We start from the raw sequence: 57,671 nt of genomic DNA on the forward strand, positions 1-57,671 counted from the left end.
AAGAATACTCTCGACATCGCCCACCCCTTATACCTGTGAAGACAGACTTATGTGGTGAGCGGGCTTGCCCCGCGCGAGGCGAGCTCGCTCACCACAAAGAGCACGTTGTACGCGGTTATGAGGACAGGTACGAAGACCGTGTCAGGCCCAGGCGCAACGCGTCCAGGAACTGCGTGCGCTCACTGGCACTGATCTTCGCGCTCGCACACTTGTCACGGTAATGCGTCATCAACTCCTCCGGCGACAAGTGCACATAACGCAGCATGTCCTCGATGGTGTCGTGTGTCTCGATCCCGGCGCTGTACACCGAACCGTCTTCACGCTGGTAGATGTTCACCGAGTCGGTGTCACCAAACAGGTTGTGCATGTCGCCCAGAATCTCTTGGTAAGCACCGACCAGGAAGATACCCAGCAAGTAGTCCTCGCCTTCGTTCAAGGCGTGCACCGGCAGGCTGGTCTCGATCGACTGCTCGTCGACGTATTGCTTGATCTTGCCGTCGGAGTCACAGGTGAGGTCTTGCAGTACGGCACGGCGCAGCGGCTCTTCATCGAGGCGGTGCAGCGGCAGGATTGGCAGTACCTGGCCGATGGCCCAGGTGTCCGGCAGGCTCTGGAACACCGAGAAGTTGCAGATGTACTTGTCGGCCAGCTTGTCGTTGAGCTCGTCCAGCACCTGGCGGTGCGAGCGCTGACGGGCCTTGAGCGAGTTATGCAGGCGGCGGCACACGGCGAAGTAGCACTGTTCGGCCAGGGCTTTCTCGGCCAGGGTCAGTTTACCGTCGGCGTACTGGGTGGCCACGTCGCTCATATAGTGAGTGGCGCGCCAGTAGGTTTCGGTGACCATCTCGATGTCGGTCGGGCCGAGCAGGTCCACCAGCCATTGCACGGTTTCCGGCAGGCTTTCCTTGTTTTCGATGGTCGGGATTTCGTCGTTGTGCTTCTCGACGTCGGTCACCTGCACCACCAGCATGGCGTGGTGGGCGGTCAGGGAACGGCCGCTTTCGGAGAAGATGTTCGGGTGCGGCAGGCTCTGCGCGTCGCAGAATTCCTTGAGCATGCCCACGACCACTCCCGCGTAGTCGTCCATGTCGTAGTTGATGGAGCTGGCGTTACGCGAGTGCGTACCGTCGTAGTCCACGCCCAGGCCACCGCCGACGTCGATGTGATCCACCGGCAGGCCGAGGTTGCGCAGTTCGCCGTAGTAACGGATGGCTTCCTTGAACCCGTGCTGGTAGTCCGCCAGGTTGGCGATTTGCGAGCCCATGTGGAAGTGCAGCAGGCGGATACCCTGGTCCAGACCGGCCGCGCGGAAGCGCTCGACCACGGACAGCAGTTGCGCCGCCGACAGGCCGAACTTGGATTTCTCGCCACCGGTGTCCGCCCACTTGCTCGATGCCAGCGACGACAAACGCACGCGCAGGCCGACCTGTGGCTTGACCTTGAGGCTGGCGGCCTCTTCGATCACCAGTTCAACTTCGGATTCTTTCTCGATCACGATGAACACGTTGTGGCCGAGTTTCTGGCCCATCAGCGCGAGGCGGATGAACTCACGGTCCTTGTAACCGTTGCAGACGATGGTGCCGCCCTTCGGCGCCAGCGCCAATACGGCGAGCAGCTCAGGCTTGGAGCCGGCTTCCAGGCCGATCGACACGTTCTGGGTGGCGATGATGTTCTCGATCACCGCTTCCTGCTGGTTCACCTTGATCGGGTACAGCGCGGTGTACTTGCTCTGGTATTCCAGGCGCTCGATGTTGGCGTCGAAAGCACCGGTCAGCTGGCGTACACGGTCTTGCAGGATGTCAGGGAAGCGCACCAGCAGCGGCAACGACAGGCCGCTCTTGCGCAGCTCGTCGACTTGTTCGTACAGGTCGACCGGCGTGCTGTTCGGGCCGTTCGGACGGACTTCAACGCGACCGGCATCATTGATCGCGAAATACCCGGCCCCCCAATGGCGAATCCCGTAAACACTGCGGCTGTCCGCAACTGTCCATTGGCTGCCATCGTCTTTGCGTGTGCGTCGTACGGACATCGAAGTCCCCTATAAATGAAGTCGAAGGCACCGCCCCTATCAGAGGCTGGCGCAGTCTAAAGAATGAAAATGACGATTTGCCTGCGTGCAAGGTAGGACCCCACGCGCAGGACAGAGTTTAGACACAGGTCGGGAAGAGGCTCTCAGCCGCCGGACTTCTTGGCCTTGTACCCGAGCTTGATCAGCTCGGCCAACAGTAGCTCGACGTGATCGCCCTGGATCTCGATAACACCGTCTTTCAACGCGCCTCCGGTGCCACAGCGTTTTTTCAGCGTCGTGGCCAGTTCCTTCAGGGCTTCTTCGGCCAACGGCACGCCGGTGATGGTGGTCACCGTCTTGCCGCCACGGCCTTTGCTCTCGCGTCGTACGCGGGCAATACCGTCGCCTTCAGGGATCAGGGTCTGTTTGCAGGTACACGAATCCACGGGCTGACGACAGTCCGGGCAGTGTCGACCTGCGTCGGTGGAAAATACCAGGCCACCAAGGGCGGCGAAGGATGCGGCTTTTTTGGCCACCGGCAATCCTCTTGGGAGGACAAAGACTGATCGACACCTTCGAAGAGGTTATCGACCGCGAAGCCCCACTCAGGCAGGGGCAGCGCTACCGAACCGCCAAGGCGGTTCGGGTGAAAAGTCGCGCAGTGTAACCACAAACAGCCGACTTGCTAAGAGCCAAATGGCGCCAATTTATGCAACTTTAGCGACGTGAGGCCAGATAGCGGCGCAAGCCTTCCTGGGCGTCCGGGCAGTAAGGCTTTTGTTCGGCCTCCTGCAGGACGGTTTCGATAGGTAAAAAGCGCGCTTCCATGACCTCTTCCGGCTGCAGGCGCAGTGGCCCATCCCAGACGGCAGAGTAGGATTTACACCAGAGCCGGCTGTCGCCATCCTCGAAATAGAAATGGTCGTGCTCGACCAACTCCACTCCGCTGACGCCCAGTTCTTCCTCCAGCTCGCGGGCGGCCGATATTGAATAGGATTCACCCGCCGCTACCATTCCACCCGCCGCCGTGTCCCAGAACCCTGGATACATGGCTTTGCTCAGCGTGCGCCGATGCACACACAGCTCGCCACGGGAGTTGAACAGGAAGATAAAAGTGCAACGGCCAATCAGGCCGCGCTGACGCAGGTCGGACCTGACGAGGGTGCCGAGCAGGGTGTCCCGCTCGTCGACCCAGCAGATCAGTTCAGCATCGGAAGCCGCGCGGTGTGCGGCCTCCTTTTGAGTAGCGTCCATCATCAACCCTGGTTGAGTAGCTGACGCAAGTCGATCACTGCAGCGTTTGCCCGGGAAATATAGTTGGCCATCACCAGCGAGTGGTTCGCCAACACGCCGAAGCCACTGCCGTTGAGAATCATAGGACTCCAAACCGGCTCTTGCGAGGCTTCCAGCTCACGAATGATCTGGCGCACGCTGACAGTGGCGTTTTTCTTGGCCAGCACGTCGGCAAAGTCGACTTCGATGGCGCGCAGCAGGTGCGACAGCGCCCAAGCCTGGCCACGGGCTTCGTAGAACACGTTGTCGATCTGCATCCATGGCGTTTCCACCACTTCTTCATCGACCTGCGGCACTTCACCCGGCGCCAAGGCTTCGGTTTTCAGTGCGGTGTTCAGTTTCACCCGGCCGACGCTGGCCGACAGGCGTTGCGACAGCGAGCCCAGGCGAGTGGCGACGTCACCCAGCCAGTTGTTCAGGTTGTCGGCACGTGCATAGAACAGTGCGCCGCGCTGGTTCGGATCGGACAGGCGTGCTTCGTAGCGGCTAAGGGAATTGATGCCTTCCTGATATTCCGACTCACTGGACGGCAGCACCCAGCTCTTGTTGTCGAAGTTGAAGCGTGGCTCGGCCTTGGCCAAATCCGCGTCTTCGGCTGACTGCGACTGCGAGCGGGCGAAGTCTTTACGCAGGGCGCGGGTCAGGTCGCGCACCTGCACCAACACGCCGTATTCCCAGCTCGGCATGTTGTCCATCCACAGGCCTGGCGGGAAGCGATCGTTGGAAATGTAGCCACCGGGCTTGTTCAGCAAGGTGCCGACCACGGTCTTGAGGGTTTCGACCGTGGTGTAGCCCACCACCATCTGCTTGCCTTCCTTCTCGGCGGCCAACTGCGCATTCTGCTGCACCGGAAACAGCGCCGGCTCTTCGCTCCAGTACCAGCCCAGGGCGCCGGTGACCAACAGGTACAGGCCGAGCACGCTGAGCACGGCGCGGCTCATCAGCACGGTACGAAAATAGCCGCGGTTGGCCGACTTGGGCTCAGGCGCGGGGCCTTTGGCGCTGCCTGCACGGTTTTTCCAGTCCAGCATGGCGATATCCTTTCAATCACTTGAGTTCATGCACTTGAATTGATGGCGTGCGTTCAAACACTCCGACCACAACCCTACCCCATCGTGCCAACCCGTGCGGGGCTTTTCGCCAAACTGGCGCACAGGGCACGTTCGACTATAAAGGATGCACGCTTTTTACGCTGCGCGACCATCCAGTCAGCAACTGAATGCGACGGGCACGCAGTTTATTGACGTATGACACTCATCCAATCGGAAAGAGGTGCTAGCATAGAGCCATCAGTCGACCTCAGCATGCACCCTAACTAGTAGTCAGGATATGACCGAGCCAGAAGACCCCAGCCGTGAGCGCCTCAAGCAGCATTTTGCCCAGCGGGTAATTCATCAGGCACGTCAAATTCTTGAGATCTGGCAGCGCCTGCAACGCAGCGAATGGTCCGGCGCCGACCTCTCCGAACTCAGCGAGGCCAATTTGCGCCTGCTGCGTTTTGCCGAACGCTTCGAACAGCCGGAACACGGCCAATTGGCGCGACACATCGGTGAATCCCTCAAGGCTGTGGACGAAAACCGTGGCCGCCTGAGCAGCCACTTGATCACCGAACTCAATCGCTTGATGCAGCGCCTGTCCCGTACCGGCCTGCGCCAGGGCGACCAGCTCGAACAAACTTTCCTGCCGCCCATGCGCAAGCCGATCTACGTGATGCTGGCCGATCACGACCGCGCCGAGCGCCTGGCCAAGCAGCTGGAATTCTTTGGTATGAGCGCCCAATCCCTCGACAGCGTGGCGGCGTTTCGCGCGTCGATGGCCGAGCGCCTGCCCTCGGCGATTGTGATGGACGTGGATTTCTGCGGCGCCGGCCTGGGCCTCAAGCTCGCCGCCGAAGCCCAGGAAGGCCTGGAGCAAAAGCTGCCGCTGCTGTTTTTCAGCCTGCACGAAACCGATACCCCCACGCGCCTGGCCGCCGTGCGCGCTGGGGGCCAGGAGTTCCTCACTGGCACGCTGGAAGCGTCGAGCCTGTTGGAGAAGATCGAGGTACTGGCCTGCGTCGCCCAATACGAACCGTATAAAGTATTGATCATCGACGACTCGCGGGCCCAGGCGCTGCACACCGAGCGCCTGCTCAACAGCGCCGGCATCGTCACCCGCACGCTGATCGAGCCGATCCAGGCCATGGCCGAGCTGGCGGATTTCCAGCCCGACCTGATCATCCTCGACATGTATATGCCAGCCTGTACCGGTACCGAACTGGCCAAGGTCATCCGCCATAACGACCGTTATGTGAGCGTGCCGATCATCTACCTGTCGGCCGAGGATGACCTGGACAAGCAACTGGACGCCATGAGCGAAGGCGGCGACGACTTCCTCACCAAGCCGATCAAGCCGCGCCACCTGATCACCACCGTGCGCAATCGCGCGGCGCGTGCGCGCAACCTCAAGGCGCGGATGGTGCGCGACAGCCTGACCGGCCTGTACAACCACACTCACATCCTGCAATTGCTCGAAGACTGCAGCTTTCGTGCGCGCCGCGAGAACAAGCCGCTGAGTTTTGCCATGCTGGATATCGACCACTTCAAGCGGGTCAACGACAGCCACGGCCACCCCATGGGCGACCGTGTGATCAAGAGCCTGGCGCTGTTTCTCAAGCAACGCTTGCGCAAGACCGACTATATCGGGCGCTACGGCGGTGAAGAATTCGCCATCGTAATGCCGGATACCGACCTGGAATCGGCGTGCAAAGTGCTGGATGAAATCCGTGGGCGCTTTGCCGAAATCCACTACCCCGCCCAGCCCCAGGATTTGTGGTGTACCTTCAGCGCCGGGTTGGTCGAGCTGTGTGACGGTTCCGACAGCCTGATGATGGCGGCCCAGGCCGACGAGGCGCTGTACCGCGCCAAGGATGCCGGACGTAACCGCGTGCAGGCTGCGCGCACATCAAAGCAAAGTGCCACCTTTTCACCAGAATCCACTGATTCGGTCATAACCCTGTAATGAAAACGCAATAACTTCAGGCACTTATCTTTTGCTGTCGGTTGAAACCACGCATGCGCCTGAAGCTGCTGACCAATCTCAATACCCTTCTTCTGGTGGCCGTGTGCCTGGCGCTGGGGGCGACCCTGTGGTGGTCGCAGCGCGCGCTGGAACGGCCGTATTTGCTGATGGAGCGCTACCTGGGCCTGTCCCAGACCTTCCAGAACCAAGCGGCGCGTAATATCGACGACTACCTCGCCAGCGGCGACGCCCTGCGCTTGAGCAGTGCCAGCCAGAGCTTGGAAAACCTGTTGCAGCATCTGGATGAGTTGCCGGCGGACCTCGCGCAAAACCTGCGCCCGAGCCTGGTTGACCTGGATGCGTTCAGCAAGACTGACCTGCTGGCGGCCGGCAAGCTGGCGGGCGACCCGCAAGCCTTGTTGCTGCAGGCCGAGCGCGAATTAGGCGCGAACCTGGAGCAATTGAGTCAGTACGCCATCGGCGTGACTACCCCTGACGCCGCCCGCTATCTGCCGCCTTTGCTGGCTGCGTCGCAGCACCTGGGCAAACTGTCCCTGGCCCGCGACAAACTGGTGAGCAGCGGGCGCGCGGAACTGGCCGATGATGTGGAGCGCGAAGTCAGCAACATCCGCAGCCAAGCCGATGTGCTGGAACAACTGCCATTGCTGGGCGTGAAGGCCAGCGCCGAATCCAGCGCCGACGACTTTTCCGCACTGATGGGCCTGGAGAACACCGAAAAAACCGAAGCCCAGGACACTGGCGTCGACCTCAAGCGTGAACTCAACAGCCTGCTGACCCGCTACCCCGCCGAACTCAAGCGCACCCGCGAACAAATCCAGCAACGCACCGACCTGGCCGCCAAGACCCACCAGAAAATCGACACCGTGCAACAAGCCATCGCCGGCCTGGAGCCCGTGGTGCGCGCGCAGCACGGCAAGATCCAGGGCGAAGTGCGCCTGATTCAAGGGGTGATGATCGGCCTGATCCTGCTGATCGCGCTGCTGATCGACACCCTGCAACGCCGCCTGGCGCGGGTGCTGACCAACCTCGCTCCGGCCCTGTCGACTTGGGCCGAGGGCGATTTCAGCCAGCCGATTGCCCTGGGTAAGACCAACCGCGAGCTGCACGACATTGAAGCCTCCTTGAACCGCCTGCGCGCCTATCTGGTGGATTTGGTGGGTACGATTCGCGGCAATGCCGAGGAAGTCGCCGGCAGTAGCCGCGCACTGGCCGAATTAAGCAGCGGCCTGCACGACGGTGCCGAACGCCAGGCCGGGGATACCGCGCAGATCCGTGATTCGCTGGGTGAACTGGAAGCGACCATCCAGCAAGTCGCAGGCGATGCCAGCCAGGCGGCGGGCGCCAGTCGCAGTGCCGGTCAGGCGGTGGAGCAAGGCCAACGTGTGATCGGCCTGAGCCTGACCGGGCTGCATGCCCTGGTCGGCGAAGTACAGCAGAATGCGCAGATGATCGAAAAACTCGCCGAAGAATCAGCCACCATCGGCGGCGTGCTGACGGTGATCCGCTCGATTGCCGACCAGACCAACCTGCTCGCCCTTAACGCCGCGATCGAGGCCGCCCGCGCCGGTGAAGCCGGCCGTGGCTTTGCCGTGGTCGCCGACGAAGTCCGCTCCCTGGCCCAGCGCACCGCCGGCGCCACCGCAGAAATCCAGACCTTGATCGCCGGCCTGCAAAGCGCCGCCCATCAATCGGTGCAAGGCATGCGCGCCCAGGTCGAACACGCCGAGGCGACCGCCCAGCAAGCCCAGGCAGCGGACGGCGCGCTGGATGAAATCGTCGAGGCTATCCAGACCATTTCCGACACCGCCGTGCGCATCGCCGATGTGACGGCACAGCAGAGTGGCGCCGTCAGTGAGATTCGCGACAACAGCGAGCGGATTCACCAGTTGGGTGAAGATAACTTGCTGCGAATCGGCCAGGGCCGCAGCCAAGGTGAGCACTTGCTGGTGCTGGGTGGGCAGCTCAACACCGCCGTGCAGGCATTCCGCGTCTGACACGATCTTCAGCCTTATAGAGATCAAATGTGGGAGGGGGCTTGCCCCCGATTGCAGTGTGTCAATCTCAGCATCTGTAACTGATCCACCGGCATCGGGGGCAAGCCCCCTCCCACATTTGACCTTCATGGCATTCAGGAGCGTATTACCCATGACCGGATCACCGGCCACAGTCACAAATTTCGCGCTATCCTCGCTAATCGTGCTGCGTACTGCATAGAACTGGACAGTCACAAAGGCTTTGCGGCATAGTCGCCGGGTTCTGCCGTACCCACATCAATAACAAGGAACAGCCGATGGCGACCTTACTGGTTCTTCACGGACCCAACCTGAACCTGCTCGGCACCCGTGAACCGGGCGTCTACGGGGCAGTCACCCTGGACCAGATCAACCTCGACCTGGAGCGCAGGGCCCGTGAAGCCGGCCACCATCTGCTCTACCTGCAAAGCAATGCCGAGTACGAATTGATTGATCGCATCCATGCCGCGCGCGGCGAAGGCGTGGACTTTATCCTGATCAATCCCGCCGCTTTTACACATACAAGCGTTGCATTACGTGACGCGTTGCTGGCGGTGAGCATCCCATTCATCGAAGTGCATTTGTCGAACGTGCACAAACGCGAAGCTTTCCGCCATCACTCCTACTTCTCCGACGTAGCGGTAGGTGTGATCTGCGGCCTTGGCGCCAGCGGTTACCGACTGGCCCTGGAGGCCGCCCTGGAACAACTTGAACAACCGGCCAAGCGCCCCTGACCGACCCTTGGGAGTTGATGATTCATGGATATCCGTAAAGTTAAGAAACTGATCGAACTGCTGGAAGAATCCGGTATCGACGAGCTGGAAATCAAGGAAGGCGAAGAGTCCGTACGGATCAGCCGCCACAGCAAGACCCCAGCCCAGCAGTTCTACGCGCCACAGATGCAAGCACCGGCGCCGGCTGCTGCTCCAGCCGCCGCTCCGGCTGCCGCCGCTGCACCTGCCGCTCCAGCTGCTCCTGCGCTGAACGGTTTCGTGGTCAAGTCGCCAATGGTCGGTACGTTCTACCGCACCCCGGCACCGACCTCCCCAGCCTTCGTTGAAGTCGGCAAGACCGTGAAAGTGGGTGACACCATCTGCATCGTTGAAGCGATGAAGATGATGAACCACATCACCGCTGAAAAAGCCGGCGTCATCGAATCCATCCTGGTAGAAAACGGTCAGCCGGTTGAGTACGACCAGCCGCTGTTCACCATCGTTTGAACCGCGGAGCGCCTTCGATGTTGAAACCTGCGAAGAAACTGCAAAAAGTCCTGATCGCCAACCGCGGCGAGATCGCGCTGCGTATCCTGCGCGCCTGTAAGGAAGAGGGCATCAAGACCGTCGCTGTTTACTCGACGGCCGATACCGAATTGATGCACGTGAAACTGGCGGACGAAAGCATCTGCATTGGCCCGCCACTGGCCACGAACTCGTACCTGAAAGTCTCGAACATCATCGCGGCCGCTGAAGTGACTGGCGCTGATGGCATCCACCCGGGCTACGGCTTCCTTGCGGAAAACGCTGACTTCGCCGAACAGGTGGAGAAATCCGGTTTTGCCTTCATCGGCCCTAAAGCCGAAACCATTCGCCTGATGGGCGACAAGGTGTCGGCCAAGGACGCCATGATCGCGGCCGGCGTGCCTACCGTTCCTGGCTCCGACGGCCCGCTGCCGGAAGACGAAGAAACCGCGCTGCGCATTGGTCGTGAAGTCGGCTACCCGGTGATCATCAAGGCCGCCGGTGGCGGTGGTGGTCGCGGCATGCGCGTGGTGCACAAGGAAGAAGACCTGATCGAAGCGGCCAAGCAGACTCGCTCCGAAGCGGGCGCCTGGTTCGGCAACCCGATGGTCTACCTGGAGAAGTACCTGACCAACCCACGTCACGTGGAAGTGCAAGTACTGTCCGACGGCCAAGGCCACGCCATCCACCTGGGCGACCGCGATTGCTCGCTGCAACGTCGTCACCAGAAGGTCCTGGAAGAAGCGCCAGCACCGGGTCTGGACGAAAAAGCGCGCCAGGAAGTACTGGCTCGTTGCGTCAAGGCGTGCATCGACATCAACTACCGTGGCGCGGGTACTTTCGAGTTCCTGTACGAGAACGGTCGTTTCTACTTCATCGAGATGAACACTCGTGTGCAGGTAGAGCACCCGGTGTCGGAGATGGTCACCGGTATCGACATCGTCAAGGAGATGCTCAGCATCGCCGCCGGCAACCCGCTGTCCTTCACCCAGGACGACGTGAAGATGCACGGCCACTCCCTGGAGTGCCGCATCAACGCCGAAGACCCGAAAACCTTTATCCCAAGCCCTGGCCTGGTCAAGCATTTCCACGCGCCCGGCGGCAACGGCGTACGTGTGGATTCGCACCTGTACAGCGGCTACAAGGTTCCGTCCAACTACGACTCGCTGATCGGCAAGCTGATCACCTGGGGCGCCACCCGTGACGAGGCCATGGCCCGTATGCGCAACGCCCTGGACGAAATCGTGGTCGACGGCATCAAGACCAACATCCCGCTGCATCGGGATCTGGTTCGCGATGAAGGCTTCTGCGAAGGTGGTGTGAACATTCACTACCTGGAACACAAGCTGGCTAACCAGTAAGTGCTCCACCCAACAAGGCCGCCTTCGGGCGGCTTTGTTGTTTCTGGGCCCTGGGTTTTGCTGGATGGATACATCACCCTGTGGGAGCGGGCTTGCTCGCGAATGCGGTGCATCAGCTAAAATACTCTTCACTGACTCACCGCATTCGCGAGCAAGCCCGCTCCCACATTTGTTATGTGTACACCCCTCCCGCCGCTCGCGTAAACTTGCGCGCTTTCGCAGCCCTACCCCGCTGCACACTCATTTTTTCAAAGGTGCCCGCCATGCCTTGGCTGCAAGTCCGTCTCGCCATCAGCCCAGAACAAGCCGAAACCTACGAAGACGCGTTTCTCGAAGTCGGCGCCGTCTCGGTGACCTTCATGGACGCCGAAGACCAGCCGATCTTCGAACCCGAACTCAACACCACCCCGCTGTGGTCCCACACCCATTTGTTGGCCCTGTTCGAGGACGGCACCGATGCCGCCGCCGTGCTGGCCCACATGGAATTGCTCACCGGCGGCCCGCTGCCAGAGCATCACAGCGAAGTCATCGAAGACCAGGACTGGGAACGCAGCTGGATGGACAATTTCCAGCCGATGCGTTTCGGCCAGCGCCTGTGGATCGTGCCAAGCTGGCACGCCGCGCCTGAACCAGACGCCGTCAATCTGCTGCTGGACCCGGGCCTCGCGTTTGGCACCGGCACCCACCCCACCACCGCGCTGTGCCTGGAATGGCTGGACGGCCAGGATCTGAACGACAGCCATGTGCTGGACTTCGGTTGCGGCTCTGGGATCCTGGCGATTGCCGCATTGCTCTTGGGCGCCAAAGAAGCCGTCGGCACCGACATCGACGTACAAGCGCTGGAAGCCTCCCGCGATAACGCCGGGCGCAACAACATCCCTGAAGGCAAATTCCCGCTTTACCTGCCGGAGCAACTGCCCCAAGTGCAGGCCGACGTGCTGGTCGCGAACATCCTCGCCGGGCCACTGGTTTCGCTGGCGCCGCAGCTGTCGAGCCTGGTCAAGCCGGGCGGGCGCCTGGCGCTGTCGGGCATCCTGGCCGAGCAGGGCGAAGACGTCGCCGCTGCCTACGCGAAGGATTTCGAGCTGGATCCGATCGCCAACCGCGATGGCTGGGTACGCATCAGCGGTCGTCGGCGCTAGAATGAGCGCTTGCCTGAATCGGATGGCCGCATGACCGACAGTTTCGTCACCCAGTGCCCGCATTGCCAAGCACGCTTTCGTGTCAACCACGCTCAATTGAGCGTGGCCCGTGGCGTGGTGCGCTGTGGTTCGTGCCTGCAAGTGTTCAATGCCGCTCGTCAGTTGCTAGAGCAGCGCGACCAAGCGTCCGCGCCTGAGCCAGACGTGCCGGTTGAGCTGACGCCTGAACCAGCGCGGGCCATCAGCCAGAAGCAGTGGACTGCCGAAGAGCTGGACCTGGACAATCTGGACCTGGACGAAGAACTGGCCAAACTGGAACGCCGCGAGATTCAGCACACGTTGCCGATCGGTGCAGATCGTCGCCAGTCCGGTATCGACCGCCGCCAAAAGGAAGAATCCTTCAGCGCCAGCCGTGACACGGTCAAGGCCGAAGAGGAAAAATGGGCAGCGAGCTTGTTCAGCGAGCCGCCTGAAGAGCGCATCGACGTCACTGAAGACGCACCCGAACCTGCGACGAGGCAGCGCACAGAACCGTCCATGTCGTTCCACACCGACGATATCGACGATGAGCCGCCGCTGCGCTCAACGCCAGACGATGACGACATCGAACCGCCGTTCACGCCACTGACCCAATCGGCCGATGACGTAGAACCCGAAGAACGCCCCAAAGCCCGTCGCAAGCGCCCGCGCGCCGAAACGAGCGTGCAAGACGACCAACTGCTGGATCTCGAAGACGACCCGCTGCACCTCTACGCGCAAAAGCGTCCGGCCAGCCTGGGCCGTCGTCTGATCTGGCTATTGCTGGTACTGATCGCCGCCGCCGGTCTCGCAGGCCAGTACATCGCCTACCAATTCGACGAACTGGCCCGCCAGGACGCCTATCGCCCGTGGTTCCAGCAACTGTGCCCCACACTGGGCTGCACGGTGCCATCACGGGTCGATATCGCCCACATCAAGAGCAGCAACCTGGTGGTGCGCAGCCATCCGGATTTCGCAGGAGCACTGGTGGTGGACGCGATTATCTACAACCGTGCGACCTTCTCCCAGCCCTTCCCACTGCTGGAGCTGCGTTTTGCCGATTTGAATGGCAGCCTGATTGCCAGTCGTCGCTTCAAACCCGCCGAATACCTCAGCGGTGAGTTGGCCGGAGTAAGCGAAATGCCCTCGCAGACCCCGATCCATATCTCCCTGGATATCCTCGATCCGGGCAATAAAGCCGTGAATTACAGCCTGAGCTTTCACTCGCCAGAGTGAATCGGTGCATGGGTTGAGATTTGACGGCAGGTTATTGACTTTCCCGGGCGCAACCAAACCGGTGGCGATAAAGAAATAACTGTTCAGATTTTATCCAATTCAGCCTTTATCCAGTCATCGAGAGCGGGTATCATGCCAACCCTTTTTCGAACTCTAATGATCCGGCCCCACAACAGGGAAGTCCTATGTCGGCGGTACGCATCGGCCCATATACATTGCAGAACGGCTTGATCCTCGCCCCGATGGCGGGGGTTACCGACCAGCCCTTTCGTCAGCTGTGCAAGCGATTGGGCGCGGGTCTAGTAGTCTCGGAAATGGTCACCAGCGACATGAGCTTGTGGAACACCCGCAAATCGCGGATGCGCATGATCCACGAAGGTGATCCCGAGCCCCGCTCGGTACAGATCGCCGGTGGCGATGCACAGATGCTGGCGGATGCGGCCCGGGCCAACGTGGAGTTGGGGGCGCAGATCATCGACATCAACATGGGCTGCCCGGCCAAGAAGGTCTGCAACAAGGCCGCCGGTTCCGCACTGTTGAAAGATGAGCAATTGGTTGCCGAGATCCTGCAGGCCGTTGTCGCCGCAGTGGATGTGCCGGTCACCCTGAAGATCCGTACCGGCTGGGACCGGGACAACAAGAACGGCCTGACAGTGGCGAAGATCGCCGAACAGGCAGGCATTACAGCGCTGGCGGTGCATGGCCGCACCCGCGCCGACCTTTACACCGGTGAAGCCGAGTACGACACCATCGCTGCGATCAAGCAGGCGGTGTCGATGCCGGTGTTTGCCAATGGCGACATCGATTCAGCCGAGAAAGCCCGGCGCGTACTGCACGCCACCGGCGCCGATGGCTTGTTGATTGGTCGGGCTGCCCAGGGGCGGCCGTGGATTTTTCGTGAGATCGAGCATTTTCTGCGTACTGGCGAAGTGTTGCCGGCACCGGAGCTGATCGAGGTGGAACGTATTCTGCTAGAGCATCTGGCCGCCCTGCACGCCTTCTATGGGGACGTGATGGGAGTACGCATTGCTCGTAAGCATGTCGGCTGGTATCTCGCAACCCTGCCGGGCGCCAGGGAGTTTCGCGCCCACTTCAATCGTTTGGATGATACGGAAGCACAGTGCGCCAACGTTCGTGAGTTCTTCAGCGAGCGTTACAAGAGCCTGGGGACAGGGGACGGAGAGGGGGTGGCCGCATGACGATGATGACCGAGACTTTAGTGAGTGGAACAACACCCGTGAGCGACAACGTCAATTTGAAACAGCACCTCAACACGCCGAGCGAAGAAGGCCAGACCCTTCGCGGGAGTGTCGAGAAGGCGCTGCACAATTATTTCGCCCACCTTGAGGGCGCTTCCGTCACGGACGTGTACAACCTGGTGCTCTCCGAAGTCGAGGCACCCTTGCTCGAAAGCGTGATGAACTACGTCAAGGGCAACCAGACCAAAGCCAGTGAGCTGCTGGGCCTCAACCGTGGCACCTTGCGCAAAAAGCTCAAGCAATACGATTTGCTGTAAGCATTCAATCAAACCAGAAAGGCGCCCGCGTAAAACCGGTCGCCTTTTTTGCTGACTTCCTTTGCTTTTGATGGAAATTGAAATGACCGACCAGACTACCCGCCTGCCGATCCGCCGCGCCTTGATCAGCGTCTCCGACAAGACCGGGATCCTCGAATTTGCCCGGGAGCTGGAAGCCCTGGGCGTGGAAATCCTCTCCACGGGCGGGACCTTCAAACTGCTGCAGGACAACGGCGTGGCCGCAGTAGAAGTGGCGGACTACACCGGTTTCGCAGAAATGATGGACGGTCGGGTCAAGACCCTGCACCCGAAAATCCACGGTGGCATCCTCGGCCGTCGCGGCACCGACGACGCGATCATGGCCGAACACGGCATCAAGCCGATCGACTTGGTGGCCGTTAACCTCTACCCGTTCGAAGCCACCATCAACAAGCCAGGCTGCGACTTGCCGACCGCCATCGAAAACATCGATATCGGCGGCCCGACCATGGTGCGCTCGGCGGCCAAGAACCACAAAGACGTGGCCATCGTGGTCAACGCCAGCGATTACGCCAACGTGCTGGAAAGCCTGAAGGCCGGTGGCCTGACCTACGCCCAGCGCTTCGACCTGATGCTCAAGGCCTTCGAACACACCGCCGCCTACGACGGCATGATCGCCAACTACATGGGCACTGTTAACCAGGCTGCTGAAACACTGTCCACCGAAGGCCGCAGCCAGTTCCCGCGCACCTTCAACAGCCAGTTCATCAAGGCCCAGGAAATGCGCTACGGCGAGAACCCGCACCAGAGCGCGGCGTTCTACGTAGAAGCCAAGCCTGCCGAAGTGGGCATCGCCACCGCGACCCAGCTGCAAGGCAAAGAGCTGTCCTACAACAACGTGGCCGACACCGACGCCGCGCTGGAATGTGTGAAGAGCTTCGTCAAGCCGGCCTGCGTGATCGTCAAGCACGCCAACCCGTGCGGCGTGGCGGTCAGCCCGGACGCTGAAGGCGGTATCCGCCAGGCGTACGAACTGGCCTACGCCACAGACACCGAATCCGCGTTTGGCGGCATCATCGCCTTCAACCGTGAACTGGATGCCGAGACCGCCAAGGCGATCGTCGAGCGTCAGTTCGTTGAAGTGATCATCGCCCCAAGCGTCAGCGAAGAAGCCCGCGCTATCGTGGCGGCCAAAACCAACGTACGCCTGCTGGCCTGCGGTGAGTGGTCGACTGAGCGTGCGGCTGCCTGGGACTACAAGCGCGTCAACGGCGGCTTGCTGGTACAGAGCCGCGACATCGGCATGATCGGCAGCCAGGACCTGAAAGTCGTGACCAAACGCGCGCCGACCGAGCAAGAGATCAACGACCTGATCTTCGCCTGGAAAGTGGCCAAGTACGTTAAATCCAACGCCATCGTCTACGCCAAGAACCGCCAGACCATTGGTGTCGGTGCCGGCCAGATGAGCCGCGTGAACTCGGCGCGTATCGCCGCGATCAAGGCTGAACACGCTGGCTTGCAAGTCGTGGGTTCGGTAATGGCTTCCGATGCGTTCTTCCCGTTCCGTGACGGCCTGGACAATGCCGCGAAAGCCGGTGTTACCGCCGTGATCCAACCGGGTGGCTCGATGCGTGATGCTGAAGTCATCGCTGCCGCTGATGAAGCTGGCATCGCTATGGTCTTCACCGGTATGCGCCACTTCCGCCACTGATTGATTAGATCGCCTGTGGGCACCGGCTCCATGTGGGAGCTGGCTTGCCTGCGATAGCATCACCCTGGTCTGGCTGGACGACCGAGGTGCCTGCATCGCGGGTAAGCCCGGCTCCCACAGAAAAGCACAGCCCACGGTGCTCTCCCGAATTCAGCGTCATCCGAGGTTTTTGAAATGAATGTTTTGATCATTGGCAGCGGTGGCCGTGAACACGCCCTGGCCTGGAAAGTTGCCCAGGACCCGCGCGTCCAGAAAGTATTCGTAGCACCCGGCAACGCCGGTACCGCCATTGAAGCCAAGTGCGAGAACGTCGCTATCGACGTGCTGGCCCTTGAGCAGTTGGCAGACTTTGCTGAAAAGAATGTGTCCCTGACCATCGTCGGTCCGGAAGTGCCATTGGTTGCCGGCGTGGTGGACCTGTTCCGCAGCCGTGGCCTGGATTGCTTCGGCCCAACCGCCGGCGCGGCCCAGCTGGAAGGTTCCAAGGCATTCACCAAGGACTTCCTGGCACGCCACAAGATCCCGACCGCCGACTACCAGAACTTCACCGAGATCGAGCCGGCCCTGGCTTACCTGCGTGAAAAAGGTGCGCCGATCGTGATCAAGGCCGATGGCCTGGCCGCCGGCAAAGGCGTGATCGTCGCCATGACCCTGCAGGAAGCCGAAGACGCCGTGCGCGACATGCTCGCTGGCAACGCTTTTGGTGACGCTGGTTCACGCGTGGTGATCGAGGAATTCCTCGACGGCGAAGAAGCCAGCTTCATCGTGATGGTCGACGGCAAGAACGTCTTGCCAATGGCCACCAGCCAGGACCACAAACGCGTCGGCGACGGTGACACCGGCCCGAACACCGGCGGCATGGGTGCCTACTCCCCTGCCCCGGTGGTCACCGCCGACGTGCACCAGCGCGTCATGGACCTGGTGATCTGGCCGACCGTGCGCGGCATGGCCGACGAAGGCAATGTGTACACCGGCTTCCTGTATGCCGGCCTGATGATCGACAAAGCCGGTAACCCGAAAGTCATCGAGTTCAACTGCCGCTTCGGCGACCCGGAAACCCAACCGGTGATGCTGCGCCTGCAATCGAGCCTGGTTCTGCTGGTGGAAGCTGCCCTGGCCCAGGCCCTGGACAAGGTGGAAGCCCAGTGGGATCCACGTCCGAGTGTCGGTATTGTGCTGGCGGCCGGTGGCTACCCTGCTGACTACGCCAAGGGCGACGTGATTGAAGGTCTCGACGCGGCTGCTACGCTGGAAGGCAAAGTGTTCCATGCGGGCACTGCGCTCAAGGATGGCCAGGTCGTGACCGCCGGTGGCCGTGTGTTGTGCGCTACCGCCATGGGCGCCAGCGTCGACGCCGCGCAGCAACAGGCTTACAAGCTGGCTGCAAAAATCGACTGGAATGGCTGCTTCTACCGCAAGGACATTGGCTATCGCGCCATTGCGCGGGAGCGTGGCGAGAGCCAGTAAGCTGCTATCCGTTCGGCTAGGCAAGGGCCTCTGGCCCTTGCCGTATGCCGGCCGACCCGCGCATAGTTAACCGTGCATCAACCTACGAAGGGATTTCGCCGTGCGCTGGCTCAGGATCGCCATAGGTTTCACTGTCAGTCTGCTGACACTGCTCTGCTTGTTCCCGGCCCAGGCCGCCGCGCAAGGCAGTGGCTGGGCAGTATTGCTTGATGAACAGGCCGACCTGCAACTGAGCGACATCCGTTCCTCGCGCTACACCAATCAATTCAGCCCCATCGAACTGGACCGCCTTACCGCCGCCGAACCCGACGGTGCGTTGTGGGTGCGTTTCAAGCTGCAACCCGGCAAGCACGAACAAGTACTTCGGGTCTTTGCCCCGGATTTGTCCCACCTGAGCCTCTACGTACTCGATGGCGACACCCTGGTGGAGCAACAAAGTACCGGCACACGCCAGCCCCAGGCCGAGCGCCCGTTACCCAGCAGTGACTTCATGCTGCCGATGCCCCAAAGCCAGAAACCTTTAGAGGTCTACCTGCGCCTGGTCTCGGAACATGAACTGCGCCCCTATATCACCCTGGAACCGGCCGTGCTCGCCGCCGCCGACCAGACCCAGACACTGATCTACGGCCTGTTGTTCGGCTGTCTGCTGATGCTGATCCTGCATAACATCACCCGTTTCGCCTACCACCGCTCGCGCAGCAGCCTGTGGCTGGCGGCTTGCGAGATCCTGCTGATGCTCAGCCTCGCACTGCTGCTCAACCTGATCGGCCCCTGGCTGCCAAACTGGCACGCGATCCAGACGCCGGGCGCCTACCTGGCCCTGCTGCTGACCGCGCCGTGTGGGCTGATGTTTGCCTACCGGTTCTTCATGCCGCTGGGCCCACACCCGCTGAACAAGCTGTTGATGGCCGACATCCTGTTTATCGTCCTGTGCGGCCTGCTGCTGTTGTTCGTCAACACCCTGCCGCTGAACATCATCACCTATGCCCTGGTGGCATTGGCTGGCTTGAGCATGCTGTTTGTCTCGGCCTATCACTGGCAGAAAGGCTACCGCCCGGCACGCCTGTTCGTGGCGGCGATGGTGGTGTTCAACATCGGTACGCTGATCATCCTGCCGGCGCTGTTGGGCCTGACGATGGTCTCGCCACAGGGCCTGATCGTGACGCTGCTGGCGTTTATCTGTCTCAGTGGTCTGTTGATGAGCTTGGCGCTGGGCGAACGCCAGCGGGCGATTGTCGAAGCGCGCTTCAGCCTCAGCCGTGACCTGGCGGCAAGCAATGCTGAGATCGCCGCCAAGGCCGAGTTCCTGGCCAAGATCAGCCACGAAATCCGCACGCCTATGAACGGCGTGCTGGGCATGACCGAATTGCTGCTGGGCACGCCGCTGTCGGTAAAACAGCGCGACTACGTGCAGACCATCCACAGTGCTGGCAATGAACTGCTCACGCTGATCAACGAAATCCTCGATATTTCCAAGCTGGAATCCGGCCAGATCGAATTGGATGACGTGCAGTTCGACCTCAACGCGCTGATCGAAGACTGCCTGAGTATTTTCCGCGCCAAGGCCGAGCAACAGAACGTCGAACTGATCAGCTTTATCCAGCCCCAAGTGCCCCGTGTGATCAGCGGCGACCCGACGCGCCTGCGCCAGGCCATGTTGAGCCTGCTGGAAAATGCCCTGCAGAAGACCGACGAAGGCGAGGTGCTGATCGTCGTCGCGCTGGATGATCGCAGCACCAAGCCGCGTCTGCGCATTGCCGTGCAGGACAGCGGCCTGCCGATGGAAGCCGCCGAACGTGACGCCCTGCTGCACAGCGAACTGCACAGCAAGAATTTCTTCTCGGCCACCCGCCTGAACGGCCATCTGGGCCTGGTCATCGCGCGCCAATTGATCCTGCTGATGAATGGCGAGTTCGGTATCAAGAGCGGCAGCCATCAGGGCAGCACCTTGTGGCTGACCCTGCCGCTGGACCCGGAACGCCTGGAACACCCGACCTCCGACCTCGACGGCCCACTCAAGGGCGCGCGGGTGCTGGTGGTGGACGACAACGACACCTGCCGCAAAGTATTGGTGCAGCAATGCTCGGCCTGGGGCCTCAACGTCAGCGCGGTGCCGTCGGGCAAGGAAGCCCTGGCATTGCTGCGCACCAAGGCACACCTGCGCGATTACTTCGACGTGGTGCTGCTTGACCAGAACATGCCCGGCATGACCGGCATGCAACTGGCGGCGAAGATCAAGGAAGACCCAAGCCTGAACCACGACATCCTGTTGATCATGCTCACCGGTATCAGCAACGCGCCGAGCAAGATCATCGCGCGCAATTGCGGGATCAAGCGCATCCTCGCCAAGCCCGTGGCGGGCTACACGCTCAAGACCACCCTGGCCGACGAACTGACCCAGCGCAGCAAGGGCAACGTCCCACCCCGTCCGGTCCTCAATGCACCGGCCGCCATCACCGTGCCGACGGATTTCCGCATCCTGGTGGCCGAAGACAACAGCATCTCCACCAAGGTGATCCGTGGCATGCTCGGCAAGCTCAACCTCAACCCCGACACCGCCAGCAATGGCGAAGAGGCGCTGGAGGCGATGAAGGCCCAACGTTATGACCTGGTGCTGATGGACTGTGAAATGCCGATCCTCGATGGCTTTTCGGCGACCCAACAACTGCGCGCGTGGGAAGTCAGCCACCAGCGTATTCGCACACCGGTGGTGGCGCTGACGGCGCACATTCTGTCGGAACATAAAGAGCGTGCACGCCAGGCCGGGATGGACGGGCACATGGCCAAACCGGTGGAGTTGTCGCAGTTGCGTGAGCTGGTGGAGTTCTGGGTGGCGCAGCGTCAGCAGAAACAAGAACACAGCACTGCTTCCTGACCTGGAATGCTCTCCCCTGTGGGAGCTGGCTTGCCTGCGATAGCGGTGTGTCAGACACAAATCAGTTGCCTGAGCCATCGTCATCGCAGGCAAGCCAGCTCCCACATTTGATCGCTGCCGCCTGATAGACTCGCGCAACACTTTCCGCCGCGAGCCACTTTCCATGCTCCACGTGTTATTCAGCGTCTACCTGAAAATGCTGGTGCTCTACAGCCCGTTCTTCGTGCTGTCCTGCTTTATCAGCCTCACCCGTGGCTACTCAAGCAAAGAACGGCGCCGCCTGGCGTGGAAGGTGGCGTTGGCGACCCTGGTATCGAGCGTGCTGCTCTACCTGTTCGGCCGCGTAATTTTCAGCGTGTTTGGCATCACCGTCGACGCCTTCCGCATCGGCGCCGGCAGCGTGCTGTTCATTTCCGCCCTGGGCATGGCCCAGGGCAAGTCGGCGGTGCAGACCGACAACGTGCAGCAAGACGTGACCATCGTGCCGCTGACCATCCCCCTTACCGTCGGCCCCGGCACCATCGGCGCACTGTTGGTGATGGGCGTGAGCCAGCCGCACTGGGACGACAAGCTCACCGCCATCCTCAGCATTGCCCTGGCCAGCCTTACGGTGGGCGTGGTGCTGTACCTGTCCAACCGGATCGAACGCATCCTCGGCGACCAAGGCTTGCAGATTGTCAGCCGATTGATGGGGTTGTTCGTGTGCGCCTTGGCCGCGCAAATCATCTTCACCGGTGTGCGCGGTTATCTGGTGCCTTAGATCCGGTATTTGGCGATCGCCAACTGCACCTTGTCACCCGCACTCTCGCGCATCAGTTGGATCGTCTCTTCGTTGACCACCGAGGTATTCAGCACCAGGCATGTCTGCCCGCTGAAGGCCTCGAACGAGGAGCTGTCCCATTCCAGGAAAGGCAGACCCACCTGTTTGCTCACGCCATGGCTGCTGTAGGTCACCAGTACCATCATCAGTTCGCCGTCTGTTTGCACACAGGATGCCAGGCCGAAGTCAGCGCCCTGGTGCACAGAGCTGTTGCGTTTGAACAGCTCGAAAGACGCAGGCGTCTGCTTCAACGCTTCCAATGCATCGGCCGCCAGTTTCGGCAACGCTGTCAGCAGCGGCCCGGACAACGTGCTCGACGCCAACACGGCGGCAATAATGTTCAGCGCCGCCAACTGCACGGTCAGGCCCTTGCCCGCACCTGAAACCCGCTCGAAACGGCTGCGCACCGGCAGCCACCCCAGGCTGACCATCACTTTGATGAATTCGTCGTACCAATCCTCCGTACCGCGGTGCACTTTCAATACATCGCTGACGTAGCTGCTGGCCAGCAGATAACTTTTACGCACGTATTCCCGATTCAGACCCGATAGGCCTTCAGCAAACGAAATTACGCTGTTGTTGACCACGGCCGCGTTGAAGTCGTCCTCGGTGTCCGGCGGTAAAGCCGCACGTTTTCCGGGCGCCCCCGGTAGTTTGTAGGCGGCAATCAACTTGCGCCTTTTTTTATTGTTGATCCTTCTGTGATGTCGCTCCATCTTGGTTCTCCACAAGCACCCCAACTCGGGGCTTATGTCCACCCTAGTCCACTGGCTGCAGGGTTTTCCAGACGATAAACATCCCTTGGCGCACCCCGTCAAACCGTGCAACCCAGCAATAACGGGGGGGGTGTCTGGCGGGCTTCCGGATTTCGTCGCAGAAAAAAGAAAAACCCCGGACAACGCCAGGAAAATCCCTGGGTCATTCGGAGTTTTCAGACACCTGAAGGGCGGTTTTCAGGTGGCGGGTTTCTCGCCGTACCAGCGCGGTGTGTACACCCACTCACCGCCACCGGCACGCGGGAAGGTGACGGTGGTGGACGAACCGATCAGCACCATGGTGCGCATGTCCACCTGCTCCGGCGTCAGTTGCCCCAGCGTGGTGACACGCAGGGTCTGCCCCGGCCGACCGATATCACGGCCCAGCACCACCGGCGTTTCGGGCGTGCGATGCAGCGCGACGATTTCCAGAGCACGCCCCAGCTGCCACGGACGTGAACGCGAAATCGGGTTGTAGAACGCCAGCGCCAGGTCGGCCTGGGACGCCAGGTCCAGGCGTTTTTCAATGATCGACCAAGGCTTGAGGTTATCCGACAGCGACATCACGCAGAAGTCATGCCCCAACGGCGCGCCCGCCTGGGCGGCGGTGGCGAGCGAGGCCGAAACGCCCGGCAGGATTTCCAGGTCGACCTGATGCCAGGCTGGATCGCTGGATTCGTGCAGGGCTTCGATTACCGCAGCGGCCATGGCGAACACGCCGGGATCGCCGGACGACACAACAACCACCGAGCGACCTTGGGCCGCCAGTTCAAAGGCGTGGCGGGCACGCTGCATTTCTTCGCGGTTGTCGGTGCAATGCTGCACCTGGTCGTCACGGAAGGGCCCGGCCATGCGCACGTAGGTTTCGTAACCCAACACATCGGTGCAGCGTGCCAGTTCAGCCTTGACCGCTGGCACCATCAACTCAGCGGCGCCGGGGCCCAGGCCGATCACGGCCAAGCGGCCACGCACACGGCCGACTTGCGACAGGTCCAGGGGTTGCTCGGCAACGTTGATGACAATATCGACGTCCTGGGTGACGCTGGCAAACCGTAGCGGTACACCCAGCTTCAACGCTGCCTCATGCAACGACGCTTCGGCCATCTGTGTATCACTGGCCAACAGGCACGCCAGGGATTGCACGGCGATGCCCGCCTCATGCAACCCAGTGCGCACACGCTCAGCCAACTGCGCACCTGGCTTGCAGGTCACGCTGATGTTCTTCGGGTAGATCAGCAATTCATTGGCGGCAGGCGCGCGCTCGGTACTGCCCACATGAATCGCCAGGCGTGCCTGTTGGTCCTGGGGCAGGTTGGCCTGGTCCAGCCACGGCGCGGCGCCTTCGATGCGCACGCTTTCGCCGGCCAGCAGGTCGGAGACGAAACGCTTGCCCAGTTCCAGGTCGGCCAGTTCATAACCCGCAGGCGGGTTGAGCAGGCAGGTGCCAAAACGCAGCTCGCCACTGGTAGTGATCGCAGCGGCTACGTTCAACGCAGCGGCGATTTCGCGCGCCATCACGTTCACACCGCCAAGGCCGCCGAGCAACGGCACCACCGCGCTGCCGTCTTCGGCCACGGCCAGCACGGCGGGTTCTTCGCCTTTTTCCAACAGCAGCGGCGCCAAGGTACGAATGACGATACCCGCCGCGCACAGCGCAATCAGCGGCGTGCCTTGCTGATAGAGCAGACGCAGGGTCGCGCCGAATTCACTGTAGGTCTGGTCCGCGCCGTCGACCCGTCCGGCCAGGCCATGGATCAACGCACCGGGGTAGACCTGCTGGATCTTGCGCGCAGTGGCCAGGCTGCCCTGGCCCAGAATGACAATCGCCGGGCTCATCAACCTTGCCACCGTTCACCGGGCACGATGATCAGCGAGAAGTACGGCGACGACGACGGGTCGACCTGATCCAGCGGCACGATCTTCTGGTTCGCCATGGTGGCGCGCTCCACATACAGCGCACGCCCGGCCAGGCCAAGGTCTTCCAGCACCTGACGCACTTTCGGGAAGTTGCGACCCAGCTTCATGATCACGGCCGCATCGGCATCCGCCAGGCGGCGCTTGAGGTCTTCATGGGGCAATACACCCGAAAGAACTGACAGGCTCTGATTGCGATACACCAACGGCGCACCCAGCACCGAGGCACCGCCGAGCATCGAACACACGCCAGGAATCACCTGCGCTTCATAGCGCTCGGCGAGGCGGTCGTGCAGGTACATGTAGGAGCCGTAGAAGAACGGGTCACCTTCGCAGATCACCGCCACGTCACGGCCGGCGTCCAGATGTGCGGCGACGTCAACGCTGGCGGCGTCGTAGAAATCGCTGATCACCTGCTCGTAGGACATCGGCGCCGGCAACACTTCGGTGGTCACCGGGTACACCAGCGGCATCAGCGTCTGTTGCGGCACCAGGTGATCTTCGATGATGCCAAAGGCGTTGCCCTTCTTGCCCTTGGCCACGAAGTACGCCACCACGGGCGACTCACGCAGCAGGCGCAGGGCCTTGAGGGTGATCAGTTCCGGGTCACCGGGGCCTACGCCCAGGCCGATCAAACGTCCGCGTGCCGGCATTATTCGACCTCCGTGGCCAGGGCATTCACCGCGGCGGCGGCCATGGCGCTACCGCCCAGGCGGCCCTGCATGATCACGAACGGCACACCACGACTATCGGCGGCGAGCATTGCCTTGGACTCGGCAGCGCCGACAAAACCGACCGGAAAACCGAGGATCAACGCCGGTTTCGGCGCGCCCGCATCCAGCATTTCCAGCAGATAGAACAACGCGGTCGGCGCATTGCCGATCACCACCACGCTGCCTTCCAGGTGCGGACGCCACAGTTCAAGGGCGGCAGCGGAACGGGTGTTACCGAGTTCGCGCGCCAGCTCCGGCACGCTGTCGTCGCGCAGGGTGCAGATCACTGGGTTATTGGCCGGCAAGCGTGCGCGGGTCACACCTTCGGAAACCATCCGCGCATCGCACAGGATCGGCGCGCCAGCGGCGAGCGCATCGCGCCCGGCCTTGCCCGCGCCCTCGGAGAACTGCAGGCCGTCGATGGCGTCGACCATGCCGCAGGCATGAATCACCCGCACCGCAAGTTTCTCCAAATCAGCCGGGATGCGGTCCAACTTGGCTTCCGCGCGAATAATGGCGAAGGAGTTGCGATAGATCTCCTGACCGTCGCGGATGTAATCAATCATCGGTGTTGCTCCGTGGGCGGGCGCGCAGCAAGGCGCCCGTCGCTTCAATAGAAAGGTTGCGTGCGTGCAGCCGGCCGAAATCGGGGTGGGCTGCCTCGCGAAAATAGAGGTCGTAGTGGCCGGGGCTCACCGCCAGCAAGGTCACCGGCGCGGTATGTGCGGCGGCGCAGGAGCGTGGGCAGCCGGACAGGTGCACGTTGTGCCCGGTGTCCAGAGCAGCGAGTTGCACGGCGTCGGCCTTGGTGTCGGCCAGGGCCTTGCCGCAGCCGCTGGAGCCGGTGCAGGCGGTCATTCGCGCCAGGGGTTGGTCGATGGTGCAAAGGAAGCCCAGTTGCGCCAGGCGCTCGGTCACGGCGTGCGGTTTTTCGACGTTGGGCAACAGCACACCTTGCCAAGGGGTGAAGCGCAAGGTGCCGTCGCCGTACTCACTGGCCAGGTGTGCGGCGCTTTTGAGCATCGTCGCGTCCAGGCGGCCCAAGGGTGCGATGGCGGCAACATAAAACTGATTCTTTTGCTCCTGTGGATACGTACCGAGGTGCAGCAAAGCCCCGCTGGGCTGGCGTTTGAAGCCATCGGCCGACAGTAATGGCAGGCTCAGATGCCCCAGCAAGTTATCCACAGCCAAATGCCGCATGCGGGTTTGTTCCGGGCTGGCCAGGTCGAGGAACGCCTCCAGCACGGCCACCACCAGCGCATGCCCCTGCTCGAGCGGCACGGCGGCCAGCGGCGCATCCAGCCCCGGGCAACCCGCCAGGCCAAAGGCGAGGAGCGTCTGGCCATTGCGGATGAAGGCCGACAGCCACAGGTCGTGGTGATGCTCGAGCATCGCCAGGGCTTCGCCGCCATCCAGCTGTATGGCGAACTTGGCTGACAGTTCATGGAAACGTGGGTGGTTTTGCAGGGTGGCGAGGATTTCATCGGCCAGCGGGCGGGTGTCGAACAGCATCTGCGGGTCGATCCCTGCGCTGGGGCTGAGCATCAGGTTGCGTACATCGTCGCCGGCGGCATTGTTGGGGCCAAGGCCTGCGGCCAGCAGCAGGGCGATCAAAGCCCCCTCCTCGGCACCGATCCCGCGAATCTGCAGATTGGCGCGGTTGGTCGCCTCGATCACCCCACCGGCATAGGCCTGGGCGGCATCCGCCACCGCGTGGGCCTGGGCGGCGCGGATCGAACCACCGGCCAATTTGATCCGGCAAATGCCGCCATCCAACGCCTGGACAATACGCAGCAACCCCGGACAAGCCGAGGGGCGCAAGGTATTCACAGCGGGCGTTGGGTTCACGGGGCTACCGGTTGATGGGTAAAGGCGCGGTATTATGCCTGCTTTGTCCGGCGGCATGAAAAGCCTGCCCGTCGGATGTCGTTCAAGGAATTGTTATGTCGCCCTGGCTGACGGTTGTAGGCATCGGTGAAGACGGCTTCAAGGGGCTGGGCAGGAATGCCCGGCATGCCCTGTTGCGCGCCACGCGGATTATAGGTGCTCAGCGCCAGTTGGACCTGTTGCCGGTGTGTATTCGCGGCGAGCGGGAGTTATGGCCGAGCCCGTTTTCCCTGGAACCGGTGCTGGCGCGGCGTGGCGAGCCGGTGTGTGTGTTGGCCAGTGGGGACCCGATGTTCTATGGCGTGGGCGCGAGTCTGGCACGGCAGGTGGCGGCGAATGAATTGCTAATCTTGCCGACACCTTCGTCGGTGTCGTTGGCGGCAGCGCGGTTGGGTTGGCCGTTGCAGGAAGTGGTGACGCTGTCCGTGGTCGCCCGGCCGCTGGCGGCGCTGAATGCGCATCTGGCCAGTGGCGTGCGCTTGTTGGTGTTGAGCAATGACGGTCGCAGTCCGGCGTTGATTGCCGCTTTGTTGGCTTCGTGCGGGTTTGGGCCGAGCCGCTTGAGCGTGTTTGAACATTTGGGTGGCGCGGACGAGCGGCGCATCGACGGGCTGGCGGTTGATTGGCAGCACGCGCCAATCGCCGATTTGAATCTGGTTGCCATCGACTGCGTGTCTGACCCGCAGGCTGTGCGCCTGTCACGTCTGGCTGGCCTGCCCGATTCGGCGTTCAAACACGACGGTCAACTGACCAAACGCGATGTACGCGCCATGACCCTCGCCCGCCTCGCGCCGATGCCCGGCGAACTGCTGTGGGACGTGGGCGCCGGCAGTGGCTCCATTGGTATTGAATGGATGCGCGCTCATCCGAGTTGCCGTGCAGTGGCGATTGAAGCGGATGAAGGTCGCCAAGGCCTGATCGAACACAACCGCGACGCCCTGGGCGTGCCGGGCCTGCAACTGGTTCGCGGCAAAGCGCCCGAGGCTTTAAGCGGCCTGGAGGCACCGGACGCCATCTTCATCGGCGGCGGCGTCACCCGCGACGGCGTGCTCGAGACCTGCTGGCAACACCTGCGGCCGGGCGGGCGGCTGGTCGCCAATGCTGTGACCCTGCAAAGCGAAATGACCTTGATGGACTGGCGTGCGCGTTATGGCGGAGAACTGACGCGTATCCATGTCGCCCAGGCCCAGCCGCTGGGCGAATTCGATACGTGGCGACAGGCGCTGCCGATCACGTTGCTGGAAGTGGTCAAGCCGCTATGAAACGCATCCTGTTGTTGGGCGGCGTGACTGAAGCGCTGGCCATTGCCCGTACGTTGGGCCCGGAACATATCTACAGTTTGGCCGGTGTGGGCCGAGTGCCGACTGACCTGATATGCCAAGTGCGGGTGGGCGGTTACGGCGGGCCCGAGGGCTTGGCGCAGTTTGTTCGGAATGAGGGGATTAGCCTGATTCTCGACGCGACCCATCCGTACGCGGCGCAGATCAGCCGCAATGCGGCCGAGGCTGCTCGGTTGAGCAGTGTGCCGTGTTGGGCGTTGCGCCGCCCGGCGTGGCAGCCGCAGGCGCGGGATGATTGGCGGGAAGTCAGTGATTGGGCCTCGTTGATTGAAGCACTCAAGCCCTTCAAGCGCCCGCTGTTCACGTTGGGGCGTGAGCCGTTGCAGCATCTTGATGAGATCCCGCCGGAGCAGTTCTGGACACTGCGTGCGCTGGATGTGTATCCGGGGAATGAGCGGTGTGAAGTGATCGGGGCGCGGGGGCCGTTTTTGATTGAGGATGAGCGCGCGCTGTTCAGGCGCCGTGGGATTGATGTGTTGATCAGCAAGAACAGCGGTAGCACCGCCACAGAACCAAAGCTGGAAGTGGCAAGAGAGCGAGGCGTGCCGGTGCTTGTATTGAAACGCCCCGCTCTGGCTACCGTCGACCGAGAGTTCACCAACGTGCAAGACCTCCTGCAAACACTGCAATCCTTGTAGGCGCTGGCTTGCCAGCGATGAGGCCCGCACGCTCACCGCAAGTCTCAGGGACCTCATCGCCGGCAAGCCGGCGCCTACAGTGAGGACGTGCCGTGTACGCGATCAGCCAGCACCTTCGCCAGCTCAATCAACTGCGCAACGCAGAACAATTTCTCTTGTTTCAAATAACCCGCTAAATGGCCAACCATTTGGCCTTCTCATAAAAGCCGAATCCCCCTACAAACACTTCCGAACCTGCTGGCTGGCTCAGCCAAAAGCCCCCGCCCTAACCTCCCCCCTCGCAGTTTCGCGTCAAATAGCCTCAATGGGGATGCCTGCTTTTACAGTGCATCGCAACTTGCCAGGCTGTATCCCAAGGAATACGATCAGCGATGATTCATTTCAAAAAATCGAAGGAATTTCAGGAGTGGCTAGTTTCATTGCGCTGTAATGCTGCTCGTGCACGTGTGATAACACGGTTAGACAACGCAACATATGGGAATTTTGGAGACTGTGAGTCAGTAGGAAACGGCGTATCAGAAATGCGCATCCACTATGGTCCCGGATACCGAATTTACTTCACGCGCAAGGGCGATGTGGTTTACCTACTGTTGATAGGAGGCGACAAATCAACCCAGAAGCGTGACATCCAACACGCAAAGAAAATTGCAGAAGACTTTGAAAAAAGGAATAACCCATGACTGAATTTACAGATTTCGACGTCGCGGACTACCTCAAGACTCCCGAGGACATGGCAGAGTACCTTGAAGCCTCTTTCGAAGAGGACTCCGGCGACGGCTTGCTGATTCGTTCAGCCCTCAACAACATCGCCCGCGCCCAAGGCATGACCCAAATCGCCCGCGACGCTGGCCTCGGCCGCGAAAGCCTATACAAGGCCCTCTCCGCCACTGGCAATCCCGAATTCGCGACTATCATGAAAGTCATGAAAGCGTTGGGCCTCAAGCTCCACGCCACCGCTATCTGATAGCACTGCGACACCAAACCACATGCCCTGTTTTTACTTATCTCCTACGATCAGGCTAAATACCCCCTGATCGTTTAACCCTACGGATTGTCCGCCATGGCCCGTCAACGCTTCGCAATCGCCTGGATCGCCTGCCTCGCAGTGCTGTTCAACGCCTTTGCCATGCCGATGGCCAGCGCGATGCAACAGTCCCAGGACCCGGTGCAGCAGTTGCTGTGGGGCAGTTTCTGTTCCTCCAATGGCGCTACGCTCAAGACCATCGCCCTGGGCAAGCTGGAGATTCCGGTGCCGCAGCAGGACGATCACTCCACCATGCAGCATTGCTGGTGTTGTTCGGGCTCGGCGCCGTTGGTGGCGTTGCCGGGGCATGTGCCGCAGTTGTATCTCACCCAATTCAGTACCTCCCAGAGCTTGCCGTCGCCCCGGCTGCAAAGCCCGACCCCGCGCCAGCAATGGCCAAGCCTCAACCCCCGCGCCTCTCCAACGGTCTGATTTTCTTCGCAAGTGAACTGCGTTTAGAACCGTTCTGGAGAACTGCCATGCTCAAATCTTCCCTGCTTCTGGCTGCGTTGCTGCTGCCGGTGTTCAGTGCTGCCAATGCCGAGGACTACAAGTCCGGTGACCTAGTGGTCAGCGAACCCTGGTCCCAGGAGTTGCCGCCGAATGCGCCGACTGTCGCTGCCTATTTTGTGATTCATAACACCGGCGAATCCCCGGACCGCCTGCTCAGCGTCGAAACGCCAGTGGCGGAAAAGGCCGAGCTGCATGAACACGTCATGCAGGGCGACCTGATGAAGATGCAGCAAGTGCCCAGCGTCGCCGTACCGGCCAAGGGTGACCTGACCTTCGCGCCCATGGCCTACCACGTGATGCTGCTCGGCCTCAAAGACCGCAGCCTGTTGGCCGACGGCAAGCAATTCCCGCTGACCCTGACCTTCGAAAAAGCCGGCAAGGTCGCGGTGCAAGTGTCGGTACAGAAAGTACCGCCGATGGCCGGCCACGCACACAAGCACCCGCAATAGACTGACACGTAATGGGCGCCCCTCGCGCCAGGCTCTCCCCACACGCCCGCGTAAGGCGCGGCGGTTGGATCAGCCTGTTCGCCATGCTGATGATCTTTATCGGTCCGCTGATTTCCCAAGCGATGCCGATGGACCATCACGCCGGTATGTCGATGGACATGCCGATGGACCACGGCGACTCCCATCACAAGAAAACCCCTGACGAACACCACGCCCTCTGGTCCAAGTGCGGCTATTGCGACCTGCTCTACAGCTGCCCCGCCTTGCCCGGCGGCGTTTCAACCTTCACCCAGAGCAGTCCGCCGCCCGCCAACGCCCTCACCCCCGCCACGCGCCTGGGCCATGCCCGGCAAAGCATCTTCCCCGGCGCCCGCAGCCGCGCGCCGCCCATCGCTTCGTAAGCACTTCACAGCGTTACTTCACCCCGGCCGACTTTAGACAGACAGCCGCAGGCTGCTGGCCGTGTTGTTTACGATTGATTGATGGAATTTGTCATGTCCAGGTTTTCTGCTGACACCCGTTTGGGATGTACTCCCGTGTTCGCCGTTCTGTGCGGCGCACTGCTGGCTCCAATGGCTCATGCCGACGAAAATGAATTGAGCCCCACCGTCATTACCGCGATCGCCCCCAGCTCACCGCTGACCGTGATCACCAACCCGAAAGACCCGCGCCAACCGGTGCCCGCCAGCGATGGCGGCGATTATCTCAAGACCATCCCCGGCTTCGCCCTGGTGCGCAATGGCGGCACCAATGGCGACCCAGTGCTGCGCGGCATGTTCGGCTCGCGCCTGAATATCCTCACCAATGGCAGCATGATGCTTGGCGCCTGCCCGGGCCGCATGGATGCGCCCACCTCGTACATCTCACCGGAAACCTACGACAAACTCACCGTAATCAAAGGCCCGCAGACCGTGCTATGGGGCCCTGGCGCGTCGGCCGGCACCGTGCTGTTCGAGCGTGAGCCTGAGCAATTCGGCGAGCTGGGTACGCGGCTCAACGCTAGCGTGCTGGCCGGTTCCAACGGGCGTTTCGACAAAGTCATTGATGCCGCCGCCGGGGGGCCGCTGGGCTATGTGCGGGTGATCGGCAACCAGGCCCATGCCGACGACTACAAGGACGGCAACAACGACACCGTCGCCTCGCGCTACGACAAATGGAACGGCGACGTAGCTGTAGGCTTCACCCCCGACGCCGACACCCTGCTGGAACTCACTGCCGGCCGTGGCGATGGCGAAGCGCGCTACGCCGGGCGCGGCATGGATGGTTCGCAGTTCCTGCGCGAAAGCCTGGGGCTGCGTTTCGAAAAATCCAACATTGGCGAAGTCCTCGACAAGGTCGAAGCCCAGGTCTACTACAACTACGCCGACCATGTGATGGACAACTACAGCCTGCGCACGCCCTCGGGCACCGGCATGATGGCCGGGCCGATGGCATCCAACGTCGACCGGCGCACCCTCGGCGCGCGCATCAAGGCCACCTGGCGCTGGGCCGATGTGCAGTTGATCAGCGGCCTGGATGCGCAGACCAACGAACACCGCCAGCGCAGCAGCATGGGCATCGATACCTACAAGGACCTGCCACGGGTCAAGGACGCCAACTTCCACAACTATGGTGTGTTTGGCGAACTGACCTGGTACGCCGCCGACCGCGAACGGCTGATCACTGGCGCGCGCCTGGACCGCGCCTCGGCCAAGGATTTCCGGCAGAGCACCGGTTCCGGCATGATGACGCGCCCCAATCCGACGGCTGACAACACCCGCGCGGACACCTTGCCCTCCGGCTTCGTGCGCTATGAACACGACCTGGCCGACAGCCCCACCACCCTCTATGCAGGCCTGGGCCACTCGGAGCGTTTCCCCGACTACTGGGAGCTGTTTTCGCCCAACACCGGCGCGGCCGGCTCGGTGAATGCCTTCGACGGCGTGAAGCCGGAGAAAACCACCCAGCTCGATTTCGGCGCGCAGTACAAAGCCGAAAACTTGGAAGCCTGGGCTTCGGGTTACATCGGTCGGGTGCAGGACTTCATCCTGTTCGACTACCGGCCCGGAATGATGGGCACCACCTCCCAGGCCCGCAACGTCGACGCCCGCATCATGGGCGGCGAACTGGGCGCAGCGTACAAACTGACGAGCAACTGGAAGGCCGACGCCACCCTCGCCTACGCCTGGGGCAAGAACAGCAGCGACGGCAAAGCCCTGCCGCAAATGCCCCCGCTGGACGCACGCCTGGGCCTGACCTACAGCGAGGATGACTGGAGCGCAGGCGCGCTGTGGCGTGCGGTCGCCGCACAAAACCGCATCGACCAGAACAAGGGCAACGTGGTCGGCAAGGACTTCGACAAGAGCGGCGGCTTTGGCGTGTTCTCGCTGAACGCGGCGTATCGCATCAACAAGCACTTCAAGGTCAGTACCGGCGTCGACAACCTGTTCGGCAAGGCCTACGCCGAGCACTTGAACCTGGCCGGCAACGCCGGGTTCGGCTACCCGGCCAGTGACCCGCAGGCCATCAAGGAGCCGGGGCGCACGCTCTGGACCAAAGTTGAGATGAGCTTCTAAAAGCTTCGCAGGCAAGCCAGCTCCCACAGTTTGGAATGCATTTCAAATGTGGGAGCGGGCTTGCTCGCGAAGGCGGCATAACAGACAACAATTTTTAAGCCTTGCGGAGCACCTGATGAACCCCCCAAAACTCTCCTTCTACAACCTGGCCTGGCGCTGGCACTTCTACGCCGGCCTCTTCGTTGCCCCATTCATGGTGCTACTGGCCCTGACCGGCATCATCTACCTGTTCAAACCCCAACTCGACCCACTGATGTACGGCGACCTGCTCAAGGTCCAAACCGCCGAGCACGTCATGAGCGCCGACGAGCAACTGCAACGCGCCAAAACCGCCTACCCCAACGCCGCGATCAGCAAATACCTGCCCCCTGCCGACAGCACCAGCAGCGCGCAATTCGTGATGCACAACGCAGGCCGCGAAGTAACCGTGTTCGTCGATCCCTATCGCGGCACGGTCCTCGGTGAGCAGGACTCGAAATACAACCTGCAAGCCATCGCCCGCGCCCTGCACGGCGAACTGATGATCGGCACCGTCGGCGATCGCCTGGTGGAACTCGCCGCCGGTTGGGGCGTGATGCTGGTGGTGTCGGGCCTGTACCTGTGGTGGCCACGCGGCAAGTCCTCGGCGGGTGTGCTGTGGCCGCGTTTCAACAGTCGTGGCCGGGTGCTTTGGCGCGATATGCATGCGGTCACCGGTTTCTGGGGCGCGTCCTTGTTGCTGGTGATGCTGCTGAGCGGCATGACCTGGACCGGCTTCTGGGGCAAGCAATATGCCGACCTGTGGAACACCTTCCCGGCGACGATGTGGAACAACGTGCCGCAGTCCGATCAGCAGGCACGCGCGCTCAATACGGCCAGCCAACAGACCGTGCCCTGGGCCATGGAAAACACGCCGATGCCGATGTCCGGCGACCATGCCGAACACATGAACCATGGCGCTATGCATTCAGCTCCGGCGGCGCCCACCTTGCGCTTGCAACAAGTGGTCGACCTGGCCAACGCACGCCACGTCGAGCCCGGCTACAGCATCACCTTCCCCACCACCGCCGAAGGTGTATTCACCGTCGCGGTGTTCGCCAACGACCCACGCAACGACGCCACCCTGCACGTGGACCAGTACACCGGCAAGGTGCTGGCCGATGTGCGTTGGGAACATTACAACCTGGTCGCGCGAGCCACCGAGACCGGCGTGATGCTGCACGAAGGCAAGATGTTCGGTTGGGTCAATCAGCTCATCGTGCTGTTGATCTGCCTGATGATTCTGCTCAGCGCCGTCAGCGGCGTGGTCATCTGGTGGAAGCGTCGGCCTCAAGGCGGCCTGGGCGTTCCGCCGCTGCGTCATGACCTGCCAAAGTGGAAAACCGCGATGGTGATCATGCTCGCCCTGGCGATCATTTTTCCTCTTGTTGGCGCGTCTTTGATTGCGGTGTGGGCGCTGGATCGCCTGGTGCTGTCGCGCTTTTTTGCGCAACGTGAATCTGCCTCGGGTTCAGCATGAAATCAGCGAGATGCCCGACGCAGAGGCTTTCTGTAGCCTTGCGTCCGGGCTGTGCCTGGTATGGGTAGACGTGGCTGCGCGCACGCTGATCGCCCCTGAAGACCTGCCCATCGGCGTGACCACGGCGGCGATTGGCGGGGGGTTTTTCATCGGGCTGATGCGCAAGCGCTGACCGCGCCCCGTTGTAGCGCATAGCGATGCACCTGGCACCCCGCCCTGCCATTTGATGGTGCGCAACCCGTGCGCAACACGCGGCGAAGCGACTATTTCGTGCCTTTTCCCGACTAGGCACAGCGCTTGCAATCACCTCCTCGACTTTGTCCCCCTCATAACAATTTTGAGTTCACGGAGATCGCACCATGAAGCGTCGCAGCTTGATCAAGGCTTTCACTCTTTCGGCGTCCATTGCCGCCATGGGCATGACCTGGACGATCCAGGCCGCCGAGACCATCAAGGTCGGCATCCTGCACTCGTTGTCCGGCACCATGGCGATCTCCGAAACCTCGCTCAAAGACATGGCGCTGATGACCATCGACGAGATCAACGCCAAAGGCGGTGTGAACGGCAAGATGCTTGAGCCGGTGGTGGTCGACCCGGCGTCGAACTGGCCGCTGTTCGCGGAAAAGGGCCGGCAATTGCTGACCCAGGACAAAGTCGCGGTGGTGTTCGGTTGCTGGACCTCGGTGTCGCGTAAATCCGTGTTGCCAGTGTTCGAAGAACTCAACGGCCTGCTGTTCTACCCGGTGCAATACGAAGGCGAAGAGATGTCGCCAAACGTGTTCTATACCGGTGCGGCGCCGAACCAGCAGGCGATCCCGGCCGTGGAATACCTGATGAGCGAAGAAGGCGGCGCGGCCAAGCGTTTCTTCCTGTTGGGCACCGACTACGTTTACCCGCGCACCACCAACAAGATCCTGCGTTCGTTCCTGCATGCCAAAGGCGTAGCGGATAAAGATATCGAAGAGGTCTACACCCCGTTCGGCCACGCCGATTACCAGACCATCGTCGCCAACATCAAGAAGTTCTCGGCGGGCGGCAAGACCGCGGTGATCTCCACCGTGAACGGCGACTCCAACGTGCCGTTCTACAAAGAGCTGGCCAACCAAGGACTGAAGGCCACCGACGTACCGGTGGTGGCGTTCTCCGTAGGTGAAGAAGAACTGCGCGGCATCGACACCAAGCCGCTGGTGGGCAACCTCGCCGCCTGGAACTACTTCCAGTCAGTGGAGAACCCGGTGAACAAGAAGTTCGTTGCCGACTGGAAAGCCTACGCCAAGAAACACAACCTGCCAGGTGCCGACAAAGCTGTGACCAACGATCCGATGGAAGCCACCTACGTGGGCATCCACATGTGGGCGCAGGCGGCGGAGAAAGCCAAGTCCACCGACGTCGACAAAGTGCGTGAAGCGCTGGCCGGGCAGACGTTCGCCGCGCCTTCGGGCTTCACCCTGACCATGGACAAGACCAACCACCACCTGCACAAGCCGGTGATGATCGGCGAGATCCAGGCGGATGGGCAGTTCTCGGTAGTGTGGCAGACCCAGGAACCGATCCGGGCACAGCCGTGGAGCCCGTACATCCCGGGCAATGACAAGAAGCCGGACTATGCGGTGAAGAGTAACTAAGCCCCACCGAAGCCCAGATGTCGGGCGCGGTCAATGTGGGAGCTGGCTTGCCTGCGATGCAAACAACTCGGTGTACCTGACACACCGCAGCGATGCCATCGCAGGCAAGCCAGCTCCCACACAGAGCCAGTGCCCACACCGTCCGTGCATGATCAGGACATTTTGTTATGCCCACTGCCTTTTACCGCTTCATCCTTATGGCCCTGCTGTTGCTGCCTTTCGCGGCACACGCCAGCGATGCCGAAGACTTCCTGGCTGCCAACCCCAGCCAACAAGCGAAGCTGCTCCAGGACTGGGCCACCCAGCCCGACCCAGCACGCATCGAGTTGGTGGACGCCCTTGAACAAGGCCAACTCACGCTCAACGGTGAAACCAAAACCGTGCGCCTGAACAACCGCCTGCGCAGCCTGATCGACAACGTCCAAGCCAGCCAGCAACTGCTCGCCGCCGACCCCAAGGTGCGCCTGGCCGCAGCGGTGACCCTGCAAAAAAGCGCACAACCGGCGCAACTGAAATTCCTCGATCAGCAGGTCGCCGCCGAGACCAACGAGGACGTGCACACCGCCCTCAGCCTGGCCCTGGCCAACCTGCAACTGGTCGACCCCGACCCCGTCGTTCGTCTTGCCGCCGTACGCCTGTTGGGCAGCACCGGTGATCCACTGGCGCGCACGCGTCTTGAGGCGCTGCTCGCCCCCGGTGTCGAAACCGATGCCGCCGTGCACACCGCCGCCGAAACCAGCCTGGCCCAAGTCAAACGCAAGTTGATGCTCGGTGAAATCCTCGGGCAAGCCTTCAGCGGCATGTCCCTTGGTTCGATTTTGCTGCTGGCAGCCCTGGGTTTGGCGATCACCTTCGGCCTGCTCGGTGTGATCAACATGGCCCACGGCGAGATGCTGATGCTCGGCGCCTACTCCACGTATGTGGTGCAACTGCTGATGCAGCGTTACGTGCCGCAAGCCATCGAGTTCTACCCGCTGATCGCCTTGCCCGTGGCGTTTTTTGTCACCGCCGCCATCGGTATGGCCCTTGAGCGCACGGTGATTCGCCACCTCTACGGTCGGCCACTGGAAACGTTGCTCGCCACCTGGGGCATCAGCCTGATGCTGATCCAGCTTGTCCGATTGCTGTTCGGTGCGCAGAACGTCGAAGTGTCCAACCCGGAATGGTTGTCCGGTGGCATTCAAGTGCTGCCCAACCTGGTGCTGCCGTACAACCGCATCGTGATCATCGCCTTCGCGCTGTGTGTGGTGGTGCTGACGTGGCTGCTGCTGAACAAGACCCGCTTGGGCCTCAACGTGCGTGCCGTCACCCAGAACCGCAACATGGCGGCCTGCTGCGGCGTGCCCACCGGACGTGTGGACATGCTCGCGTTTGGCCTGGGCTCCGGTATTGCAGGTTTGGGCGGCGTGGCGCTGAGCCAGATCGGCAACGTCGGCCCAGACCTCGGCCAGAGCTACATCATCGATTCCTTCCTAGTGGTCGTACTTGGCGGTGTAGGCCAGTTGGCCGGTAGCGTCATGGCCGCCTTTGGCCTAGGCATCGCCAACAAGATCCTGGAACCGCAGATCGGCGCCGTACTCGGCAAGATCCTGATCCTCGCGCTGATCATTCTGTTTATCCAGAAACGCCCGCAGGGACTCTTCGCACTGAAAGGACGGGTGATCGACTGATGAACCAACCATTGATGCTGACGGCCACGCAAAAGGCTGGCCCTAAGGTGACGATTGCGGTGGGCGTGGTGATTCTCGCGCTGCTGCTGGCGTTGCCATTATGTTCACTGCTGTCACCGGAAAACCCGTTGCATGTGTCGGCCTACACCCTGACCCTGGTGGGCAAGATCCTCTGCTACGCCATCGTCGCCCTGGCGCTGGATCTGGTGTGGGGCTACGCCGGGATGTTGTCCCTCGGCCACGGCCTTTTCTTCGCCCTCGGTGGCTACGCGATGGGCATGTACCTGATGCGCCAGGCCTCCGGCGACGAGTTGCCGGCGTTCATGACCTTCCTGTCGTGGACCGAATTGCCCTGGTATTGGGTCGGCACCCAGCACTTCCTCTGGGCGCTGTGCCTGGTGGTGTTGGCGCCAGGCTTGCTGGCGCTGGTGTTCGGCTTCTTTGCCTTCCGCTCGCGTATCAAGGGCGTGTATTTCTCGATCATGACCCAGGCCCTGACCTTTGCCGGGATGCTGCTGTTCTTTCGTAACGAGACCGGCTTTGGCGGCAATAACGGCTTCACCAATTTCCGCAGCATCCTCGGCTTCGGCATTACCGAGCCTGGCACACGGGCGGTGTTGTTTGTGGCCACGGTGCTGTTGTTGGTGGCGAGCCTGTTCATCGGCTGGCGCCTGGCGCGCAGCAAGTTCGGCCGAGTGCTGACCGCCCTGCGTGATGCGGAAAACCGCCTGATGTTCTGCGGCTACGATCCGCGCGGCTTCAAGCTGTTCGTATGGGTACTGAGCGCGGTGCTATGTGGCTTGGCAGGTGCGTTGTACGTGCCGCAGGTGGGCATCATCAACCCCAGCGAAATGTCACCGACCAACTCCATCGAAGCCGCCGTGTGGGTTGCTCTTGGCGGGCGCGGGACCTTGATCGGCCCGCTGCTCGGCGCTGGCGTGGTCAATGGCATGAAGAGCTGGTTCACCGTGGCCTTTCCGGAATACTGGCTGTTCTTTCTCGGCGCGCTGTTCATCATCGTCACCCTGTACCTGCCCAAGGGCGTCATCGGCCTGCTGAAGAAATGAGGAACGTCATGCTTGAACCTATTTTCGATGCAGGCGCCGGCCGCGATGCCATCGGCCTCGGCCAAGTGGCCGGCAAGGGCCTGAACACGCGCCATGGCACCATCCTGACCCTGGAAGATATCAGCGTCAGCTTTGATGGCTTCAAGGCGCTCAACAACCTGAACCTCTATATCGGCGTCGGTGAACTGCGCTGCATCATCGGGCCCAACGGCGCGGGCAAGACCACGCTGATGGACGTGATTACCGGCAAGACCCGGCCCAGCCACGGCACCGCCTGGTTTGGTGAAAACCTGGACCTGACCCGCCTGAGCGAAGTGCAGATCGCCCAAGCCGGCATCGGCCGCAAGTTCCAGAAACCCACCGTGTTCGAAGCCCTGAGCGTGTTCGAAAACCTGGAGCTGGCGCAGAAGACCGACAAATCCGTGTGGGCCAGCCTGCGCGCACGCTTGAGTGGCGAGCAGAAAGACCGTATCGACGAAGTGCTCGACACCATCCGCCTGACCGCCTCTGCAGAGCGTCAGGCCGGGTTGCTGTCCCACGGTCAGAAGCAGTTCCTGGAAATCGGCATGCTGCTGATGCAGGACCCGCAACTGTTGCTGCTGGATGAACCGGTGGCGGGCATGACCGACGCCGAAACCGAATTCACCGCCGAACTGTTCAAACGCCTGGCGGGCAAGCACTCGCTGATGGTGGTGGAACACGACATGGGGTTTGTCGGCACGATTGCCGACCACGTCACCGTGTTGCACCAGGGCAGCGTGCTGGCCGAAGGGTCGCTGGAACAGGTGCAGGAAAATGAGCGGGTGATCGAAGTCTATCTCGGTCGCTGAGGAGAGCTGAACATGCTGCAAGTCGACAAGTTGCACCAATACTACGGCGGTAGCCACATCCTGCGCGGGCTGTCGTTTGACGTGAAGATCGGCGAAGTCACCTGCCTGCTCGGACGTAACGGCGTGGGCAAGACCACCTTGCTCAAATGCCTGATGGGTTTGCTTCCAGCCAAAGAAGGTGCGGTGAATTGGGAAGGCAAAACCATCACCGGGTTCAAGCCGCACCAGCGTGTGCATGCCGGCATCGCCTACGTGCCACAGGGCCGGGAGATTTTCGGGCGGCTGACGGTGGAAGAAAACCTGCTGATGGGGCTCTCGCGCTTCCCCGGCTCGCAAGCCAAGGAAGTGCCCGAGTTCATCTACGAGCTGTTCCCGGTGTTGCTGCAGATGAAACACCGACGTGGCGGTGACCTGTCCGGCGGGCAGCAGCAACAGCTTGCGATCGGCCGCGCGCTGGCCAGTCGACCGCGACTGCTGATCCTCGATGAACCCACCGAAGGCATCCAGCCGTCGGTGATCAAGGAGATCGGTGCGGTGATCAAGAAGCTGGCGGAGCGCGGCGATATGGCGATCCTGTTGGTAGAGCAGTTTTACGACTTTGCCGCCGAACTGGCCGACCAATACCTGGTGATGTCCCGTGGTGAAATCGTGCAGCAGGGCCGTGGTGAAAATATGGAAAGCGAAGGTGTGCGCGGCTTGGTAACCATCTAATCTGTAGCCTCCTAACGATAAACACTCTGCCATGAACCTGCCCGTTACTCCTGCCCTGTTCACCCCCAGCTGGCACGCCGAGCTGGAACTCGGCTATGCGCGCTTCGGCGACACCACGCGGCCGGTGATGCGCCGCCACCTCGGCCCGCTGCGCGTGCAAAAACACCTGTACGCCGAAGGCCCCGAGGTGTGCCAGCACATCATCGTGCACCCGCCCGGAGGCATTGCCGGCGGTGATCGCCTGGACATCAGCGCCCACGTCGGCGCCGGTGCCTGGGCGCAACTGACCAGCCCCGGCGCCGCCAAGTGGTATCGCGCCAGCGGGCCGGCTTTTCAACAGCTCGACCTGACAGTGGAAGCCGGCGCCACGCTGGAATGGCTGCCCCAGGAAACCATCGTGTTCAGCGCGGCCCAGGCCGAACTCACTACGCGTATCGATCTGCAGGGTGATGCGCGGTTGTTCTACTGGGACGTGGTCGCTCTAGGTCGCCCCGCCAGCGGCGAGCGCTTCGACCTGGGCCATTTTCAATCGCACCTGGATATCCGCCGCGACGGCCAGTTGCTCTGGCATGAGCGCCAGCGCATTGTGGGCGCCGACGGTTTGCTCGATTCGCCCATCGGCCTGGACGGGCAACCGGTGTTTGCCACGTTGCTGCTGACGGGCGATATCGACACTGAATTACTCGAAACCTGCCGCGCCCTGCCACACGCGGTGCGCGGTGACCTGACCCAATTGCCGGGCTTGCTGATCGCCCGCTGCCTGGCCAGCGAGGCGCTGCATGCTCGCGCTTGGCTGATCGATTTATGGCGCCTGTTACGCCCCGCAGTACTGGGCCGTGAAGCCGTCCCCCCCCGAATCTGGAGCACTTGAACCATGGACCTGACCCCACGGGAAAAAGACAAACTGCTGATCTTCACCGCAGGCCTTGTGGCCGAACGCCGCCTCGCACGCGGGGTGAAGCTCAACTACCCGGAAACCATCGCCTACATCTCCGCCGCCTTGATGGAAGGCGCTCGCGATGGCCGCACCGTGGCCGACTTGATGCACTTCGGCACCACCCTGCTCAGCCGCGAACAAGTGATGGAAGGAATCCCGGAAATGATCCCGGATATCCAGGTGGAAGCCACCTTCCCCGACGGCACCAAGCTGGTCACCGTGCACCAACCGATTGCGTGAGGTCTGATAATGATTCGTGACGCAACCCAAAACGATTTGCCGGCGATCCGCGATATCTACAACGACGCGGTGCTGAACACCACGGCGATCTGGAACGAACAACCGGTGGACCTGGGCAACCGCCAGGCCTGGTTCAGTGCGCGGCATGCCCAGGGTTATCCGGTCCTCGTCTCGGTGGAAAACGGTGAAGTCACCGGCTACGCCTCGTTTGGCGATTGGCGCCCGTTCGAAGGCTTCCGCTACAGCGTGGAGCACTCGGTGTACGTGCGCAGCGACCAGCGCGGCAAAGGCGTGGGCCCGCGCCTGATGGAAGCCCTGATCGAACGCGCACGTGGCTGTGGCAAACACGTCATGGTCGCTGCCATCGAAAGTGGCAACCAGGCCTCAATCCGCTTGCATGAACGCCAAGGCTTCATCACCACCGGGCAAATGCCCCAAGTAGGCATCAAGTTTGGCCGCTGGCTGGACCTGACCTTTATGCAACTGACCTTGAACCCGGGCGCCGAACCGCCCAAGGAGTGACGTCGATGAACGCCGCGCAACTGCGTCGAGTCAATGCGGAAAGTTTTGCCCATTACCGTCTGGGCTTGATCGAGCTGTTGCTGGACGCGGTCAAGCATGGCGCCTCTGTTGGTTTCATGGCCGACTTCGACGAGGCCCAGGCCCGCGAGTATCTGCGCGGCGTGCAGGCCAGCATCGAAGACGCCAGCCTGCTGCTATGGGTGGTGGTGCGTGATGAACAAGTGATCGCCAGTGTGCAGTTAGCACTGTGCCAGAAAGCCAACGGCCTCAACCGCGCCGAAGTGCAGAAGCTGCTAGTGCACAGCAGCGCACGACGCCATGGCCTCGGCCAGCAATTGATGAACACCCTGGAACTCGCCGCCCGCCAGCACAAGCGCGGTTTGTTGTACCTGGACACCGAAGCCGGCTCACCCGCCGAAGCCTTCTACCAGTCGCTGCGTTACACCAAGATCGGCGAATTGCCTGACTACTGCCAAAGCCCGGACGGGCGCTACAGCCCGACCGCCATCTACTTCAAGACCCTGGGGCAACCTGCATGATTCCTGGTGAATATCAGATCCAGCCTGGCGACATCGAACTGAATGTCGGCCGCCGTACCGTCACCCTCAGCGTGGCCAACAGCGGCGACCGGCCGATCCAGGTGGGCTCGCACTACCATTTTTTCGAGACCAATGACGCGCTGACGTTTGATCGTGCGGCGAGCCGTGGCATGCGTTTGAACATTCCGGCGGGGACGGCAGTGCGATTTGAGCCGGGGCAAAGCCGTGAGATTGAGTTGGTCGATTTGAGCGGGGGCAGGCGGGTATTCGGCTTTGCCGGGAGAGTCATGGGCGACCTTTAGGGCCTCTTCGCAGGCAAGCCAGCTCCCACAGGGGAACGCATTTCAGCTGTGGGAGCTGGCTTGCCTGCGAAAGCGATCTCACATTCAACAGATTCTTTTCAGGGCACACACATGAAAATCACCCGTCAAGCCTACGCCGACATGTACGGCCCCACCGTCGGTGACAAGGTCCGCCTGGCCGACACCGAACTGTTTGTCGAGGTCGAACAGGACTTCACGGTCTACGGCGAAGAAGTCAAATTCGGCGGCGGTAAAGTCATCCGTGATGGCCAGGGCCAAAGCCAGTTGCTCGCCCGTGACGTGGTCGACACGCTGATCACCAACGCGCTGATCATCGACCACTGGGGCATCGTCAAAGCCGATGTCGGCCTGAAGAACGGCCGCATCCACGCCATCGGCAAAGCGGGCAACCCGGACATCCAGCCCGGTGTGACCATGGCCATCGGCGCCAGCACCGAAGTGATCGCGGGCGAAGGCATGATCCTCACCGCCGGCGGCATCGACAGCCACGTGCACTTCATCTGCCCGCAGCAAATCGAAGAGGCGCTGACCAGTGGCGTGACCACCATGATCGGCGGCGGCACCGGCCCGGCCACCGGTACCAACGCCACCACTTGCACATCCGGCCCATGGCATCTGGCGCGCATGCTGCAGGCCAGCGATTCGTTCCCGATGAACATCGGCTTCACCGGCAAGGGCAACGCGAGCTTGCCGGAGCCGTTGATAGAGCAGGTCAAGGCTGGCGCCATCGGGTTGAAGCTACACGAAGACTGGGGCACCACGCCCGCGAGCATCGACAATTGCCTGAGCGTTGCCGATGAATACGACGTTCAGGTGGCGATCCACAGCGACACCCTCAACGAATCGGGCTTCGTCGAAACCACCCTCGCCGCGCTCAAGGGCCGCACCATCCACACCTATCACACCGAAGGGGCCGGTGGCGGCCACGCGCCGGACATCATCAAGGCCTGCGGCTTTGCCAACGTGTTGCCCAGCTCCACCAACCCGACCCGGCCATTCACCCGCAACACCATCGACGAACACCTCGACATGCTGATGGTCTGCCATCACCTCGACCCGAGCATTGCCGAGGACGTGGCCTTCGCCGAAAGCCGCATCCGCCGCGAGACCATCGCCGCTGAAGACATCCTGCACGACCTCGGCGCGTTCTCGATGATCAGCTCCGACAGCCAGGCCATGGGCCGCGTCGGCGAGGTGATCACGCGCACTTGGCAGACCGCGGACAAGATGAAAAAGCAGCGCGGCCCGCTGCCGGGTGACGGCCCGGGCAACGACAACTTCCGCGCCAAACGCTACATCGCCAAGTACACCATCAACCCGGCGATCACCCACGGTGTGAGTCACATTGTCGGCTCCATCGAAGTCGGAAAATGGGCCGACCTGGTGCTCTGGCGCCCGGCGTTTTTCGGCATCAAACCGACCCTGATCCTCAAGGGCGGCGCGATTGCCTCAAGCCTGATGGGCGACGCCAACGCCTCGATCCCGACGCCGCAACCGGTGCACTATCGCCCGATGTTCGCCAGCTTCGGCAGCTCGCTGCACGCCACCAGCCTGACCTTTATCAGCCAGGCCGCCCAGGACGCCGGATTGCCCGAGGCCCTGGGTTTGAAAAAGCAGATCGCTGTGGTCAAGGGTTGTCGCAACGTGCAGAAAACCGACTTGATCCACAACGATTACCTCCCGGATATCGAAGTCGATCCACAGACCTATCAGGTCAAGGCTGACGGCGTTTTACTGTGGTGCGAGCCAGCCGAGGTGTTGCCGATGGCTCAACGTTACTTCCTGTTCTGATGCTTCTATTGGCGCGCAGGCACCTGGTATACCCGGTGCCTGCGCTCAACCGCCATCAACTGGCGGGTTCAACGGTGAAAGGGATTTCCACCCGTCGCAATTTCGCCCGATCAATCGCCTGGCCAGTGATCGTCTTGAGCATTGCTTTCATCTCATCCTCAATCACTTTCACATCGGCAACGTACTCGTCTTCGGTCATGACGGTACCCGGGGCATACGCGCTCTCCGGTTTTTTCAATTCAGAACCCAGCACCCTGATTTCAATCTTCAACTGTTCCTTTTGCTCGAAGGAAAGCTCGGTGCCTCGCGCGCGCTCCTCCAGCGCCATATAGAACTCGGTAGTGAGATCCAGCCGGCGCCTGAAACCTTTGAACGTGCTGCGATTGGAGCCTTCAACGTAGGATGTCCAGAACGGTTGATCGAGGAGCACGTCATCCAGCAAATCCCCAGCTTCAAGGTCCAGCACGCGTTGATAGGCAGCATCGATCATTGCCTTATCAACCCCGGCGATTCCTCTGAATTGCATCTTGCGGAACTGCCAGGGCAAGTCCAGCCGTTCTGCCAGATCGGTCATGAACGCCATATGCACCTCGACTTCGTCGATGGTCCCCTGGACCTCGCCGCCAGCAGCGACTCGCCTGAACTCCTCACCCTGCTCCAGGCGCTCGGCGACCGTCTTGTGGGCGATCCTGGTCAATTCGTCCAGCCGCCCCTTACCCCGCGCCAGCGTGGCTAGCTCGGTTTCCACCAGGCCGGGATTGGCTAACCCATACGCCTCATGAATCAGCACCTCCATGCCCATGGCGTTGAACAACTGCGCACCGGCATCAACACACGAAGTGCCGGGTTCAGCCATGGTGAACAACTTCAAGCGCAACTCCGTGTTCTCGGCCATGGCTTCGAGCATTCGCCACACCTTAGCAGTCAGGTCGACCCGGTAAAGCGTGTCATTGACGTAATGGGACGATTGGGTCAGTTTGCGGATCTCGTTGAAAAACTGAACCGATCCGGTCTCGTCCTCGACGCTGTTCCAGACCTTCTGCCGGGAGTACCACTCGCGTCGAGACAAGCCCTCCTCCCAGTCGAGGCTATCGCGCATCCCACGCGGAGGATAAGGTCGATCGGGGTCGAGGCCGACGGACTGGATGTAATCGCGCAACGTCCGCAAATTGTCTGCTGAAAGAAATTCCGGAACACGGCTCACCACGGTTCGCGCCAGCAATTCCGCTTCGGCCGATCCACGGGTGACTGCGGGAATGTCGGTGAGCACGTTGCACTGCAAATCCAGGTAAAAATGCCGAAACCGCGGTTGCGCAAACAATCCACTCGGCCAGCTTCGAATGTGTGTGTCAGCCAATAGAAGCGTATGCAACATGCTCATCCTGCTTATATCTGGGGGGGTTCTCAATGGGTTACCCACCAGGTCCAGCCTCTTGAGCCGTGTGAGCACTGCCAGGTCGGCGATACCTCGCGCATCCAGCACAATCTGGTTACCGCGCAGGTTCAAGTCGGTCAAGGCACGCATGCGCCCGAGTGCATTCGGAATGCGCGTGAGCGAATTGCCGTTGGCGCTCAGCGAGCGCAAACGAGGGAAATGATCAAGGAATGAAATGTGTATCTCGGACAATTCGGTGCTGCTCACATCCAGCCGGGTGACGTGATCGAAATTGCCTTCCAGAGTAGGCATGGTGTTCAGGTGCCGTCCCAGCGGGACATTGTGTAAATCCAGCACCGAGCCCTGCAGGTTGCCGAACGCATCCACGTCGCGCGGACCGCTGTGCTGCCAGCATTCGCGCACAGCCTTGTATAACGCATTGCGCGACTGCCATTCCGCAACCCCGGCTGGCGAGTAGCGGAACGATTCGGTCGGCGAGCTTAACCAGCGTTGGAAATTCGCGTTGAGCCTATTGAATTCCGCCTCCAGCGCACTTACCCGCTGCTCAATACCGGCATCACTTCCACCCGCCTGCAGATAGGCCAGGGCCTCTAACTCTGACCATCCAGGACGCACGACGCGCACTCGCTCTTGGGGTGTCAATTGCGCAGTGACTCGACGCAGCCCGTGAGAAATCCCGCGCATGCCGCCTCGCAGGCGCATGGTGAGCGGGTCATAGTGCGGCTTGCGCACCGGATTATCAGCCAGCAAGGCAGTGAACCTGTCTCGCGCAAACGGGCCTTGGAGAACGGCCTGTTTGAGCGTGGCGCCCTGGTTGATCTGATAGCCCAGCGCATCTCGCTCGGCATCGGGCAGGGCATGCAATACGGACACGTAGAGATCGTTGGGGCTATTGAGGTGCAAGTCATCGGCGTCGCGGGCTTCGTACTTTCCACTTTTGCTGACGATCACCCGGCGAATGTCAGCATCTACTGGGCCGATGCTATTGCTCAACTGGCCGTCGAACGAAGATTCACGGATTTCAATCCGGACATTTTCCGGCCAGTTGGGTAACGCCTGCAGCGAATGCAACGCCAGCAGCTCGGTGTCCGCGCTGTAGGCCACATCGAGAAACAACCCCTCATATGCGCGTGCAACTCGTGACGTCAGCACGGCCGCTCGCGCCCGTTCCCGTAACGCCAGCGGGATGTGTGCAGAGTCGGTAATCTTCGGCAAATCCCTTGGTGCGACGTCCGCCAGCAACTCCTCGGCAGCGGCCGTGGAAAGCCCGCTGAATGCATCCTGCAACACCACTGCCTGCGGCGAGCCGGTCTGCCGTCCCGCACGGGTGAGCGCATAAAACAAGGAGTCGCTTTGCAGCTTCGCCTGCTCGGCCAGCTTGTTTTTCAGTGCATCAATACGCACGGGCTGTTCTCTTGAAATGCCCTGCCCAAACATGGCGTGGATTTCCGTTTCACTCATAAACTTCACCGCGAATTCAGGCAGTTTCCCTGCACGAATGTCGGCGCGAGTGATCTTCAGGGTGTTCGCTGGCGATGCGTCGAGGCTACCAAACTTCATCGAGGCGCCCCAATGTTCGGTGCCTTCAAATAATTCGATGCTGGTGCGCGCAGGGCATCTTGGCAGCTCAAGCAGCAAGCGCGGCATCTGCTCAACAAAGGCCTGCGGCACCTGGTCGAGTTTGATCTGCCCCGGCAGCTTGCCTACCTCGGCCCACACCTTAAAGCGCTCGAGGGTGTCGAGCAAAACTGCAGGCGGTGGCTGGTTGACCACATGCAGCCTGCGCAACTCCTCCTCGCCCACACCGCCAGCCACGCGAACCTGCTCCAGCGTCGCATCGGAAAGACCTTCCGTCATCGGTCCAAGTCGGCGCATGAGAGTAGGCTTGTCCCACTCGAGCGGACGGTCGAGTTCAGTCTTCCAGCCGCCGGCCCCGTTGTGTTCGAGTTTGGGCTGATAGGCTTTCGGTCGGCTCGGATGCGGCACGCATGACTGGCCCGTGCGCGGATCATCGCGCACCTCGAAATGCCGGCCGTCATGTTTGAGGATGTCTTTGTTGCTGTGCCGGAACAGGCCCTGCTCATTGGGTTTCGCGTCGGTGGCCAAGGCAATGTCATGGGCATAGGGCGCCAGGTTCTTGTTCCACAGGCGCATGCTGCCATCGGGCAGTTGAACCGGTTTCAGGTTGTCGATAAGCGAGGATGGCTTGACCGGGGTGGCTGCGCCACCCGGCAGGATGTGCCCTGCCATCATCAGCGCCAACTGCGCCGCATTGATCATGACCCCGACCAGATGGGCCGCAGCCTCTTCCTTGTCGCCCTTGCTCCACTCCTCTATACCCTCCATGGTTTCGAGGAGCATTTGCCCCACCATGACGGCCAGCAGCGGTCCGGCCAGGCCAGGAACGAGCATGGCGCCGAAATTGAACACGTTCCAACCGATATTCAGGTAGGTGGTCAGCCGGTTCCAGCGCGTGGCAGCGTCTTCATCGTCAGTCAGCACCGCGATCTGCCGTGCGTCCGCTATCGCCTTTTCCCTGCGCCAGCGACCTATTCGCGGCCACAAATCGCCGGGGATGACGTTGGTGATAGGTTCGGCGTTGGGATTTTCGACGGCGGTTTCACGCCACCAGGGGCCCATGTCCAATGGGCCACGGGCAGTCCAAGTATAGGTCGTGAGGCGCTCACGCACGCGGGCAAAGAACCGGCCCTTGTCTTTGTGCGCAATAAATCGACTAAAAAACTCCTGGTAACTCGGCGAACGCAGTTGGCCCAGCAATACCTTCATGAAGTCCGCGAGGGAGTCATACTCTTTGATGGGGTGATCAGGGTCATCGGGTACATAAACCAGTAATGTGCCGTCCAGACGGCTCTGCTCGTAAAGATCATTGCGTTTCATCATGGCTTCGACCAAGCCCTTGGGCCCATTGGCGAAGAACGCCTTCAACAACTTGAATTGGTCAAATTCCTGTCCTGGCAACAGGGTCAGGCGTCGCGACCACTCCATCAGCGTTCGCTGGTGCTGCGGCACCAAGCTGTCATAAAGCCGTTTGACTTCGGAAGGGTCCGCAACGGCGCTGAACAATACAACTCCCGAGACGTTAAAACCCATCAGCGAGAGCCTATGGCAATGCAAAGGACGATTACCCAATAGCACGCCCTGATTACCTTGGTGGATCTGCAACAGTTTTGCCCAACTTGCTGAAGAAACGTCTTTCTTCAAGTAGGCAATGAAAGCCGATTCTTTGAAGGCGGCTTTTTCAATATCCATTTCTTGTTTGGCGACCGCCGACATAGCGGCTGCCTGCTCGGGCATCAACAAGGCCTTTATATGCGTTTGATACTGCGCCCCCAGATCGAGCTTACGACACAAGGTCGCAAATTCTTCGACGGTCAACTCATGGCGCTGCAACGCGTTGGTGCTGTCGACGGTGAAGATGCCGGAACCATCACGAAACGCCCCTGCCAACGTTTCTGGCTGCTCAAAGTTGTGCAGTGCAGCTTCCAGTAATGAAGATTGCCGCAACCGGCTGGCGTTGTTATCGATGCCGGGAAACAGAGTGGCCGGGATGTACAACCGAATCACGGTCGTATTGACGTCCAGTTCCAGCTGGAATTCGTCTTTCAGTGCGGCAACGAGCAACGGCTCGGCAAAAGCATTGATGTCCTGCTGCACGTTCTCCAGCGTTTTTTGCAGCGGGTCTCAGTCCCTTCAGCACCGGTACTGGCCCGTAGTTTTCCGGTGACCGAACCCTCTCGAACTTCAATACGCAAATCAGCTGGCCAGCCAGAGAGTTTCTTCAGCGAATTAAGCACGAGCGTCTCTGTATCCGGGTTGATCAACCCGTCCAGATAAAGCCCCTCGTAGGCACGCGCCAGACGCACTTCACGCTGGGCGATCCGCAAGGCCTCCGCCAATTTGAGCGGTATGGGCTTGGTCTGCAGCCTGTCGGCGAAGTCCCATTTGGCCATTTGTTGCCGTTCAGCGCTGCCGGCCTCTCGCAGAAGCGCTTTGATCACGTTCATAGGCACACCGCGAAAGCGTGCCCAAAGCAAATTGGCCCGAGGGTCGCTGACGTCGGTATCGCCCCTGTAAAAATCATTGAGTAGCGGAGCTTTACGGCGTGCGGCAACCTTGGCAATGGTCGCGCGTAGTTTTGCAACACGCGCGTCGAGCAGGCCGCGCGGGGTTCCAGGCGCTTGCTCAAGTAGCGTATTGGTTTCGCTCTCATCCAGGGCTTCCAGAAGCGTCGGCAGCAGTTCACCATTGCGCACCTGCAAATCATGGATCTGCACGGTACGTATTTCGCTCTGTGGACTGTGCGAGCTGGAATATCTCCAGAGTGTCTTGGCCTGTTCGTCGATCACTCGCAGCGAGACCCGTTCCGGCCACTTGCCGTAACGCGTCATGACATGCAGTTGATTGATCGAGTGGTCCTGAGTAGATAAGGTCGAGGAATCATCCTCCATGGCGGCGATGAACGTTTCGACCCGTTTGTACGCGTCGAAGCGACTGATCGTATCGGCCAGCAGTGGCCCTGGCGGCTCGTTCTCGACATGCATTCTGCGCAACACGTCTTCAGAGGTGTCGCTGACATGGCGAATCTGCTCCAATTCGGTATTGCTGAACTCACTGACTGAATGCCCAAGGCGCTGCATCAACTGGGGTCCCTCCCAGGTTCGCGGCTGTTCCAATTCATGATTCCAGGCACCGGAGCCGTTGGTGTTCAGCTCGGGGGCGTAAGCATCGGGCCGCGTGGGGTGCTGCATCCGATACCTGCCCGTGGCCACGTCTTCCTGCACGGCGTAGTGATTGCCGTCCAGCGGCAGAACATCTCGCCCATCAAAGCGATGAAGGCCCTGTGCGTTGGGCCGGGAGCCTTCCGGCAACGTCATGTCCAACTGATAGGGCTTGAGGTCCGGCTTCCACAAACGTGTTTTGCCACTGGGGAGCACGACGGCTTTGAGCTCTTCGATAAAAGGTGAAACCGCGAAATGGAATACTGGCGCCAACGCCAACACGGTTGCCAGATTCTCCACGACATCAGTGATATGCGCCCAGCCTGCCTCCCTGTCACCCCGGCTCAACTCACGGACACCTTCAATCGTCTCGGACAACAATTGGTTTGCGGTGATCAACAACATCGCGGCGCCTGCGGGCGGCACAAAGAACGCGGCAATACCCACGATGAACAGGCCGATGTTCAGATAATTGGAGAGTCGGCGCTCGCGAGTGAGGTTGTCCTCGGCAGCCGTAGACACAGCCAGCACCTGGGCGTTCTCGAGGATACGTCGGCGGTGCTGCAGGTACATTTCAAACCAGATGCCGGACATACCCAGCCACTGCTTTTTGAACGACATCTCCAGGTGCAGGTCGATGTTTTCCAGGGGATCGCGCCGCCAGTGCCGGTCAACCAAAGGACCGACCAATCTGTCGGCCGGATTAAGGAACTTCTGATAATTTCGCAGGCCGGCGATCCAATAGGCACCGGACGGGAAGTCTTTTGCTTTCTCGGTGAAACGAAGAAAAAACCGGCCGCGGTCCTTTTCCGACACGAAGCGGCTGAAAAACCGCTGGTAGTCGGTGAGCACATCCCGGCCACTGTCGATCTTGCTCCCCTGGGGCCGGTACAGCAGTTTATGGGTAAGTTCCTCTTCAAACTCGGCAAATGACGCGTACTGTTTGACCGGATGTTCGGGTTCGTCCGGAATATAAACAATGACATAGCCGCCGTCGTAGCGATCCTTGTGCGTGGGGAAAAACAGCGCGCACTCGGCAACGTCATATCCCATCAATTTTATTGGACTATAACTGATCAATCGGCCTATAGCGCTATCTTCGACCTTGGACTTATCGCTGATCAACTCGACCAATAAATCATAATGTTTGCGCTCAATGTCCTTTTTCAGCAAGGCGGCAAACGCGGCGGCCTTCAGGGCTGCTTTTTTATTTTTGGTAAAGGGCTCACGCCCCAGCTCAAATCTCCCGCCGGGGCCATAGAGCTTATCTTTTATAAATTTCTCATATTGTCCACCGATGTCCAGCTTGCGACAAAGGGCAACGAACGCCTCCACCGTCATCGGCGCGGGTCGGATGACATCGAAGTGCCCCCGCGCATCGGGCTCGGTTATAAATAACGACTCGCCGTCGAAGTAACCCGCCTCAGCTTCAAAGGCTTCGAAATTATGCAAAGCCGCCTGTAGCAAGGAAAAAGTCCTGCTACGAAAGTCGCCCGTTTGGACGCCTGTCGGAAGGCCGAAAAACTTATACTCCACTGGGTAATACAGGCGCAGCCAGGTAGTGTCGACATCCAGCTCGACGCCTGCTTCGGCCAAGGCTGCGGTTAATTTTGGTTTAGCGTAGGCGGTGATGTCCTGCACGTCCCCGAGAAACTTTTCCCATTCATTTTGCGCATGACAGTCAGCCTCCAATAACTGTTTTAACTGCTCCTGTTCCTCAGTCGAACATTTTTCATACCAGTCTGGAAGGTCAGGTTTGGTGTCTTTAAGCACTTTACGCCGCACGGGTGAAGCGCCAATTAGGCAGCCTGGGATGATGTTTTTAATTAAGTCAAAATGAATACCCTTATCGTTATTCTCGGGATTATCACCAGCGACATTTACTACTAAATCGTCAGTCATTTCACACGTTCCATATGCAGTTGAATTCAATAACTGTTTTAGGCATTACCGATAAAAAATAAATTAATGCCCACCGGGCAGTTCTTGACCCGAGAACAGAATTAACCATTTAAACAAGTGCAAAAAAGAATAGTCTTTTATTGCCTTTATCCGGAAAGTCGACTGCGTTAATTATTTATGCAGGAACGAACGAAGGGCGCCCGGTTGAACCAAGAGGGCACACGGTCTTTCAGGAAGTCGTAGTGGACACCGCGAGCGCCGGCGTTGAACACACCAACGGGGGTGGCAGTTGCAGTAGGGTTTGACATGACGGATCGTCCTTGACGGGTGACAAAGACACCAGCCTATAGAACGATCCGACACGCTCGGACTGCATAGATAGTGTGCAGGCAGCCTGAGTGCATGGGGTGCTCCTGCGTTTTTCGCGAGCACGGACTAGCCCGCCGCCTCGCCCCCTACACTGAAAGGCATCAGGGCTTACGATCAGCTATTCCAGGTTTGCCTCGGATCGAAGTCAGCGTTTTTCGCCAACGCCTGCCACAACGCCTTGGCCTCTTCGTCGACCTCTTTGGGCATCACCACCTTGAGCTGAATAAACAGAAAGCCGCGCTCCCCGCTCTTGTTCAGCAAGCCATGGCCCTTGGCGCGCATGCGCTGGCCGTTCTGGCTGCCAGCAGGCACCTTGAGGTTGATCTTGCCGGTCAGCGTCGGCACAGCTACTTCCGTGCCCAACGCCAACTCCCACGGTGCCAGGGGCACTGTGATTACCAGGTCCTGACCTTCCACCTCGAACTTAGCGTGCGGTGCAAACTTGATGATCAGGTACAGATCACCATTGGCCCCGCCGCCAATCCCCGGTGCGCCCTGCGCCTTGAGGCGGATGCGCTCACCGTCGGCCACGCCGGCGGGGATCTTCACGTTCAAGCTCTTGGTAGTGTTGCTCACATGCCGGCCCGAGGCATCGTATTGCGGCACCTGGAAGCTGATCTGCTTGGACTCGGTGGACAGTGTCTCTTCAAGGGACACTGTCAGTTGCATCTCCACGTCCTGCCCCTTGCGCCCGGCCGGACGGCGCTGGCCGCCACCAAACGCATCGCCACGGGAGCCAAAGATCGAACTGAAGAAGTCCGAGAAATCCTCACCGCCACCGCCGCCAAAGCCGCCACGGCTCTGCCAGCCCGGTGGTCCCTGAAAAGGTTGGCCATGCTGGCCGTATTTGCGCAGTTCGTCGTATTCGGCGCGTTTGTCGGCGCTCTTGAGCGCCTCATAGGCTTCGGACGCGTCCTTGAACTTGGCTTCGGCGTCTTTTTCCTTGCTCACATCGGGGTGATATTTGCGCGCAAGCTTGCGATAGGCCGCCTTGATTTCCTTGTCGTCGGCCGTCGGCTCTACGCCCAATATCTTGTAGTAGTCTTTGAAATCCATCGGCGGTTCACCATCCTTAATCGAGATCGCACAGCCCGGGGCACAGCGTGCGCTGCATTGCACCTGTTGAGTGATGTGGCCTGGGGTGCGTCAAAGTGTTATCGGCACTTGCCGTATGCAGCAGATGTGGGGGCAAATCCCCAGGTTTCAAGCACGATTTAACAGATGGTCGGCCTACGCATCCGGCGTCGACTGGCATACACTGCGCGGCCGTTTTTCAACCGGAACCTGATTGTCATGGAAAACTCATCCCCAGCCCGTGCCTGCGGCATCGACTTTGGCACGTCCAACTCCACCGTCGGCTGGATCCGCCCCGGCGAGGAGACGCTTATCGCGCTGGAGGACGACAAGATCACCCTGCCGTCGGTGGTGTTCTTTAACTTCGAGGAACGCCGCCCGGTGTACGGCCGCCTGGCGCTGCATGAGTACCTGGAAAACTACGAAGGCCGACTGATGCGCTCGCTCAAGAGCCTGTTGGGCTCCAAGCTGATCAAGCACGACACCAGCGTGCTCGGCACGGCGATGCCATTCACCGACCTGCTGGCGCTGTTTATCGGCCAGCTCAAGAGCCGCGCCGAAGCCAATGCCGACCGCGAGTTCGAAGAAGTGGTGCTGGGTCGTCCGGTGTTTTTCGTCGACGACGACCCAATGGCCGACCAGGAGGCCGAGAACACCCTGGTCGACGTGGCGCGCAAGATTGGCTTCAAGGACATCTCGTTCCAGTACGAGCCGATTGCCGCCGCGTTCGACTACGAGTCCACCATCCAGAAAGAAGAGTTGGTACTGATTGTCGATATCGGCGGCGGTACCTCCGACTTCTCCTTGGTGCGCCTGTCACCGGACCGTCGCCACAACGACAACCGCCAGAGCGACATCCTCGCCACCGGCGGCGTGCACATCGGCGGTACTGACTTCGATAAACAGCTCAGCCTGCAAGGCATGATGCCGCTGTTCGGCTACGGCAGCCGCATGAAAAGCGGCGCCTACATGCCCACCAGCCATCACATGAACCTCGCCACCTGGCACACCATCAACTCGGTGTACTCGCAAAAATCCCAGTTGGCGTTGGGCAGCATGCGCTACGACATCGAAGACACCGGTGGCATCGACCGCCTGTTCAAGTTGATCGAACAGCGCGCCGGGCATTGGTTGGCGATGGAAGTGGAAGAAACCAAGATCCAACTGACCCACGAAGACAGCCGCCATGTGGCGCTGGACCGCATCGAAGCAGGCCTGAGCGTAGACCTGAGCCGGGCGCTGTTCGAGTCGTCCATCGACAGCTTGCTGGAGCGTGTGCGCGGCAGTGTCACACAGCTGCTCAACGACGCCTTGGTGAGCGTGGCACAAGTGGACACGGTGTTCTTTACCGGCGGTTCCAGCGGGATTCCGGCGCTGCGCCACAGCATTTCGGCGATGTTGCCGAATGCGCGGCATGTGGAAGGCAATATCTTTGGCAGCATCGGCAGTGGTTTGGCGATTGAGGCCAGCAAGCGCTACGGCAACTGAGTTTTAGCTGACACCGCGCCGCGCCCATCGCGGGCAAGCCCGGCTCCCACACTGACGGTGTTCACAAATCAAGATGTGTGAATGCCGTCAGCCCAGGCAATACAAGGCTTAAACCATCCCACCGAGCTTCAGCTCACTCTTCAAATACGCATAGTAAATCGGCCCCGCCACCACACCCGGCAGGCCGAACGCGGCCTCAAACACCAACATCGCCAGCAGCAACTCCCACGACTTGGCACTGATCTGCCCGCCCACGATCCGCGCATTGAGGAAATATTCGATCTTGTGGATCACGATCAAATACCCCAACGCCGCCACCGCCACCCAGATCGACAGCGACAGCGCGACGATGGTGATCAGGGTGTTGGACATCAGGTTACCAATGACCGGCAGCAGGCCGAGCAGGAACGTGAGAACGATCAGGGTTTTGGTCAACGGCAGGTGAATCCCGCACAACGGCAGCACCACGGCGAGGAACACGGCAGTGAAGGCGGTGTTGAGCGCGGCGATCTTGATCTGGGCGAAAACGATATTGCGAAAGGCCTGGACCAGCAGGTGCAGGCGGTCGAACAGCGCGGCGGCCAAGGGTTTGCGTTTGGTCAGGTCGGGGACGCGTTGCAGAGCGATGATGGCGCCAAGCACCATGCCGATCAGCAGGGTGACGAACATGTGGGCGGCGTCTTTGCCGACCAACTGCAACTCGCTCAGGTGCTTGCTTAGCCAATCGCCGATGGCCACGCGGAACTCGGCGGCGCTGGCAGGCAGGTAAGCGTCGAGGAACGGCGGCAACTGGCCGCGCGCGCGATCAACCACACCCATGAATTTATCGAGAGAGGCCCCGGGATTTTCCGCTTCGTGGAGCAGAAAGCTGATGGCGCCGGCGAAGATCAGGGTCAGCACGCTGACGATCAGGGTGCCGAGCAAGGCGACCGCCAGCCAGCGCGCACGCCGTCCTTCGATCAGCCGTTGCAGTTGGGGGGTCAGCATGTTGACCAGCTCGAACACCAGCAGGCCAGCCAGCAGGCTGGGCAGCAATTTGAGCGGCAGTACCAGCAGCAGGCCGCCGAAAATGATGATGTAGCTGGCCAGCAATATCACATGACGCTGAGAAAACGTTGGCATACAGCCTCAAAACGAACGGCGTTAAAAGATGTGTAGGAGCCGGCTTGCTGTGGCGAGGGAGCTTGCTCCCTCGCCACACATTTGCCGCGCGCATACAGGGGGCTGTGTGCGAGTGTCGCAGCCTTCTATGGCCTGGGGCTATTATTTCTTCAGGCAGGTGCTCATAAAGGTTTTACGCGCGTCGCCGGTCAAGGCTTTGGTCTTGGCGTCCGCATTGCAATCCTTCATCTTCTGCTGCTGTGGCGTAAGCGTCTTGGCGTCATTGGCTGCTGGAGCAGACAGACAGGTCTTCATGAAGGCCTTGCGGTCATCACCTTTAAGCGTCTTGGTGGTGGCTTCGGCG

At 60.8% G+C, this 57,671-nt stretch carries 50 protein-coding genes (2 of these 50 running past the window's edge); 35 read left to right on the forward strand and 15 right to left on the reverse strand.

Translation table 11 applies throughout. From position 1 onward, the window contains the following. The 5 genes from WH299_RS03665 to WH299_RS03685 all read right to left on the reverse strand — a co-directional run. Positions 1-17 carry the 5' end (the start) of an alpha/beta hydrolase gene (locus WH299_RS03665; protein ID WP_323623066.1) on the reverse strand. It extends 877 nt beyond the left edge of the window, so 17 of the gene's 894 nt are visible here — the first part of the coding sequence; the start codon lies at positions 15-17; the stop codon falls past the left edge of the window. 98 nt (positions 18-115) lie between these two features. Continuing rightward, positions 116-2,029 carry an arginine decarboxylase gene (speA, locus tag WH299_RS03670; protein WP_065925556.1) on the reverse strand — a complete coding sequence of 638 codons (1,914 nt, stop codon included), beginning with the start codon at positions 2,027-2,029 and terminating at the stop codon, positions 116-118. 143 nt (positions 2,030-2,172) lie between these two features. Beyond that, positions 2,173-2,544 (reverse strand): translation initiation factor Sui1, encoded by a 372-nt coding sequence (locus WH299_RS03675; RefSeq protein WP_012722004.1) that lies wholly within the window; start codon positions 2,542-2,544, stop codon positions 2,173-2,175. Between the two features lie 181 nt (positions 2,545-2,725). Then, positions 2,726-3,262: an NUDIX hydrolase gene (locus WH299_RS03680; RefSeq protein WP_028615581.1), complete on the reverse strand. Its 537-nt coding sequence runs from the start codon at positions 3,260-3,262 to the stop codon at positions 2,726-2,728. Between the two features lie 2 nt (positions 3,263-3,264). Next, entirely contained in the window at positions 3,265-4,242 is a 978-nt protein-coding gene (locus WH299_RS03685) for a DUF2333 family protein (protein ID WP_370468598.1), read from the reverse strand. A gap of 388 nt (positions 4,243-4,630) precedes the next feature. Between WH299_RS03685 and WH299_RS03690 the strand changes: the two genes are divergently transcribed. The 13 genes from WH299_RS03690 to WH299_RS03750 all read left to right on the forward strand — a co-directional run bounded on the left by WH299_RS03690 (position 4,631) and on the right by WH299_RS03750 (position 21,637). Beyond that, positions 4,631-6,301, forward strand: coding sequence for a response regulator (locus WH299_RS03690; RefSeq protein WP_123474021.1), 1,671 nt, complete (start codon positions 4,631-4,633; stop codon positions 6,299-6,301). Between the two features lie 971 nt (positions 6,302-7,272). After that, positions 7,273-8,316 (forward strand): methyl-accepting chemotaxis protein, encoded by a 1,044-nt coding sequence (locus tag WH299_RS29590; protein WP_370468599.1) that lies wholly within the window; start codon positions 7,273-7,275, stop codon positions 8,314-8,316. Positions 8,317-8,612: 296 nt separating this feature from the next. After that, positions 8,613-9,068, forward strand: coding sequence for a type II 3-dehydroquinate dehydratase (gene aroQ, locus WH299_RS03700; protein WP_010213488.1), 456 nt, complete (start codon positions 8,613-8,615; stop codon positions 9,066-9,068). 24 nt (positions 9,069-9,092) lie between these two features. Next, the gene (gene accB / locus WH299_RS03705; protein ID WP_027607997.1) at positions 9,093-9,554 is read left to right on the forward strand and encodes an acetyl-CoA carboxylase biotin carboxyl carrier protein; all 462 of its coding nucleotides are present in this window, start codon (positions 9,093-9,095) and stop codon (positions 9,552-9,554) included. 17 nt (positions 9,555-9,571) lie between these two features. Further along, positions 9,572-10,933 (forward strand): acetyl-CoA carboxylase biotin carboxylase subunit, encoded by a 1,362-nt coding sequence (gene accC / locus WH299_RS03710; RefSeq protein WP_010213490.1) that lies wholly within the window; start codon positions 9,572-9,574, stop codon positions 10,931-10,933. 263 nt (positions 10,934-11,196) lie between these two features. Then, complete coding sequence (gene prmA / locus WH299_RS03715; protein ID WP_122730670.1) at positions 11,197-12,075, forward strand: 50S ribosomal protein L11 methyltransferase; 879 nt, start codon at positions 11,197-11,199, stop codon at positions 12,073-12,075. Positions 12,076-12,105: 30 nt separating this feature from the next. Then, the gene (locus WH299_RS03720; RefSeq protein WP_123474024.1) at positions 12,106-13,329 is read left to right on the forward strand and encodes a DUF3426 domain-containing protein; all 1,224 of its coding nucleotides are present in this window, start codon (positions 12,106-12,108) and stop codon (positions 13,327-13,329) included. 185 nt (positions 13,330-13,514) lie between these two features. Continuing rightward, positions 13,515-14,528, forward strand: a complete 1,014-nt coding sequence (dusB, locus tag WH299_RS03725) for a tRNA dihydrouridine synthase DusB (RefSeq protein ID WP_016976994.1) — start codon at positions 13,515-13,517, stop codon at positions 14,526-14,528. Then, a complete protein-coding gene (gene fis / locus WH299_RS03730; protein WP_002555375.1) occupies positions 14,525-14,845 on the forward strand; it encodes a DNA-binding transcriptional regulator Fis in 321 nt (106 codons plus the stop codon). The genes dusB and fis overlap by 4 nt, the downstream gene beginning before the upstream one ends. 82 nt (positions 14,846-14,927) lie before the next feature. Further along, complete coding sequence (gene purH, locus WH299_RS03735; RefSeq protein WP_122730664.1) at positions 14,928-16,535, forward strand: bifunctional phosphoribosylaminoimidazolecarboxamide formyltransferase/IMP cyclohydrolase; 1,608 nt, start codon at positions 14,928-14,930, stop codon at positions 16,533-16,535. A 174-nt stretch (positions 16,536-16,709) separates the two neighbouring features. After that, positions 16,710-18,002 carry a phosphoribosylamine--glycine ligase gene (gene purD / locus WH299_RS03740; protein ID WP_122730663.1) on the forward strand — a complete coding sequence of 431 codons (1,293 nt, stop codon included), beginning with the start codon at positions 16,710-16,712 and terminating at the stop codon, positions 18,000-18,002. A gap of 100 nt (positions 18,003-18,102) precedes the next feature. Beyond that, positions 18,103-20,877: a hybrid sensor histidine kinase/response regulator gene (locus WH299_RS03745; protein ID WP_122730661.1), complete on the forward strand. Its 2,775-nt coding sequence runs from the start codon at positions 18,103-18,105 to the stop codon at positions 20,875-20,877. Between the two features lie 163 nt (positions 20,878-21,040). After that, a complete protein-coding gene (locus tag WH299_RS03750; protein WP_003171467.1) occupies positions 21,041-21,637 on the forward strand; it encodes a MarC family protein in 597 nt (198 codons plus the stop codon). Here WH299_RS03750 and WH299_RS03755 read toward each other — a convergent pair. The 5 genes from WH299_RS03755 to cobG form a co-directional block, all read right to left on the reverse strand. Next, entirely contained in the window at positions 21,634-22,413 is a 780-nt protein-coding gene (locus WH299_RS03755) for a hypothetical protein (protein ID WP_323623071.1), read from the reverse strand. The genes WH299_RS03750 and WH299_RS03755 overlap by 4 nt on opposite strands. A 237-nt stretch (positions 22,414-22,650) precedes the next feature. After that, the gene (cobJ, locus tag WH299_RS03760) at positions 22,651-24,288 is read right to left on the reverse strand and encodes a precorrin-3B C(17)-methyltransferase (RefSeq protein WP_339549627.1); all 1,638 of its coding nucleotides are present in this window, start codon (positions 24,286-24,288) and stop codon (positions 22,651-22,653) included. Continuing rightward, positions 24,288-25,019, reverse strand: a complete 732-nt coding sequence (locus tag WH299_RS03765) for a precorrin-2 C(20)-methyltransferase (RefSeq protein ID WP_122730656.1) — start codon at positions 25,017-25,019, stop codon at positions 24,288-24,290. The genes cobJ and WH299_RS03765 overlap by 1 nt, the downstream gene beginning before the upstream one ends. Further along, a complete protein-coding gene (locus tag WH299_RS03770) occupies positions 25,019-25,645 on the reverse strand; it encodes a precorrin-8X methylmutase (RefSeq protein WP_016976987.1) in 627 nt (208 codons plus the stop codon). The genes WH299_RS03765 and WH299_RS03770 overlap by 1 nt, the downstream gene beginning before the upstream one ends. After that, positions 25,638-26,984, reverse strand: a complete 1,347-nt coding sequence (gene cobG, locus WH299_RS03775; RefSeq protein ID WP_126569605.1) for a precorrin-3B synthase — start codon at positions 26,982-26,984, stop codon at positions 25,638-25,640. The genes WH299_RS03770 and cobG overlap by 8 nt, the downstream gene beginning before the upstream one ends. A 38-nt stretch (positions 26,985-27,022) precedes the next feature. On the opposite strand from cobG, the gene cbiE reads away from it, so the two are divergent. From cbiE to ureC, 21 genes are all read left to right on the forward strand, one after another. Then, entirely contained in the window at positions 27,023-28,228 is a 1,206-nt protein-coding gene (gene cbiE, locus WH299_RS03780; RefSeq protein WP_339549630.1) for a precorrin-6y C5,15-methyltransferase (decarboxylating) subunit CbiE, read from the forward strand. Continuing rightward, complete coding sequence (locus WH299_RS03785; protein ID WP_339549631.1) at positions 28,225-28,944, forward strand: cobalt-precorrin-6A reductase; 720 nt, start codon at positions 28,225-28,227, stop codon at positions 28,942-28,944. Before cbiE ends, WH299_RS03785 begins: the two co-directional genes overlap by 4 nt. A gap of 371 nt (positions 28,945-29,315) precedes the next feature. Beyond that, positions 29,316-29,624, forward strand: coding sequence for a type II toxin-antitoxin system RelE/ParE family toxin (locus tag WH299_RS03790; protein ID WP_122730649.1), 309 nt, complete (start codon positions 29,316-29,318; stop codon positions 29,622-29,624). Beyond that, positions 29,621-29,908, forward strand: coding sequence for an addiction module antidote protein (locus tag WH299_RS03795; protein ID WP_122730648.1), 288 nt, complete (start codon positions 29,621-29,623; stop codon positions 29,906-29,908). Before WH299_RS03790 ends, WH299_RS03795 begins: the two co-directional genes overlap by 4 nt. A 96-nt stretch (positions 29,909-30,004) precedes the next feature. Continuing rightward, positions 30,005-30,400, forward strand: coding sequence for a DUF2946 domain-containing protein (locus WH299_RS03800; RefSeq protein ID WP_339549633.1), 396 nt, complete (start codon positions 30,005-30,007; stop codon positions 30,398-30,400). Between the two features lie 47 nt (positions 30,401-30,447). Further along, a complete protein-coding gene (locus tag WH299_RS03805) occupies positions 30,448-30,930 on the forward strand; it encodes a copper chaperone PCu(A)C (protein WP_305383463.1) in 483 nt (160 codons plus the stop codon). 11 nt (positions 30,931-30,941) lie between these two features. Further along, on the forward strand, positions 30,942-31,331 hold the full coding sequence (locus tag WH299_RS03810) for a DUF2946 domain-containing protein (protein WP_028615562.1): 390 nt from the start codon (positions 30,942-30,944) through the stop codon (positions 31,329-31,331). A gap of 93 nt (positions 31,332-31,424) precedes the next feature. Next, entirely contained in the window at positions 31,425-33,485 is a 2,061-nt protein-coding gene (locus WH299_RS03815) for a TonB-dependent copper receptor (RefSeq protein ID WP_339549634.1), read from the forward strand. A gap of 115 nt (positions 33,486-33,600) precedes the next feature. After that, on the forward strand, positions 33,601-34,983 hold the full coding sequence (locus WH299_RS03820) for a PepSY-associated TM helix domain-containing protein (RefSeq protein ID WP_339549635.1): 1,383 nt from the start codon (positions 33,601-33,603) through the stop codon (positions 34,981-34,983). Next, the gene (locus WH299_RS03825; RefSeq protein ID WP_375538875.1) at positions 34,958-35,155 is read left to right on the forward strand and encodes an iron chelate uptake ABC transporter family permease subunit; all 198 of its coding nucleotides are present in this window, start codon (positions 34,958-34,960) and stop codon (positions 35,153-35,155) included. Before WH299_RS03820 ends, WH299_RS03825 begins: the two co-directional genes overlap by 26 nt. Before the next feature lie 187 nt (positions 35,156-35,342). Next, a complete protein-coding gene (gene urtA / locus WH299_RS03830) occupies positions 35,343-36,608 on the forward strand; it encodes an urea ABC transporter substrate-binding protein (RefSeq protein WP_122730638.1) in 1,266 nt (421 codons plus the stop codon). Between the two features lie 167 nt (positions 36,609-36,775). Next, positions 36,776-38,278 (forward strand): urea ABC transporter permease subunit UrtB, encoded by a 1,503-nt coding sequence (gene urtB / locus WH299_RS03835; protein WP_323623079.1) that lies wholly within the window; start codon positions 36,776-36,778, stop codon positions 38,276-38,278. After that, complete coding sequence (gene urtC / locus WH299_RS03840; RefSeq protein ID WP_338573282.1) at positions 38,278-39,345, forward strand: urea ABC transporter permease subunit UrtC; 1,068 nt, start codon at positions 38,278-38,280, stop codon at positions 39,343-39,345. The genes urtB and urtC overlap by 1 nt, the downstream gene beginning before the upstream one ends. Continuing rightward, complete coding sequence (gene urtD, locus WH299_RS03845) at positions 39,342-40,175, forward strand: urea ABC transporter ATP-binding protein UrtD (protein ID WP_164393895.1); 834 nt, start codon at positions 39,342-39,344, stop codon at positions 40,173-40,175. The genes urtC and urtD overlap by 4 nt, the downstream gene beginning before the upstream one ends. A 12-nt stretch (positions 40,176-40,187) precedes the next feature. Beyond that, entirely contained in the window at positions 40,188-40,886 is a 699-nt protein-coding gene (urtE, locus tag WH299_RS03850) for an urea ABC transporter ATP-binding subunit UrtE (protein ID WP_028615555.1), read from the forward strand. A 31-nt stretch (positions 40,887-40,917) separates the two neighbouring features. After that, positions 40,918-41,757: an urease accessory protein UreD gene (locus WH299_RS03855; RefSeq protein ID WP_122730631.1), complete on the forward strand. Its 840-nt coding sequence runs from the start codon at positions 40,918-40,920 to the stop codon at positions 41,755-41,757. A 3-nt stretch (positions 41,758-41,760) separates the two neighbouring features. Further along, positions 41,761-42,063 (forward strand): urease subunit gamma, encoded by a 303-nt coding sequence (locus WH299_RS03860; RefSeq protein WP_010213535.1) that lies wholly within the window; start codon positions 41,761-41,763, stop codon positions 42,061-42,063. Between the two features lie 9 nt (positions 42,064-42,072). Next, entirely contained in the window at positions 42,073-42,585 is a 513-nt protein-coding gene (locus WH299_RS03865) for a GNAT family N-acetyltransferase (RefSeq protein WP_122730629.1), read from the forward strand. Between the two features lie 5 nt (positions 42,586-42,590). Beyond that, the gene (locus WH299_RS03870) at positions 42,591-43,124 is read left to right on the forward strand and encodes a GNAT family N-acetyltransferase (RefSeq protein WP_068935298.1); all 534 of its coding nucleotides are present in this window, start codon (positions 42,591-42,593) and stop codon (positions 43,122-43,124) included. Then, complete coding sequence (locus WH299_RS03875; RefSeq protein ID WP_078046645.1) at positions 43,121-43,426, forward strand: urease subunit beta; 306 nt, start codon at positions 43,121-43,123, stop codon at positions 43,424-43,426. Before WH299_RS03870 ends, WH299_RS03875 begins: the two co-directional genes overlap by 4 nt. A gap of 111 nt (positions 43,427-43,537) precedes the next feature. Further along, positions 43,538-45,238: an urease subunit alpha gene (ureC, locus tag WH299_RS03880; RefSeq protein ID WP_122730628.1), complete on the forward strand. Its 1,701-nt coding sequence runs from the start codon at positions 43,538-43,540 to the stop codon at positions 45,236-45,238. 55 nt (positions 45,239-45,293) lie between these two features. Here the strand turns inward: ureC and WH299_RS03885 are convergent, their stop codons facing one another. The 3 genes from WH299_RS03885 to WH299_RS03895 form a co-directional block, all read right to left on the reverse strand. After that, positions 45,294-50,309, reverse strand: coding sequence for a dermonecrotic toxin domain-containing protein (locus WH299_RS03885; RefSeq protein WP_339549637.1), 5,016 nt, complete (start codon positions 50,307-50,309; stop codon positions 45,294-45,296). Then, positions 50,258-53,275, reverse strand: a complete 3,018-nt coding sequence (locus tag WH299_RS03890; RefSeq protein ID WP_339549639.1) for a dermonecrotic toxin domain-containing protein — start codon at positions 53,273-53,275, stop codon at positions 50,258-50,260. Before WH299_RS03890 ends, WH299_RS03885 begins: the two co-directional genes overlap by 52 nt. 483 nt (positions 53,276-53,758) lie before the next feature. Further along, entirely contained in the window at positions 53,759-54,700 is a 942-nt protein-coding gene (locus tag WH299_RS03895; protein ID WP_028615547.1) for a DnaJ C-terminal domain-containing protein, read from the reverse strand. A gap of 237 nt (positions 54,701-54,937) precedes the next feature. Here WH299_RS03895 and WH299_RS03900 point away from each other — a divergent pair, with 237 nt between their 5' ends. Further along, the gene (locus WH299_RS03900; protein ID WP_339549640.1) at positions 54,938-56,206 is read left to right on the forward strand and encodes an Hsp70 family protein; all 1,269 of its coding nucleotides are present in this window, start codon (positions 54,938-54,940) and stop codon (positions 56,204-56,206) included. 108 nt (positions 56,207-56,314) lie between these two features. On the opposite strand, the gene WH299_RS03905 is transcribed toward WH299_RS03900, so the two are convergent. Continuing rightward, positions 56,315-57,328, reverse strand: coding sequence for an AI-2E family transporter (locus tag WH299_RS03905; RefSeq protein WP_016976954.1), 1,014 nt, complete (start codon positions 57,326-57,328; stop codon positions 56,315-56,317). Positions 57,329-57,469: 141 nt separating this feature from the next. Continuing rightward, on the reverse strand, positions 57,470-57,671 hold the 3' portion of the coding sequence (locus WH299_RS03910) for a PsiF family protein (protein WP_016976953.1). It continues 98 nt past the right edge of the window; 202 of the gene's 300 nt are visible here — the last part of the coding sequence; its start codon lies off the right edge, out of view — the gene reads right to left on this strand; the stop codon is at positions 57,470-57,472.

Origin of the sequence: Pseudomonas sp. MYb541, assembly GCF_037479595.1 — a bacterium.
In the GTDB taxonomy this organism is placed as follows: Bacteria; Pseudomonadota; Gammaproteobacteria; order Pseudomonadales; family Pseudomonadaceae; genus Aquipseudomonas; species Aquipseudomonas canadensis.

Excerpts from the sequence above, each read along its gene's own strand:
- speA (WP_065925556.1), bottom strand. The coding sequence starts at position 2,029 with ATGTCCGTACGACGCACACGCAAAGACGATGGCAGCCAATGGACAGTT.
- WH299_RS03680 (WP_028615581.1), bottom strand. The coding sequence starts at position 3,262 with ATGGACGCTACTCAAAAGGAGGCCGCACACCGCGCGGCTTCCGATGCT.
- WH299_RS03685 (WP_370468598.1), bottom strand. The coding sequence starts at position 4,242 with ATGAGCCGCGCCGTGCTCAGCGTGCTCGGCCTGTACCTGTTGGTCACC.
- WH299_RS03690 (WP_123474021.1), top strand. The coding sequence starts at position 4,631 with ATGACCGAGCCAGAAGACCCCAGCCGTGAGCGCCTCAAGCAGCATTTT.
- WH299_RS29590 (WP_370468599.1), top strand. The coding sequence starts at position 7,273 with ATGATCGGCCTGATCCTGCTGATCGCGCTGCTGATCGACACCCTGCAA.
- aroQ (WP_010213488.1), top strand. The coding sequence starts at position 8,613 with ATGGCGACCTTACTGGTTCTTCACGGACCCAACCTGAACCTGCTCGGC.
- accB (WP_027607997.1), top strand. The coding sequence starts at position 9,093 with ATGGATATCCGTAAAGTTAAGAAACTGATCGAACTGCTGGAAGAATCC.
- accC (WP_010213490.1), top strand. The coding sequence starts at position 9,572 with ATGTTGAAACCTGCGAAGAAACTGCAAAAAGTCCTGATCGCCAACCGC.
- prmA (WP_122730670.1), top strand. The coding sequence starts at position 11,197 with ATGCCTTGGCTGCAAGTCCGTCTCGCCATCAGCCCAGAACAAGCCGAA.
- WH299_RS03720 (WP_123474024.1), top strand. The coding sequence starts at position 12,106 with ATGACCGACAGTTTCGTCACCCAGTGCCCGCATTGCCAAGCACGCTTT.
- dusB (WP_016976994.1), top strand. The coding sequence starts at position 13,515 with ATGTCGGCGGTACGCATCGGCCCATATACATTGCAGAACGGCTTGATC.
- fis (WP_002555375.1), top strand. The coding sequence starts at position 14,525 with ATGACGATGATGACCGAGACTTTAGTGAGTGGAACAACACCCGTGAGC.
- purH (WP_122730664.1), top strand. The coding sequence starts at position 14,928 with ATGACCGACCAGACTACCCGCCTGCCGATCCGCCGCGCCTTGATCAGC.
- purD (WP_122730663.1), top strand. The coding sequence starts at position 16,710 with ATGAATGTTTTGATCATTGGCAGCGGTGGCCGTGAACACGCCCTGGCC.
- WH299_RS03750 (WP_003171467.1), top strand. The coding sequence starts at position 21,041 with ATGCTCCACGTGTTATTCAGCGTCTACCTGAAAATGCTGGTGCTCTAC.
- WH299_RS03755 (WP_323623071.1), bottom strand. The coding sequence starts at position 22,413 with ATGGAGCGACATCACAGAAGGATCAACAATAAAAAAAGGCGCAAGTTG.
- cobJ (WP_339549627.1), bottom strand. The coding sequence starts at position 24,288 with ATGAGCCCGGCGATTGTCATTCTGGGCCAGGGCAGCCTGGCCACTGCG.
- WH299_RS03765 (WP_122730656.1), bottom strand. The coding sequence starts at position 25,019 with ATGCCGGCACGCGGACGTTTGATCGGCCTGGGCGTAGGCCCCGGTGAC.
- WH299_RS03770 (WP_016976987.1), bottom strand. The coding sequence starts at position 25,645 with ATGATTGATTACATCCGCGACGGTCAGGAGATCTATCGCAACTCCTTC.
- cobG (WP_126569605.1), bottom strand. The coding sequence starts at position 26,984 with ATGCCGCCGGACAAAGCAGGCATAATACCGCGCCTTTACCCATCAACC.
- cbiE (WP_339549630.1), top strand. The coding sequence starts at position 27,023 with ATGTCGCCCTGGCTGACGGTTGTAGGCATCGGTGAAGACGGCTTCAAG.
- WH299_RS03785 (WP_339549631.1), top strand. The coding sequence starts at position 28,225 with ATGAAACGCATCCTGTTGTTGGGCGGCGTGACTGAAGCGCTGGCCATT.
- WH299_RS03790 (WP_122730649.1), top strand. The coding sequence starts at position 29,316 with ATGATTCATTTCAAAAAATCGAAGGAATTTCAGGAGTGGCTAGTTTCA.
- WH299_RS03795 (WP_122730648.1), top strand. The coding sequence starts at position 29,621 with ATGACTGAATTTACAGATTTCGACGTCGCGGACTACCTCAAGACTCCC.
- WH299_RS03800 (WP_339549633.1), top strand. The coding sequence starts at position 30,005 with ATGGCCCGTCAACGCTTCGCAATCGCCTGGATCGCCTGCCTCGCAGTG.
- WH299_RS03805 (WP_305383463.1), top strand. The coding sequence starts at position 30,448 with ATGCTCAAATCTTCCCTGCTTCTGGCTGCGTTGCTGCTGCCGGTGTTC.
- WH299_RS03810 (WP_028615562.1), top strand. The coding sequence starts at position 30,942 with ATGGGCGCCCCTCGCGCCAGGCTCTCCCCACACGCCCGCGTAAGGCGC.
- WH299_RS03815 (WP_339549634.1), top strand. The coding sequence starts at position 31,425 with ATGTCCAGGTTTTCTGCTGACACCCGTTTGGGATGTACTCCCGTGTTC.
- WH299_RS03820 (WP_339549635.1), top strand. The coding sequence starts at position 33,601 with ATGAACCCCCCAAAACTCTCCTTCTACAACCTGGCCTGGCGCTGGCAC.
- urtA (WP_122730638.1), top strand. The coding sequence starts at position 35,343 with ATGAAGCGTCGCAGCTTGATCAAGGCTTTCACTCTTTCGGCGTCCATT.
- urtB (WP_323623079.1), top strand. The coding sequence starts at position 36,776 with ATGCCCACTGCCTTTTACCGCTTCATCCTTATGGCCCTGCTGTTGCTG.
- urtC (WP_338573282.1), top strand. The coding sequence starts at position 38,278 with ATGAACCAACCATTGATGCTGACGGCCACGCAAAAGGCTGGCCCTAAG.
- urtD (WP_164393895.1), top strand. The coding sequence starts at position 39,342 with ATGAGGAACGTCATGCTTGAACCTATTTTCGATGCAGGCGCCGGCCGC.
- urtE (WP_028615555.1), top strand. The coding sequence starts at position 40,188 with ATGCTGCAAGTCGACAAGTTGCACCAATACTACGGCGGTAGCCACATC.
- WH299_RS03855 (WP_122730631.1), top strand. The coding sequence starts at position 40,918 with ATGAACCTGCCCGTTACTCCTGCCCTGTTCACCCCCAGCTGGCACGCC.
- WH299_RS03860 (WP_010213535.1), top strand. The coding sequence starts at position 41,761 with ATGGACCTGACCCCACGGGAAAAAGACAAACTGCTGATCTTCACCGCA.
- WH299_RS03865 (WP_122730629.1), top strand. The coding sequence starts at position 42,073 with ATGATTCGTGACGCAACCCAAAACGATTTGCCGGCGATCCGCGATATC.
- WH299_RS03870 (WP_068935298.1), top strand. The coding sequence starts at position 42,591 with ATGAACGCCGCGCAACTGCGTCGAGTCAATGCGGAAAGTTTTGCCCAT.
- WH299_RS03875 (WP_078046645.1), top strand. The coding sequence starts at position 43,121 with ATGATTCCTGGTGAATATCAGATCCAGCCTGGCGACATCGAACTGAAT.
- ureC (WP_122730628.1), top strand. The coding sequence starts at position 43,538 with ATGAAAATCACCCGTCAAGCCTACGCCGACATGTACGGCCCCACCGTC.
- WH299_RS03890 (WP_339549639.1), bottom strand. The coding sequence starts at position 53,275 with ATGACTGACGATTTAGTAGTAAATGTCGCTGGTGATAATCCCGAGAAT.
- WH299_RS03895 (WP_028615547.1), bottom strand. The coding sequence starts at position 54,700 with ATGGATTTCAAAGACTACTACAAGATATTGGGCGTAGAGCCGACGGCC.
- WH299_RS03900 (WP_339549640.1), top strand. The coding sequence starts at position 54,938 with ATGGAAAACTCATCCCCAGCCCGTGCCTGCGGCATCGACTTTGGCACG.
- WH299_RS03905 (WP_016976954.1), bottom strand. The coding sequence starts at position 57,328 with ATGCCAACGTTTTCTCAGCGTCATGTGATATTGCTGGCCAGCTACATC.